A 57,671-nucleotide genomic window follows, 5' to 3' on the forward strand; every position below is an offset into this window, starting at 1 on the left:
TGGCGGGCGTCTATCTGGCCCGCGACCTCATCAACGTTCCGGCCAATGATATGGGGCCTGACCAGCTTGAGATCGCATTCCGCAGCCTTGCCGCGCACTACAAGGCGCAGGTCAAGGTCGTGGCCGGTGAGGACCTGCTGAAGGAAAACTTCCCTCTCATTCACGCCGTTGGCCGCGCCAGCGAAAGCGCGCCTCGCCTTCTGGACATGCGCTGGGGCAAGAAGGGCAATCCGCGCATCACGCTTGTGGGCAAGGGTGTCTGCTTCGATACTGGTGGCCTCGACATCAAACCGTCTTCTTCCATGGCGCTGATGAAAAAGGATATGGGCGGAGCTGCCAATGTGCTTGGTCTCGCCTTGATGATCATGGATGCCCGGCTGCCAATCGAGTTGCGCGTCCTCGTACCTGCGGTGGAAAACTCCATTTCCTCCAATTCCTTCCGCCCCGGCGATATCTATCAGAGCCGCAAGGGCCTAACCGTGCAGATCGACAATACCGATGCGGAAGGGCGTCTGGTGCTGGCGGATGCTCTGGCCTATGCGGATGAAGATGCGCCTGATCTGATGATCGACATGGCGACCCTAACGGGTGCTGCCCGTGTGGCGCTTGGTCCCGACGTTCCGCCCTTCTTCACCGATGACGAGGATCTGGCGCACGGCATAGCGGATGCGAGCATGGATGTTGATGACCCGTTGTGGCGCCTGCCGCTCTATATGGGCTACGACAAGGATATCCGCTCCCGCGCCGCAGACATTACCAACGCGCCCGCCGGTGGAATGGCTGGCTCCATCACCGCCGCTCTCTTCCTCAAGCGCTTCGTCACGCAGACGAAGAGCTGGGCGCATCTGGATATTTACGGCTGGTCGCTCAGCGAGCGCCCGCATTCATCCATCGGTGGCGAAGCGCAGGGCATTCGGGCGCTGTTCCATTACATCTCGCGTAACTTCGCAAAGAAGTGACGTGAACAGAAGGGGCGGGAAACCGCCCTTTTTTTAGACGCGAACGTCCTGATCCTTTCGGTCTTCCTGACCAAAGAATTTCAGGTAGCGCTGCACCTCTCCCGGTTCTCCGGTTGCCTTTTGCGGGTTATCGGAGAGCTTGACGGCCGGGCGGCCATTGGCGTCGATAACCTTGCAAACGATGGAGATCGGCTTCAGGCTTTCGATGGTGTTGGGCGCGCAGCCTGCGAAGTCATTCGTCAGATTGGTGCCCCAGCCGAAGCTCATTCTGACGCGGCCTTCGAAGTGCTTGTAAGTGTCGATGATGGCATCGACATCCAGACCGTCGGAGAAGATCAGAAGCTTCTTCTTCGGATCACGGTCCATCTTCTGCCACCAGTCGATGATCTTCTCGCCGCCTTCGATCGGGGGCGCGCTATCGGGTCGAAAACCGGTCCAGTCCGCCACCCATTCCGGGGCATTGCGCAGGAAGGACGCCGTGCCGAACGCATCTGGCAGCACGATCAGCAGATTGCCGCCATAGAGCCGGTTCCAGTCCTTCATCACCTGATAGGGTGCGGCGGCAAGGCTCTCGTCATTCTGGGCCAGAGCAGCCACCACCATCGGCAATTCATGCGCATTGGTGCCAACGGCTTCAAGGTCTGAATCCATGGCCAGCAACACATTGCTGGTGCCGGTAAAGGCCGGGCCTATGCCTTCCTTCAAAGCTTCGACGCACCAGCGTTGCCACAGGAAGCTGTGGCGGCGGCGGGTGCCGAAATCTGAAATGCGCAGACCGGGCAGTTCACGCAGACGCTCCACCTTTGCCCACATCTTTGCTTTTGCACGGGCATAGAGAACATCGAGCGTGAAATAACCGAGCGAGCGCATGGCGCTGCGCGAACGCAATTCATTGATGATGGCAAGGGCTGGAATTTCCCACAGCGTGGTGTCCATCCAGCGACCATGAAAATTCAGCTCATACTGACCATCACGCTTGAACAGTTCATATTCCGGCAACTGATAGCTATCCAGCCAGGACAGGAATTCAGGCTCGAAAATCTGGGCCCGACCATAGAATGTATTACCGGCAAGCCAGATGCTTTCCTTCTTGGAAAGTCGCAGGCTGCGGGCGTGGTCAAGCTGCTCGCGCAGTTCCATCTCATCGATTTCATCGGCCAGCTTGACGGTTTTAGTCCGGTTGATGAGCGAGAAAGTCGCATTGACCTCTGGATAGATTTTCCAGATCATCTGCAACATCAACAGCTTGTAGAAGTCCGTATCGATCAGACTACGTACAATCGGGTCCAGCTTCCAGGCATGATTGTGAACACGGGTTGCGATATCTATCTTCGTCATTGCTGCTGAAATCCCCCGTGCCGACCAAGCCGACACCCCTTGCGCGTTACCAACGGCCTGACATCGTGATGAGCCTTATTCGCTCTCCAATCAGAGACTTATCTGAAAACAGGATCAAGTCCAGACCGGTTCAGGCAAAGACAGTTCCGTGAATGAGGGATAGCGAATGTTTCAAAAATCCACAGCTGGCGGGTTGATCCCTGGATACCAGTCTCTGGAGGTGGGAGCACGCGTGCCGGTGGCGGAACCTCCGGCTGAGCCGGTGCAGCGGTAGCCCTGAACAGGTAATCCCTGACTACCGAAAACATCCCGGTAAGCGCCATCAGGGTAACCGGACTGAACGGATGTGGAATAGCAATTATACCGCTCTTTCGGGCGGAGCGTCTTGGGGTCCTTGACGCCGGGCAGATTGGCATAGGCATCCGGCGCGGGCATGAAGCCGTTCTCGTAAACCGTCTGCGCCTGCGCAATCGTTGAAAACGAAATGACAGCTATACTCAGAACTGCGGCGCATGATGCCAATCTTGCCATATCGATGACCCGTATTAAACTGCCTGCCTTCATATAGAAGCCACCCCGGCACCGGAACAGTGCAGAAGCCAAACGTTTTCGTGAAAGTCTAGAGACGGCGGAAGGCCGTGGGCATCTGATAGAGCCAGCCGATCCGCTTGATGGCCTCATCAAGGTTCTCCCGTGATACATTCATGGTGTGGCCGTTGGCGTGGAGAAGCGTCTGTTCGTCCTCCATGATGCCGACATGGCCCTTCCAGAAGACGAGATCGCCACGGCGCAATTCATCCCGGCTGATATCAGTACCGAGCGTGCTGACCTGCATATCCGTATCGCGCAGGACCGATCTGCCAACCATCGCGGCGGATAATTGCACCAGACCGGAGCAATCGATACCTAAACCGGAGCGTCCGCCCCAGAGATAGGGTGTTTCCAGAAAGCGTAGGGCGACAGACACGTAATCATCCGCTACGCATTCGTTCACAGCCATGCAGTGGGCGGCGATGATGCCTTCGCCTTTTTCGGTCATGAGATAGCGTGTTCCGCGCGTCTCTTCCTCTCCAACAACAGTGACAAGGCTACCCATGGAGAGCGCAGCGACGGGGGGCTTTCTCAGCTCTGCCTGCGGGTAGAGAAAGGTGCGGGGCGCGATGATGCGGTGGGTCGGGGCAACCGTTTCGCCGATGGCCGCTTCCGGCACATAGCCAGCATAGCCATCCGCATCGGCCTGCACCCAGGCCCAGCCATTTGCCCTGTCAAAGACACGCACCGTCTCTCCCAGCAGCAACTCGGTATCGACACCGCATTCCAGTTCAGGTTTGGGGCGAAGACCGATGACGGGAAGGTTGACGCTGGCGGGCGTGCCCGTCACGTAACGCTCCGCCTCAACCTTGCCCCGCAGTCGCTCATCGGCAAGATCGGCCCGGAAGATGTTGAGACGCCGGTCAAGGGGCATGTCCTGGGATGTCATATTGCTTTGTCCTCGGTTTACGCACGATCCAATGATCGCCACCCTATATCGCGCGTGCCTGCGCGATAACTAGGTCTCCGAATTTTTCCAGATAGAGCGCACCAGTGACAGTGCGCTTGATGATGACGTTGCGGCGGTCGCGCGGGTCGCGCTCACGCTCAACCAGACCTAGCGCGCCCATACTGTCCAAAGCACGGGTGATGACCGGCTTTGTTACACCCAGCACGGCGGCCAGACCGCGAACCGTATGGGGAGGAGGCACAAGATAGATATGTAGCAGGATTGCCATCTGCCGGGATGTCAGGTCCGGCCCGTCATCCTCGACCTGGGCCAGCACCACCCGGTGCCATAGGCTCAGCGCTTGCGATGGCGACAGTTCGAAAGACACACTCGGCTCCATTCATTGGTTCCGCAGGGGATAATAACCGGAGCATAGTCTCGCAAAACGGTGAACAAAATGAAACCGCCGACACGCATTCTGTACCCGTTTGGTACAGCGCAGTGTCGGCGGTGTCTTTGCCCGTTATCGAGCTTTTATGTCCCCTCTGGACTTGGCGATAACCATGCATGAAACGTGCCAGATGAAAAACTGCCAGTTACACGCCGAAAATCGCCTTCGAAGGGTAATCTGCTTCGGCAATTCAGCCACCGAAGCTCATTTTTTAAGCGATGCGCCATCTGAGAAGCATCGCGCACAGGTCGCTTAATGCTTGGTGCTATGTCCAGCAGCCAGCTCATGGGCTCTTTCGCGCTTGTTGTAGCGGATAGAGGACCACAGCGAGATACCAATCAGTGTCGCGCCGCCAAGACCCGTAATGACTTCGGGAATATGGACAAGGCTCTGCACATACATGATGACCGACAGGATGAGGATGGCATAAAACGCGCCATGCTCCAGATAGCGGTATTCCGCCAAGGTGCCCTTCTCAACCAGCATGATCGTCATCGAGCGGACATACATGGCGCCGATGCCAAGGCCGATGGCGATGATGAACAGGTTGGAGGTGAGCGCGAAGGCACCGATCACGCCATCGAAGGAGAAGCTTGCATCGAGCACTTCAAGATAAAGGAATGCGCCGAAACCACCCTTGGCAGCACCTTCCAGCACCTGCTGGCTGCGGTCCAGAATACCACCCAGAACTTCCACCAGAAGGAAGGTCAGGAGACCCCATATGGCTGAGCTGAAGAAGACATTTGCTGCTTCCGGCCCGAGCTTCGGGTCAGCGCTGCCCGCGATGATGCGCGAGAAGACGAGCATGACGATCAGCACGAAAGCGATCTCGATGCCCTTGATCGACGAATAGGTTGCAATCTTCTCTTCGAACCAGCGCACCCAGTGCACGTCTTTTTCGTGATCGAAGAAGAAGCTGAGGCCCACCATCATCAGGAACGTGCCACCGAAGGCAGCGATCGGCAGATGCGCGTCCTTCATGATCTGCGCGTAACGATCCGGCTCTGTTGCCGCCATGACCATGGCCGTCCAAGGACCGACATTAGCAGCAATGACGACGATGAGCAGCGGGAAGACGATACGCATGCCGAAGACGGCAATGAGAATGCCCCATGTCAGAAAGCGATGCTGCCATTCCGGCGTCATGTCTTTCAGCTTGTTGGCATTGACGATGGCGTTATCGAAGGACAGAGAGATTTCGAGAACAGCCAGAACCGCACAAATGAAGAAGATCGTGGCGGTACCGCTGACGGTACCTGTCATCTGCCAGCCGAGGTAGCCACCCAGAATGAGGCCGACAACGGTGACAATAAAGGCCCACTTGAAGTAGGTCAGTGTGGATTTTGTGCTTGTGGTCATTACAGCGCTCCCAGCAACGATGTGCGAACAGGAAAACGCGGCGCAGACGTGACAGAAAGCGCACGCACAGAATGCATGGTCAGATTTTTCATGGGTTACAATCCGCCGGCGTAATAAGCAGGCGGTACCGACATCACGAGAGCGCCGTAAAACTCTCGCCAGAGGGGCCCGGCACCTAAGTTCATCTCCCAAAGCCCGATGTCAGGGCGCTGGTAATATATTTGTAGTCTCGCAACTCGCCTGCTTCGTCAAGCTCAAAGTTGTGTTCGCAACGGTTTCGACTGATTTTGACCTGAGGCGACCTCCATTTGCAAACCATGGTTGCGCGATGCCATGTCATCATACGATTCTATAAAGTGGTACTATTTGTTTCTTGAACCGACAGTCCGGTTGCGGTAGATAGCGCAGAGCCGATACCAATGGATGGGAGATCCCGGATGACCGTTTCCTTCGACCTGACCGACAAGACAGCTATCGTCACCGGGGCCAATACGGGACTGGGACAGGGCATCGCCCTTGCTCTGGCCGGCGCAGGGGCAACAACTGTCCTTGTCGGGCGCTCTTCGATGGCGGAAACGGAAGATGCGATCGCCGCCATCGGCGGGAAAAGCCACAGCATCAAGGCCGACCTTTCCAGCATTGCCCCTGTCGACGCGATCATGGAAGAAACGGTGCGCCATTGCGGCGGTGCCGATATCCTCGTCAACAATGCGGGCATCATCAAACGCGCTGACTCCCTCGACTTTACCGAGGCTGACTGGGACGCGGTGATGGATGTCAATCTGAAGACGGTGTTCTTCCTCAGCCAGGCATTTGCCCGCCACCTCGTGGGGCAGGGCAAGTCGGGCAAGATCATCAATATCGCGTCGCTTCTGTCGTTCCAGGGCGGAATTCGCATCCCATCCTACACCGCTTCTAAGAGCGGACTTGCGGGCCTGACGCGTCTTCTGGCCTGCGAATGGGCGGGCAAAGGCATCAACGTCAACGCCATCGCGCCCGGCTATTTCGACACCAACAACACCGAAGCCTTGCGCAACGATCCAGACCGCAATGCAGCGATTCTCGCGCGCATTCCCGCTGGGCATTGGGGCAAGCCGGAAGAGATCGGCGGCGCGGCCGTGTTTCTCGCTTCAGCCGCATCAAACTATGTCCACGGCACGGTTCTGCCCGTGGATGGTGGCTGGATGGCGCGCTAAGCGCCGAAACCTTCAAACGATGTCGTCGAGGGGCGGGTTTGCCGCTCTCGCCTGTCGGCGCTTGAGCGCGTTCTCGCGGAAAAAAATGTAGAGGCCTGACAAGACGATCAGGCCCGCACCGATGACGATACTGGTCTGGGGCACATCGCCAAAAATCATCCAACCAAACACCACTGCCCAGAGCAGCAATGTATATTGCAGCGGCGCGACCGTTGCGGCATCGGCGAGCTTTAGGGCGCGATTGACCAGAACATGCGCCGTCATGGCGACGATACCCAAAAGCCCGAGAAGCGAGAGATCAAAGCCTGATTTTAGTGGCACCCAGCCCGATGGCGCAATGGCCAGTGCCACCGCGCCCGCAAGCCCTGCACCCACGACCTGCCAGAAGGCCAGAACCGTATCCGGCGTGTTTCGCAGCTGTCGTCCCGATAGCATCATGAAGGCGAAGGCCGCACTTCCGAGGATCGAGAACAAGGCGGCAGAGGTCAGGGATGCCGAACTTGGCTGGAGCGCGATTAGGACGCCGACAAAACCGACGCCAATCGCGGTCCATCTGCGCCAGCCGACTTTCTCTCCCAGCAGAAATGGCGACAGCGCCGCAACATAGATGGGAGCGGCCAGCCAATAGGTCATGACATCGGCCAGGGGCAGTGCTGTCACGGCGAAGTAGAAGCAGAAGAGCTCGGCGGTGGAGAAAAACACTCTGGCCGCCTGAAGCGCGGGTCGCTCGACACGCCACAGCTTTGTCATCCCCGACCGCAAAAGAATAAACAGCAAGACAATGATGGCAGCACCGCTGCGCACCAGCACGACTTGCCCCAGACTGTAGGTCGAGACCAGCCACTTGCCCATGGCGTCGTTCAGCGCAAACAAAAGCATGCCGAGCAGCATGACGGCCACGCCCATGCCGGTGGGCGAAAGCTGGCGGAAGAATTTTGGCATCGTGATCTCGAACTCCCTGGATGCCCATGACTCAGCGAGCCACGGCATCAAGTCAAGCCCGGCAGAACCGTGTATGAGCGTATCGGCTGTTTCTACACGGACAAAAGCTGCGCCATCGTCAGCCGGAACCGTTGCGAGATGGTTTCGCGCAGAACATGGCGGCCATTGCGCACGACCGAGCGGCCATTGATCCAGACCTGATCCGGCTTCACAAGATTGCCGAAGATCCAGCCGTCCAGCAGATGGTCGCCCTCCAGATAGGGAGCGTTATCGAGATTCAGCGACACGAAATCTGCCGTATGGCCCTGCCGGATGCCGGATCCTGCACCGAGTGCCTGTGCGCCACCGTTCAAAGCCGCATCAAACAGGGTGCGCCCCGTGGAGCCGTTTGCGGGCGCAATCACATTGCGGGCACGCTGCGCCAGCCTTTGAGAATATTCCAGTTGGCGCAATTCATCGGCAACACCGATGAGCACATTGCTATCGGATCCAACTCCGAACGCACCGCCAGCGGCGAGAAACTCCGGCGCTGGAAATGTGCCATCACCCAGATTGGCTTCAGTAATGGGACAAAGACCCGCGACAACACCTGCTCTTGCAACTGCAGCCGTTTCCTCTGACGTCATATGGGTGGCGTGGATGAGGCACCAGCGCTCCGTCACATCAGCATGGTCCAGCAGCCACTGCACCGGGCGCTCACCAGACCACGCGATGCAGTCTTCCACTTCCTTGACCTGCTCGGCAATATGAATGTGCAGGGGCGCGTCAGGCGCAAGCTGCGCTGCGATTGCCAGTTGCTCTGGCGTCACCGCCCGCAAACTGTGGGGCGCAAGCCCGACGACGCTATTTGGCAGGGCGGATGCCGCCTTCTGGCAGCCCTCGAACAGACGCGCAAAGTCATCGGTGGAATTGATGAAGCGGCGCTGAACCTCCAGAGGCTCCTGCCCGCCAAAGCCGGCATGGGCGTAGAGCACGGGAAGCAGCGTCAGTGCCATGCCGGTCTGAGCAGCAGCGCTCGCTATACGCTCAGCAAGCTCGGCGATATTGGCATAGTGCCCGCCATCCGTATCGTGGTGGAGGTAATGAAATTCGCCGACGCGACCGAAGCCCGCCTCGAGCATTTCCATGTAAAGCTGTGCGGCGACCGCTTCCATCTGGTCCGGCGTCATCGTCAGGGCGAAGCGGTACATCAGCGTGCGCCAGCTCCAGAAACTATCCTGCGTGGGACCGCGCGTTTCCACCATGCCCGCCATGGACCGTTGAAAAGCATGGCTGTGCAGGTTCGGCATGGCAGGGACGATGACCTTCACCCGCTCATCACCGGCAGCCGCCTCCACGCCACTTTCAACAGAGGCAATCCGCCCTTCCTCGATTTTCAGGCGGATACTCCTGGCCCAACCGTCTGACAGGAAAGCGGTTTCAGCATGAAGGTACATGTCGGCTCCTCATTTTCAACTGACGGCTCTTGCCTCGCAACCTATTATGTATATACATATTAAACATATGGGAAGGGAAAATTGAGCATGACTGGCACCTTCATTCCAGACCAGACCACCGATCAGACCGCAATTTCTCTCTGGCGCAACGCCCGGATTGCAACGCTTGCACCAATGTCTCAAGGCCTTGGAATTGTCGAAAAAGGAGCCATCGCCGTGCGCAACGGGCGTATCCTGTTTGCGGGTCCCGAGGCGGAGCTGCCGCAAGACTATGCAAGCGCCGCCCGTGTGTTTGATTGCGATGAACGCTGGATCACCCCTGCCCTGATCGATTGCCACACCCATCTCGTTTTTGGCGGCAACCGCGCCATGGAGTTCGAGATGCGGTTGAATGGCGCAAGCTATGAAGAAATCTCAAGAGCAGGCGGCGGCATCGTTTCTTCAGTGCGCGATACGCGGGCCTTATCGCAGGATGAGCTGGTTGCGCAGGCGCTGCCGCGACTGGATGCGCTTCTGGCCGAAGGCGTTTCAACCATAGAGATTAAATCCGGTTACGGGCTGGATATCGAAACCGAACTGAAGATGCTGCGCGTGGCGCGCGAACTCGGTGCGTTGCGGCCGGTGCGTATTCTCACCACCTACCTTGCAGCCCACGCAACCCCGGCTGACTATAAAGGCCGCAACGCAGATTACATCGCCGATGTCGTTCTACCCGGAATGGAGCGCGGACATACCGAAGGGCTGATCGATGCTGTCGATGGTTTTTGCGAAGGCATCGCATTTTCCGTCGAGGATATGCGCATTGTCTTCGCAAAAGCCGTCTCGCTCGGTCTGCCGCTCAAGCTGCATGCCGAACAGCTTTCCAATCTCGGTGGGTCGCAACTGGCTGCATCCTATGGCGCGCTTTCCGCCGATCATCTGGAATATCTGGATCAAGCGGGAGCCGTGGCCCTTGCCAAAGCCGGGACGGTTGCCGTGCTTTTGCCCGGCGCATTCTACACATTGCGCGAAACGAAGCTGCCGCCGGTTCAGGCCCTGCGGGATGCAGGTGCAGATATGGCGCTTGCCACCGATTGCAACCCCGGCACCTCTCCGCTGACCTCGCTGCTGTTGACCATGAATATGGGCGCGACATTGTTCCGGCTGACGGTTGAGGAATGCCTCACAGCCACCACGCGCAATGCGGCCAAGGCGCTCGGTCTTTCCGGCGAAACCGGAACGCTGCAAACCGGAAAATCAGCCGATTTTGCCATCTGGAACATCGAGCGGCCTGCCGAGCTTGTCTACCGCACCGGGTTCAACCCGCTTCATGCCCGTATTTTCAAGGGACGGATCACATCATGACCATCACTCTCCACCCCGGCTCCGTGCAGCTTGCGGATCTCGCCAATATCTACTGGAACAACGGTTCGGCAAAGCTTGATCCGTCTTTCGATGCCGGCATCGAAAAAGCTGCAAGACGCATAGCGGAAATCGCCGCGGGCAACGCCCCGGTCTATGGCATCAATACAGGCTTCGGCAAACTGGCCTCGATCAAGATCGATGCGGCGGATGTCGCCACGCTCCAGCGCAATCTCATCCTCTCCCATTGCTGCGGCGTGGGTGCGGCCCTGCCGGAAAATATCGTGCGCCTCATCATGGCGCTGAAGCTGATTTCGCTCGGTCGCGGTGCATCCGGCGTGCGGCTGGAACTGGTGCGTTTGATTGAAGCGATGTTGGAAAAAGGCGTCATCCCCGCCATACCGGAAAAAGGCTCGGTCGGCGCATCGGGAGACCTTGCACCGCTCGCGCATATGGCAGCTGTCATGATGGGTGAAGGCGAAGCATTTTATGAGGGTGCGTTAATGCCAGCAGAGGACGCGCTCGCAAAAGCTGGTCTGACGCCTGTCGTGCTGGCCGCGAAAGAGGGTCTGGCGCTCATCAATGGCACGCAGACCTCCACGGCGCTTGCACTGGCAGGCCTGTTCCGCACCCACCGGGCAGCGCAGGCAGCGCTGATAACAGGCGCGCTCTCCACCGATGCGGCCATGGGCTCATCTGCGCCATTCCATCCTGATATTCACACATTGCGTGGCCACAAGGGACAGATCGATGCGGGGGCCGCCCTTCGCAATCTGCTTGACGGTTCCGAGATCCGCGTCAGCCATATCGAGGGCGATGAGCGTGTGCAGGATCCCTATTGCATCCGGTGCCAGCCGCAGGTGGATGGTGCCTGCCTCGACCTTCTGCGTCACGTCGCCCAAACCTTGCAGATCGAGGCCAATGCAGTCACCGACAACCCGCTGGTGCTTTCGGATAACTCCGTTGTGTCCGGCGGCAATTTCCACGCAGAGCCCGTCGCCTTCGCGGCAGACCAGACAGCGCTTGCCATCTGCGAGATCGGCGCGATTGCCCAACGCCGTATCGCATTGCTTGTGGACCCGGCGCTGTCTTACGGTCTGCCTGCTTTCCTTTCGAAAAAGCCGGGTCTTAATTCCGGCCTGATGATTGCCGAAGTGACATCGGCAGCCCTGATGAGCGAAAACAAGCAGATGTCGCACCCGGCATCGGTCGATTCCACGCCCACCTCTGCCAATCAGGAAGACCATGTTTCGATGGCTTGCCACGGCGCGCGACGCCTGCTGGCGATGACGGAAAACCTGTTTGCCATTCTGGGCATCGAAGCCCTGTCCGCCGTTCAGGGCGTGGAACTGCGCGGACCGCTGAAGACCAGCCCGGAGCTGCAAAAAGCGATGGCTGTGCTGCGCGGCGTCATCCCCTCACTAGATAATGACCGTTACATGGCTCCCGATCTGAAGGCCGCATCGGAATTGATCGCGTCAGGCGCACTGATTTCGGTCATTTCAGACGGAATCCTGCCGAATCTGGAGGTGTGAGGATGCCGGTTTTCGAACTGCATCAAGGCTCTTCCCCATCATTTTAGGGTTGCCGCACACCGGCACCGAGCTGCCAGCGGATATATGGGAACGCCTGAACAGCAATGGCAAAACCCTTGCCGATACCGATTGGCACATTCACGATCTCTACGCCGGACTGCTGGATGACGCGACGACCGTGCGCGCCACGTTCCACCGCTATGTCATCGATGCAAACCGCGATCCTGCGGGAGTGAGCCTCTACCCCGGCCAGAATACGACGGGACTGGTGCCGATAACGGATTTCGATGGCCATTCCATCTGGAACGATGGCGAAGAGCCGACCGAAGCGGATATCGCCCAGCGGCTGCGTGAATTCCATGCGCCCTATCACGCGGCGCTTTCGGCAGAAATTGAACGGGTGAAGGCCATTCACGGCATTGCCATTCTCTATGATTGCCACTCGATCCGCTCTCACATTCCGTTCCTGTTTGACGGTGCGCTGCCGGATTTCAACATCGGCACGGATATGGGCCGGACATGCGATCCTGCCATCGAAAGCATCGTCTGCGATGGCGCTGCGGCGGCGCAAGGCTATACGTCCGTTTTGAATGGCCGTTTCAAGGGCGGCTGGACAACACGCCATTATGGAAAGCCGGAAACCGGCGTTCACGCCATTCAGATGGAACTGGCGCAATCCAACCATCTCACCACGCAAACGCCGCCATTTGCCTATGACCGCGAAAAGGCGACCCGCCTTCGCGCCCATCTCAAGACCATTCTGACGCGTCTGGAAGACTTCGCGCTTCAGGCCAACGATAAGGGGAGATCATCATGAACAATCCACGCCATAATGAACGCGAAGTCCGCAGCCCCAGAGGCACGGAACTCAATGCCAAAAGCTGGATGACCGAAGCGCCGCTGCGCATGTTGATGAACAATCTCGACCCTGATGTCGCCGAGCGCCCGTATGATCTGGTTGTCTATGGTGGCATTGGCCGCGCCGCCCGCACCTGGGAGGATTTCGACCGCATCGTCGCCACGCTGAAGGATCTCAACGAGGATGAGACGCTGCTGGTGCAATCCGGCAAGCCGGTTGGGGTGTTTCGCACCCACAAGGATGCGCCACGTGTGCTGATCGCCAATTCCAACCTCGTGCCCCATTGGGCAACGTGGGAGCATTTCAACGAGCTGGATAAGAAGGGGCTGGCCATGTATGGCCAGATGACCGCCGGTTCGTGGATCTACATCGGCACGCAGGGCATCGTGCAGGGAACCTACGAGACTTTCGTGGAAGCCGGCCGCCAGCATTATGAAGGAAACCTCAAGGGCAAGTGGATCCTGACCGGCGGCTTGGGTGGCATGGGCGGGGCACAGCCGCTGGCAGCTGTGATGGCTGGCGCCTGCTGCCTTGCGGTGGAGTGCGATGAAACCCGCGTCGATTTTCGTCTGCGCACCCGTTATGTCGATGCCAAAGCCCACACGCTGGATCAGGCCCTTGATCTGATCGACCAATGGACAAAGGCGGGCGAAGCGAAATCCGTCGGCCTGATTGGCAATGCCGCCGAGATATTCCCAGAGCTGGTCAAGCGCATGCAGGCTGGCGGTCCACGCCCCGATATCGTGACCGACCAGACCTCAGCCCATGACCCGATCCACGGATATCTGCCGCTGGGTTGGACGGTTGGTGAATGGCGCGCGAAACAGGAGAGCGACCCTAAGGCGGTGGAAGTTGCCGCCCGCGCTTCGATGAAGCAGCACGTTCAGGCCATGGTCGATTTCTGGAATGCAGGTGTGCCGACGCTGGATTATGGCAACAACATCCGCCAGGTCGCCAAGGAAGAGGGGCTGGAAAACGCCTTCGCCTTCCCCGGCTTCGTGCCAGCCTATATCCGTCCGCTGTTTTGCCGTGGCATTGGCCCCTTCCGCTGGGCAGCGCTTTCGGGTGATCCTGAGGATATCTACAAGACAGACGCCAAGGTCAAGGAACTCACCCCCGGCAACACCCATCTTCACAATTGGCTGGATATGGCGCGTGATCGCATCGCCTTTCAAGGATTGCCCGCCCGCATCTGCTGGGTGGGTCTCGGCGACCGGCACCGCCTGGCGCTCGCCTTCAACGAGATGGTCAAGAGCGGGGAGCTGAAAGCGCCCGTCGTGATCGGTCGCGATCACCTCGATTCAGGCTCCGTTGCCTCTCCCAACCGGGAGACGGAAGCGATGAAGGACGGATCGGATGCGGTCTCCGACTGGCCGCTTCTGAATGCGCTGCTGAACACTGCATCGGGTGCGACCTGGGTTTCGCTGCATCATGGCGGAGGCGTGGGCATGGGCTTTTCCCAGCATTCGGGCGTCGTCATCTGCGCCGATGGTTCGGATGATGCGGCACGGCGTCTGAATCGCGTATTGTGGAACGACCCGGCAACCGGCGTGATGCGCCACGCCGATGCGGGCTATGATATCGCTCTGGATTGCGCCCGCGAAAAGGGCCTTCGCCTGCCCGGCATTCTGGGTAACTGAGCGTCATGAAGCTCTACCGCGCCACTGAACACAAGCGCATGCCATGGAAGAACGGCGGCGGGGAGACGGTGGAAATCGCCGTCTTTCCGCCCGCGGCTAGCGTCGATGACTTTGATTGGCGCATCAGCATGGCGACAGTCGCCAGCGACGGGCCATTCTCCATCTTCCCCGGCATTGATCGCACCTTGTCTATTCTGGATGGTGCCGGAATTTCGCTGGAGATGGAGGGCGGGGAAGACGTGGCGCTCCAAGACGCAAGCCTGCCATTGTCCTTCGCGGCAGATATTGCAGCAGCAGCCACGCTGGTCGATGGGCCCGTGACCGACCTCAATGTCATGACCCGGCGCGGGCGCTATCGTCACAGCGTCGAGCGGATAACGGGGCGCTTTTCAGTCAATAAAGAGGCTTTGAGCGAGACGGTTCTCGTGCTTGTTACGGGAGACGCCTTGGCGACATCGAAGAACCAGACGGTAGAGCTGGCCGCACTGGATGCCGTTGAGGTCGCCGAAACGATAGAGATAGAAGCCAATCACACCGTTTGCTACGTCATCCGCATCATGCCGCAGGGCTGAAGATGTGGCGCTCGCTTGCGACAATGTCCTGAAGAAACTGCACGACAGTTCGCACACGGGCCAACTGGCGCGCGTTCTCATGAAACGCCGTCCAGTAGGAGCGGCGGATGGTGACGTCAGGCATGATGCGCGTGAGCTCGGGGTGATTGCGGGCAATGTAATCATGCAGGATGCCGATGCCAGCGCCGGATCGCACCGCCTCTGTCTGGCCGATGGCGCTCGAGATTTCAAAGCTCGCATTCCAGTCCCGCATCACTTCGCCCGTGTAATTCAGCGATGGAGAAAAGATGAGGTCCTCGACATAGCCGATGCGGCGGTGAAGCTTCAACGCCTCGATAGTATCCGGCACGCTATTCATCCGCAGATAGGCGTCCGACGCATAAAGACCCAGCGAATAATCGGTGAGTTTGGACAAAACGAGCCTTCCCTGCTCCGGCCTTTCGATGGTTATGGCAATGTCTGCCTCACGCTGTGACAGCGAGAAAGATCGCGGCACAGGGACGAGCTCTATTTTCAGATCCGGGTGCATCGCCGTCAGCGCGCCAAGACGCGGCGCGAGAAATGACACGCCGAAACCATCGGGCGCACCGATGCGCACCGTGCCGCTAATCGCCGAGTCCCCTCGCCCCAGATCAGCCCGCACGCCGAGCATTTCCGTTTCCATCCGCTCCGCCGAGGCCAGAAAGCGGGTGCCGTCCTCGGTCAGCTCGCATCCGGTCGTGCTGCGCAGGAACAGCTGACAGCCGAGTGCTTCCTCTAGCGCGGACACACGGCGGCTAAGCGTCGCATGGTTAACGCCGAGCTTTCTAGCAGCGGCGAGAAACTGCCCGCTTCGCGCAACGCTGAGGAATACGCGCACATCATCCCAGTTCATATCTCATCCCTAATGTCGATTTATGCACAACGGATGATTATTCCAGGTGATTGATTTGTGCAATTCAAAGCGCGAAGGTGCGGCATCAAATCTGGAGGACTACCCATGAAAGAAATCGGCCATTTCATCGACGGCAAGCATGTGAGCGGCACCAGTGGCCGCACATCCAATGTCTACAATCCGGCAACAGGCGAAGTGCAGGCAACGGTTTCGCTGGCCAGCGATGCGGAGATCCTGGCGGCTGTTGAGAGCGCCAAGAAAGCCCAGCCCAAATGGGCCGCAACCAACCCGCAGCGCCGCGCCCGCGTGTTCTTCAAGTTCGTGGACTTGCTGAACCAGAACATGGACGAACTGGCTGTGCTGCTTTCCAGCGAACACGGCAAGACGGTGGAAGATTCCAAGGGCGATATTATTCGCGGCCTGGAAGTCTGCGAATTCGTCTGCGGAATCCCGCATCTTTCCAAGGGTGAGTTCACCGAGGGTGCTGGTCCTGCCATCGACATGTATTCCATCCGCCAGCCGGTTGGCATCGGCGCTGGCATCACGCCTTTCAACTTCCCCGGCATGATCCCGATGTGGATGTTTGCACCGGCAATCGCGTGCGGCAACGCCTTCATTTTGAAGCCTTCCGAGCGCGACCCATCCCTGCCGATCCGTCTTGCTGAACTGATGATCGAAGCCGGTCTGCCTGCGGGCATTCTCAACGTCGTCAATGGCGACAAGAGCGCTGTTGACGGCCTTCTGACGAACCCGGATATCGGCGCGGTGTCCTTCGTCGGCTCCACGCCAATCGCACGCTATGTCTACGGCACGGCTGCCATGAACGGCAAGCGCGCCCAGTGCTTTGGCGGTGCCAAGAACCACATGATCATCATGCCGGATGCCGATCTCGACCAGGCTGTGAGCGCGCTGATGGGTGCCGGTTACGGTTCTGCCGGTGAGCGCTGCATGGCGGTCTCCGTTGCTGTACCGGTTGGTGAAGACACGGCAAATCGTCTGATCGAAAAGCTGATCCCGCAGATCGAAGCACTCAAGATCGGCCCCTACACAGACGACAAGGCCGATATGGGCCCGCTGATCACCAAGGAAGCACAGACCCGCGTTCAGGGCCTGATCAACAGCGGCGTCGAGCAGGGTGCCGAACTCCTCGTCGATGGCCGGGATTTCAAGCTGCAGGGTTATGAAAACGGCTATTTCGTCGGCGGATGCCTGTTCGACCACGTGACTACGGATATGGACATCTACAAACAGGAGATCTTCGGGCCGGTTCTGTCGGTCGTTCGCGCCAAGAACTATGAAGAAGCGCTGGAACTGCCGATGAAGCACGAATATGGCAATGGCGTCGCAATCTTCACCCGCGATGGTGATGCAGCCCGTGATTTTGCCAGCCGCATCAATATCGGCATGATCGGCATCAACGTGCCAATCCCTGTTCCGCTGGCCTACCACTCCTTCGGCGGCTGGAAGGCATCGAGCTTTGGTGACCTCAACCAGCACGGTACGGATTCGATCAAGTTCTGGACCAAGACCAAGACGATCACAACGCGCTGGCCATCAGGTATCAAGACTGGTGCAGAATTCGTCATGCCGACGATGAAGTAATTGAGATATGCGCCCCCGGTTGAACCGGGGGCGCATGGACTGCTTATTTCGTGCCGTACATGCGGTCGCCCGCGTCACCCAGACCGGGCATGATGTAGCCCTGTTCATTCAGGTGGCTGTCGATGGAAGCCGTGAAGATCGGAACATCCGGGTGCGCTTCGCGGAAGTTCTTGATGCCTTCAGGGGCGGCGAGAAGGCACACGAAGCGCATATTCTTGGCGCCACGTTCCTTCAGCTTATCGACGGCGGCGATGGACGAATTGCCGGTGGCCAGCATTGGGTCCACAACGATAATCAGGCGTGCATCGAGATTGTCGGGTGCCTTGAAGAAATACTCCACGGCCTCAAGCGTATCGTGATCGCGGTACACACCGATATGCGAGACGCGGGCGGATGGAACGAGCTCCAGCATGCCTTCCAGCAGACCGTTACCGGCGCGGAGGATGGAGGCGAAAACGAGCTTCTTGCCTTCCAGAACCGGCGCCTGAATGGTCTGCATCGGTGTTTCGATGGTTTCCTGCGTCATTTCCAGATCGCGCGTCACTTCATAGCACAACAGCGTCGATATTTCGCGCAGCAGACGGCGGAAACCAGCAGTCGAGGTTTCCTTCTTGCGCATGATGGTAAGTTTGTGCTGCACGAGCGGGTGAGCGATAACGGTGACGCCGTCCATGAACCTGGCCTTTTCTTTGATCTCTGATGTCTCTGTATTTCACCGAATGAACCGGTTTCGCAAGACCGGAAGCACATTTTGCGCCTCCGTCCTTGCCTGTTTCTATGAAGCAGATGGTGTATCCAACAGGCCGAGCAGCCGCGCGCGGGTTTCATCATCCACAAAGGCCGCTTCGATGGCAGTGCGGGTCATCGCATTGATCTCGGCGTCACTGAAACCGAAGGCGTGGCGGGCGATCTCATATTCCTGCGCCAGCGACGTGGAGAAGAAGGGAGGATCGTCAGAACTGACGCATACGCGAACGCCCGCATCCCGCAGGCGCTTCAAAGGATGGCTTTCAAAATCCGGGTAGACATTGAGCGCGATGTTGGAGCCGGGGCAGACCTCCAGCACCGTGCCAAGCTCCGCCAGCCGCGCAACCAGCGCATCATCCTCGATGGCACGCACGCCGTGACCAATGCGCTGCGGCTTGATGAGATCAAGCGCGTCAGACACGCTGAATGCACCGCAAACCTCGCCCGCATGGATGGTGAGGCCAAGCCCGGCATCGCGGGCGATATCAAAGGCGCGGGCATAGTCTGCCACCCGGCCCATGCGCTCTTCACCAGCCAAGTTGAAACCGGTGATGAGCGGATGCTTGACCCGTGCCGCATATTCCGCAGCGGCAATGACGCTTTCGGGACCGAAATGGCGCTCGCCAGTGACGATGATGCGCGCTTCGATGCCGGTCCTTTGCTTGGCTGCTGCTATACCCTCGGCAATGCCGGCCAGATACGCATCTGCGCCGAGGCCAATGCGGTCGCCGTGATCGGGTGAAATGATCAACTCGCTATATATGGTATTTTCACCCGCCAGCTCCGTCAGATAGGCCTCGGTCAGACGCGCATAATCCTCATCCGTCTTGAAGACCTGAGCCACGGCATCATAGCACTTTATGAACTCGGCGAAATCTGACCAGATGTAAGCGCCGTCGCGCAGAAAAGCGCTGGTATCGATGCGGTATTTCCGTGCCTGTTCTTCCACCAGTGCAGGCGGCGCAGCCCCTTCCAGATGGCAATGGATCTCGGCTTTCAGAAGATGGGATGTCACATGAAGCTCCTGCCGTGGCGACCGGTCGGTATATTAAGATGGGCGGCGATGCTTTCGCCAATATCGGCAAAGGTCGGGCGGATGCCGATGCTGCGTTCGCGGATGCCGGGGCCGAAGGCCATGATCGGCACGCGCTCGCGTGTATGGTCCGTGCCGCGCCATGTCGGGTCGCACCCATGGTCAGCGGTGATGATCGCGAGATCGCCGGGCTGCATCTTGCGATGAATTTCCGGCAGGCGCGCATCGAAGGCTTCGAGCGCCGCCGCATAGCCTGCGACATCGCGGCGGTGGCCATAATTCATGTCGAAATCGACGAAATTGGTGAAAACGAGATCGCCGTTCTCGGCCTCGTCCATGGCCTGAAGCGTCGCGTCCATCAGCGCCTCGTTGCCATTGGCCTTGATGACGCGGGACACGCCCTGATGGGCGTAAATATCGCCAATCTTGCCGATGGCCAGCACCTTGTGGTCCTTTTCGACAAGCCGGTCCAGCAGCGTTGGCTCTGGCGGCAGGACCGAAAAGTCCCGGCGATTGCCGGTTCGCTCGAATGTCGCCGGTGTTTCGCCCGTAAAGGGCCTTGCGATGACCCGGCCGATATTGAGCGGATCAACGAGTTTTCGCACTGTCTGGCAGAAGGCAATCAGCCGCTCTAGACCAAAATGCTCTTCATGGGCTGCAATCTGGAACACGGAGTCCGATGAGGTGTAGCAGATGGGTTTGCCAGTTTTGATATGCTCTGCGCCGAAACGCGCGATAATATCCGTGCCGGATGCGTGGCAATTGCCGAGTATGCCGGGCACTTCGCTCTCAGCGCAAATGGCGGCGACAAGCTCCGGCGAAAAAGCATCGCCCTCAGTTGGGAAATAACCCCAATCGAACCGAACAGGTGTACCGGCAATTTCCCAGTGGCCCGATGGCGTGTCCTTGCCTTTGGAAACCTCGCTAGCGCAGCCATGAAGGCCATAGATGCGCTCTGGTGGCTCCATTCCCGCCGGGCGTTCACCGCTAGCAAGGTGCGCAATATTCAGAAGTCCGAGCGCCGACATGTTCGGCAGCTTCAGCGGACCGGCGCGCAGGCCTGCTCGATCCGCCGCACCGGCGGCGCAGAACTCGGCAATATGGCCAAGCGTGTTCGATCCCAGATCGCCATAGGCTTCAGCATCCGGTGCGCCACCCACACCAAAGGAATCGAGAAGCAGAAGAAAAGCGCGTGCCATGTATCACCACAAAAACTGCGGCTCTTACGGCCGCTCTCACAACATGGTGATATAATCATCCAGCGCATAAAGGGGAAATGCTTTATTTAAGCACGGCGCTGACTCGGGCTTAGTCACCTCGTCACTCACCGCTCGTCTTTTGGTGCATTCAAATTCCGCATCACATACCATCCCGCAGCGACCACCATTCCAGCCAGAATATACCATGTGATGGCATAGGAGAGATGATTGTTGGGGAAGGTCAGCATGGTCTTGCCGCCCACCGGCAAGCTGCCGGGATTGGCCGTCGCATCCGCATCGATATAGAAGGGTGCGGCATTCTCGATCTTCTTTGCGTCAGTGATCTGGGCGATGTTGCGTGAATACCAGCGGTCGTTTTGCGGATCGTTGGTGCGCAGGAAGAGCCCTCCGGTCTCCGGCGCGCGCATCAGGCCGACAATCTCGACCGCGCCCTCGACCTCACCTTGTGGGCGGGTGGCTGGATCACGCTTATCGGTCGGCACAAAGCCTCTGTTGATGATGACGCGGGTGCGGTCCTGCCGCTCCAACGGGGTCAGCACCCAATAGCCGGGACCGAGGTCCGTCACGGTATAGACCTGAACCTCATCCTGATGGCGGAAAGTGCCGGTGATTTTCACGCGGCGATATTCATATTGCGCGGGGTCCGTCAGCGCGGGCCAATCGGAAGCGGCGGGCACCTCCACCGGGCTCGCGTGCGCACGTTCTTCGACGCGCGCTACGAGATCCCGCTTCCACGACAGACGGTTGACCTGCCATGTGCCCAGCGCCAGCAAACACCCGGTCAGGATGATGGTCATGACCATGACGGCGACTGCCGCAGGGCGGATGCCCTTTCGAGCCGATGCTTCTTTATTCTGAATGGTCATTTGGCTTCTCGCTCAACGCAAAACCCCATGAATCCGCTCTCCGATTCATGGGGTTTTCGTGTCTCTCGGAGAGGAACGACCCGCTGTTGCGGGTCGCTAGATCGTGGCCGATGCCGCCGGTTACGGCATGTTGCGCATCTGCTCCATCGTCATGGTCGGCATCATGTTCTTGTTCATGTTGTACATGACCCAGAGCGAGCCAACGAGTGTGATCATGACCACCACAAGCGTGAACAGCAGCGACATGAAGGTCCAGCCGCCCTGCGACTTGGTGTTCATGTGCAGGAAGTAGATCATGTGTACGAAGACCTGGATCACGCCGAAGATCATGATGACGATGACGGTTGTCGTGCGGTTTTCGAGAACATCGCCCATGACCAGCCAGAACGGGATCGCCGTCAGGATGACCGAAAGGATGAAGCCGATCATGTAGCTCTTGAACGAGCCATGATCTTCGCCGCTGTCATGATGGTCGTGATCATGTGCATGGTCATGACCGTGCGCGTGGTTATGGTCGTGTGTGTTTGAACCCATCACAGAACTCCAACCAGGTAAACAAAGGAAAAGACGCCGATCCAGATCACGTCCAGGAAGTGCCAGAACATGGAAAGGCAAGTCAGGCGGCGCATGTTTGCAGCATGCAGACCGAACCTCTTGATCTGCACCATGAGCGTGACGAGCCAGATGACACCGAAGGTGACGTGCAGACCGTGCGTGCCGACCAGCGCGAAGAAGGCAGACAGGAAGGCAGAACGCTGTGGCGTCGCGCCCTCATGAATGAGGTGGTAGAACTCGTAAAGTTCCAGGCTGAGGAACGCCAGGCCGAAGAGACCGGTGATGCCGAGCCAGATCAGCGTCGTGTTGATCTTCTTCTTCTGCGCTTCCAGCATGGCAAAGCCATAGGTGATGGACGACAGCAGCAGGAATGCCGTGTTGATCGCCACCAGCTTGAGGTCGAACAGATCGGCGCCGGATGGGCCGGCCGCATAGCTGCGACCGACAACGGCATAAGTTGCAAAGAGCGTTGCGAAGATCAGGCAGTCGCTCATCAGATACAGCCAGAAACCGATGGATGTACCGTTTTCTGTGTGGTGGTCTTCCTTCAGATAGAAGACCGGCTTTTCCGCGCCGTTGGCGCTCTGGGCAGGTGCTTGAGACATTCTTTTACGCCTGAGTTGCCAGCAGCTTCGTACGTTCTGCTTCGACTTCCGTCACATCCGAAACGGGGATGTAATAGTCGCGATTGTAGTTGAAGGTGTGGGCAATGGAGACCCCGATGATGGCCACCAGAGAGACAATTGCCAGCCACCAGATGTGCCACACCAGTGCAAACCCAAGCACGACGGAGATGGCGCTGATGATGACACCCGTGCCGGTATTCTTCGGCATATGGATCGGGATGAAGCCATCGACGGGGCGCTCTGCACCGTGCTTTTTCATATGTGCCCAGGCGTCGATTTCATGCACGACAGGCGTGAAAGCGAAGTTGTAGGCAGGTGGCGGAGAAGACGTAGACCATTCCAGCGTACGACCGCCATAGGGATCGCCCGAGACATCACGCAGTTCTTCGCGACGCAGGAAGCTGACGACGAGCTGGATGATGAAGGATGCGATGCCCAATGCGATGAGGAACGCACCAAAGGCTGCCACGAGGAACCACGGCTGAAGCGATGTGTCCTCGAACTGGCTGAGGCGGCGGGTGATGCCCATCAGACCAAGCACGTAGAGCGGCATGAAGGCGAAGTAGAAGCCGACGAACCAGAACCAGAAGGACATCTTGCCCCAGAATGGGTCGAGGCGATAGCCGAAGGCCTTTGGATACCAGTAGGCGATACCGGCGAGCACACCAAACACCACGCCGCCAATGATCGTGTTGTGGAAGTGGGCGATCAGGAACAGCGAGTTGTGCAGCACGAAGTCGGCTGGAGGAACGGCCAGCAGAACGCCGGTCATGCCACCGATGACGAAGGTGATCATGAAGCCGATGGCCCACAGCATGGGCACATCGAAGGTGATGCGGCCCTTATACATGGTGAACAGCCAGTTGAAGATCTTCGCACCCGTCGGGATCGAGATGATCATCGTCGTGATGCCGAAGAAGGCATTGACGCTGGCACCGGAACCCATGGTGAAGAAGTGGTGCAGCCAAACGACATAGGCCAGGATGGTGATGACCACGGTCGCATAGACCATCGACGCGTAACCGAAGAGACGCTTGTTGGAGAAAGTCGACACAATCTCTGAGAAAATACCAAAGGCTGGCAGCACGAGAATGTAGACTTCCGGGTGACCCCAGATCCAGATGAGGTTGACGTACATCATCGGATTGCCGCCAAGATCGTTGGTGAAGAAGTTCGTACCAACGTAACGGTCAAGGGTCAGAAGTGCGAGCGTACCGGTCAGGATCGGGAAGGAGGCCACGATCAGGATGTTGGAACACAGCGATGTCCACACGAAGATGGGCAGGCGCATCATCGTCATGCCGGGTGCGCGCATCTTGATGATGGTGACGATCAGGTTGATACCCGACAACGTCGTTCCCACACCGGCAATCTGCAGGCCCCAGATGTAATAGTCCACACCGACGCTCGGGCTTCCCTGAATGCCTGATAGTGGCGGATAGGCCAGCCAGCCGGTCTGGGCGTATTCACCGATGAACAGCGAGATCATGGTGATGACGGCACCGGCGGTTGTCATCCAGAAGGAGAAGTTGTTGAGGAACGGGAACGAGACGTCACGGGCGCCGATCTGCAACGGAATGATGTAGTTCATCAAGCCCGTGATCATCGGCATCGCCATGAAGAAGATCATGATGACCCCGTGCGCGGTGAAAATCTGGTCATAGTGGTGGGCGTTCAGATACCCTTCCGAACCGCCAGAGGCTATGGCCTGCTGGATACGCATCATGATGGCGTCGGCAAAGCCGCGCATCAGCATGACGAGTGCCAGGATGATGTACATGATACCGATCTTCTTGTGATCGATACTCGTGAACCATTCCTTCCAGAGATAACCCCAGAGCCGGAAATAGGTGAGCGCGCCCAGAACGGCTGCGCCACCCAGCGCCACGACGGCGAAGGTCACGATGAGAATGGGCTCATGGATGGGGATGGAGTCCCACGTCAGCTTCCCGAAGAGAAATGACGTTTGATCGGTATTGACGACCATTTTAGCCTCTTGCGATTTTTAGAATGCCGCTCGTCCCATTGGACGAGACGGACATTCCCAAGTCATTGAATTTACGCCTCGAACAGACCGAAGCGTTCAGAGCAGCGCGGAAATCGCGCCGCAGGCAACTCTCGTATCAACCAGCACTCTTGCTGGCATTGGGTGCAGTGGCCTTCGTAGCAGGCAAAGCTGCTGGCTCGAATGTCTGGCCCTGGATAGCCGCAGGCGTCGACTGTGGACCCATCGCCACGCCATAGGGCGAAAGCGGTGTGCAGACCACGGAGTTCAGCGCCTTGGCAATATCAATGCCTTCCTTGCCGCCACCACCATTGGCATCGATATGCATCATGTCACGCATGCAAAGCTTGTTAGGCTCAACGCAGCGGTTGAGGATCGCGTCGTAAAGCTGCGGGTCAACGCTGGCGAAATACTGCACGGGCTCGCGCTCACTTGGCTTTGCGAATTCGAGGTATTCCATGCGGCCAAAGCCCTTGCCGCCATCCTTCGCCTTGGCAACCCACTGGTCAAAGCCTTCCTGGCTCATGCCATGGAACTTGAAGCGCATGTGCGAGAAGCCGGGACCGGAGAAGTTAGCCGAGAAGCCATCATAGACGCCGGGCTTGTTGATAACAGCGTGAAGCTTCGTCTGCATGCCGCCCATGGCGTAAATCTGACCGGCAAGTGCGGGTACGAAGAACGAGTTCATGGCCGTGGTGCCGGTGATTTTGAAGTTGATTGGAACATCAACGGGTGCTGCGAATTCGTTGACGCTACCAATGCCAAGCTCGGGATAGAAGAACAGCCACTTCCAGTCCATAGCCACGACTTCAACCGTCAAAGGCTTCATATCCGCGGTCACTTCGCGGTTCTCGTCCAGACGCTCGATCGGACGATAGGGATCAAGACGGTGGGTCGCGATCCATGTCACGGTGCCAAGCATCAGAATGATGGCGACAGGAGCCGACCAGATCACCATTTCAAGGCGCGTGGAGTGGTGCCATTCCGGATCGTAATCTTCCGCCTTGGCAGATGCACGGTACTTCCACGCGAAGAACAGCGTGAGTGCGAGAACCGGAACGATGATGAGCAGCATCAACACCGTCGAGGTGATGATGAGGTCACGCTGTTGAACAGCGATATCACCCGCAGGGTTCATCACAACGAGGTTGCAACCGCTGAGCAGAAGCAAAGACGAAATGGCCACGAGGGCAGATGGAATTTTCATGAGCGTGCGCACGTTCTGATACTCGTACTGTTTCTTGTATTGTCGGGTATAATTGGCAAACGTCATAAATGACATGAGGTAGTTTGTCGCGGTGCAGCATGGATTATTTTCTGCAGCAATCGCGGCACAGGCAATTCAAGTCGAAATGCTGGTATTGCCGTATTATCGCACATGTTTTGGTCCCGGCAAGCCCTCCCCCGCATTCTCCAATTGACGGCCTTACACCCCTGTGTGACAATCCGCCGCATAGGACGCAACGCAAGAGGAGGCGCTGCGTTTGAACTAAGGCTTACGCCTACGCAGGAGGGAATTTTCATGAGTTATACTGATACGGCTTTTCACGAACACAGAGGACCGAATGGCAAGGCTTCAGCGCCAATCGCTGTCGATCCTGACCGCATTACCATCGCGGTCATCCTGGCCAGAATGACAGAGTTTTTTGACTTCTTCGTCTACGCCATTGCCTCCGCGCTGGTGTTTCCTCATGTCTTCTTCTCCTTCGTCGATCCCCTCACAGCCACGCTCTATTCCTTCGCCGTGTTCTCGCTGGCCTTCATCGCGCGGCCGATCGGTTCGCTCATCTTCCTGCAGGTCGACCGCAAGTTCGGGCGCGCCGTCAAACTGGCAGCTGCGCTGTTTACTCTCTGTGGTTCGACAATGGCGATCAGCTTCCTGCCATCCTATGCAGAAGCCGGCATAATTGCCCCTATTCTTCTGGCCGTCTTCCGCATCGGTCAGGGCATTGGCCTGGGTGGTGCATGGGATGGACTGGTTTCCCTGCTGGCCATGAATGCGCCGGAAAAACAGCGCGGCTGGTATGCCATGATGCCGCAGCTTGGCGCGGCCATGGGCTTTGGTCTTGCAAGTGCATTCTTCATTATCTTCACCACGCAGCTATCCAACCCGGAATTTCTGGCCTGGGGCTGGCGCTTCCCATTCTTCGTGGCACTGGCGCTCAATGTTCTGGCACTCTTTGCCCGCCTGCGCATGATCGTAACGCCCGAATTCCAGACCATGCTGCAACAGCATGAGCTGGAGCCCAAGCCCATGTTCCAGATGCTGCGCAAACAATCGCGCGTGGTGTTCACCGGTGCATTTGTTCCGCTTGCCAGCTTTGCGCTGTTTCACCTCGTCACCGTTTTCCCGCTCAGCTGGGTGTCGCTCAACACGGATCAGAAGGTCTCCGACTTCCTGTTCGTGCAGTTCGTCAGCGCCATTATTGCTGGCGGGATGATCGTCGTCTCCGGCGTTCTTTCCGACAAGATCGGCCGCCGCAAGCTGCTGGGCATTGCCGCCGCCATGATTGCTGTCTTCAGCTTCGTTGCACCGGTGCTTCTGTCATCGGGCGATATTGGTCGCTATCTCTTCGTGCTCATCGGCTTCTCGCTGCTTGGCCTGTCTTTCGGCCAGTCCGGCGGAGCGCTGGCATCGCGCTTTAGCCGTGAATATCGTTATACAGGGGCCTCCCTGACGTCGGATATCTCATGGCTAATCGGCGCTGGCTTTGCGCCTCTGGTGGCACTCGGCTTCTCCTCGAAGTTCGGCCTGTTCGCCGTCGGCATCTACCTGCTGTCCGGCGCACTCTGCACACTGATTGCACTCTACTTCAGCCGAACGCTGGATATGCCGGCCGAGTAAATCACCGCAATGCAACTCAACGAAAAAGCCGCTGGTCGTAAGACACCAGCGGCTTTTTTATGCATTACGCTTTGTTTCGAGCCTTAGCAGTCCGAGCAGGTGATGGCATCTGCCTCACGTTTTGCGAAGTAATACTCGCGACCGATGGTGATCGATGTCAGGTTCGATGACAAGGATGACATGAACATCAAAAGCGTATGGGGCTTCGTCAACTCGGAATGAACCAGAAACGCGCCGGGCTGCTTCAGATTATCGGGAATGCTGACAATCGAGTTTAAAACGTAAGGTCGCTTATCACCCTCATCCCATGACCACTTAATCCGCGCCACCTTGTTGGCATCCACCTCGATGCCGCTGATTTTCAGTTTCAGCCCTGTTGTCGAATAGGGCGCGAAAATCGCAGCAGTCACGTCCCGCATGGAGCCGAGATAAGCCTTGTTCACGGTCTGGGGCTGGGAGGCCAAGTCTGCGACAGCGCCAGCCGCACGGGTTGCGCGCTTATAGACACTGAAGCCGATCGTCAGCTCGAAAGCGGTGATGTAGAGCGCCAGCAGGAGCGGAAATATGATGGCAAATTCAACAGCCCCGACGCCCTGCTTGTCGCGTTTCAGACGCTTCAACGTCTCCACAAGCGCTCGCCAGATCGTGTGTGATCGTCTTTTCATGTTGTCGCGCTCACTGGTACGGCTCATTCTGGTAGGCATCCGTCGCGACGATCAGGAAATGAGATGGCATCGAACCATCCTTCGGACGGATTCTGGTGAGGAAGGGTCGCACCAGATCCGCGGTCACCTGCCAGCGGTAATAGACGCGCAGCATGTTGATGGACTTGGGTCCGCCGGGTGAAAAGCCGAAAGCCGAAACATCAAGATCGAAATACTCGCCATTCGGCGTCAGCGGTATCGTCTTTGGAATATCGGCGAAGGCGTTGAAGCGGCGCAGGTCGACATAGAGTTTCTGCGGCGTCCTGATCTCATCTGCAGAGCAGGTGATCAGGATCGAGACTTCCGCACAGAACTGCGTTCTGAACTCTTCCCTGGTAATCGTGCTGGTAATTTGCCCCGTGCGCAACTTGCGCGCCATCGTATCCGTCGCGTTTATCACAAGCTGTTCGCCAACCAGCGCGAGAAAGGTCTCGATGATGGCAAAAACGACCATGAAATAGGGAATTGCGAGAATGGCAAACTCAATGGCAGCGGAGCCATCCCGGGAGCGCAAAAACTTTTTACCAAGTTTTGCCTTTGATACCAATGATCGCATTTAGCTTTTTCTATCTTCATGACGGGAAAGCATGTCTGCCGCAAAGCTTTATGCGATAGAACTGTAGCGTGGCTTCGTTTAAATTGTCTTTCCCGAAAGCTTCGCATTTCCCCTATCGGGATGATTTCAGGGCTTGGCACCCACCTCAGGAGATCATATCAATGAATGCAGAAATAATATAAATATTGCCAATTCCCCGCATTTGCGGAATATTTGCACATAGAGATCCTTAGCCGAGATGGCGCCTTTGCGCGATATCTCTGATGACCCGGAGTAAATTTTGGCCAGCGTCAACGAAAACGCCGATAGCAGCGTGAAAGAACAGGCACCAGCAGGCCGCTCCGGCGGCTCGCTTGTGAGCCAGACGGCAGATGCTTTGCGTCACGCCATTCTTTCGGGCGAGTACAAGCCTGGCGACAAATTGCCGAGCGAAGCGGGACTGACCGAGCTTTACAAGGTCAGCAGAACCGTTGTGCGCGAGGCTGTGGCGGCATTGCGTGCCGATAAGCTGGTGGAAGCACGTCACGGCGCGGGTATCTTCGTGCTGACACTGCCTACACAGCAGCCGCAACCGTTTCAGGATGTTGACCACGACCGCATCTCGTCGATCATCGAGCTTCTGGAATTGCGGGCAGCCGTGGAGACCGAAGCAGCAGAGCTTGCCGCTGTTCGCCGCTCACCTGCGCAGGAAGAAGCCATCATGCGCTGTCTCTCAGCCGTTCAGGCCTGTATAGACAAGGGCGACCCGACCGCCGAAGCGGATTTCAAACTGCATCTGGCCATTGCTGACGCCACCAACAATCCGCGCTTTCGCGAATTTCTTGAAGTGATGGGGCAGAATATCATTCCCCGTGCGGCTCTGCGGTCCTCGCAATCGGAAAAATCTGCCGCCTCCTACCTTCAGCAACTCCAGAAAGAACACGACGTCATCGTGCAAGCCATTTCTGACGGAAACGCATCGGCTGCACGCGAAGCGATGCGCCTGCATCTGAAGGGCAGCCAGCAACGCTACCGCGCCATGCTGCGGCAGGTTGATCGCTAGAAATTCCAACCGCCGGTCTAAGGCCGTGCGTGAGCACACCCGGCACCGTTGCGGGGTCAAGGTGCGCGATGCCGAGGAGGATTTCATGACCATCATAAGAACATTCGAGGGCCAGAAGCCCCGCACCGCCATGCCGAAGGGGGCAATCGATACGCAGATGCATATGTATCTGCCCGGTTTCCCACAACAAGCCGGTGGCCCCGCCATTCCAGAAGGCACGCCGGGACCGGATGAATACCGCCGCATGATGAAATGGATCGGCATCGAGCGGGTGGTGATTACCCAAGGCAATGCGCATCAACGCGATAACGGCAATCTGATTGCATGCCTGCGGGACATGGGCGGCGTGGCGCGTGGTGTGGCTGTCGTTACCCGTGAGACACCGATCAAAGAGCTGGAGGAACTGGTCAGCGTCGGTGTCGTTGGTGCGCGCATCATGGATTTGCCCGGTGGTGCGGTTGATCTCACCCATCTGGAAGAGGTTGACAGTATTGCTCAGGAGCTCGGCTGGTGCGTGGCCATACAGTTCGATGGCTCCAACATTCTGGAGCATGAACCGCGTCTGGCCGCCGTCAAGAGCCGCTGGATATTCGATCACCACGGCAAGTTTTTTGCGGGCGTGACGCCTGAAAGCGAGCAGGTTGCGGCTCTGAAGCGGTTGATCGACAAGGGCAATTGCTGGTTCAAATTCGCGGGCTGCTACGAATCCAGCCGTGTCGGCGGACCTGACTTCGAGGATATTGCCACTGTCGCCCGCCATATCGCAGACTATGCGCCGGATCGCATCATCTGGGGCACCAACTGGCCGCACAACAATGCCAAGACAACGGAAGAATATCCCGATGACGCAGACCTTCTGGACACGGTCCTATCATGGCTGCCGTCCGATGAAGCGCGCCGGAAGGCGCTGGTGACCAACCCTGAACATCTGTTCGGCTTCGATCCACTCTAAGGCAAAAAACCAAAAAGCCCGGCATGACCGGGCTTTTTCAGTTCTCAAGCGATTTTCAGTCTATTCGCTATCGGCGTTATAGAGCACGTCGAGTGTCGGGATCGAGGTGATGTTGAAGCCACCATCGACATAATGACATTCGCCGGTCACGCCGCGCGACAGGCTGGACAGAAGATAGAGCGCTGAGCCGCCGATATCATCGATATCGGGCGTGCGACGCAGGGGCGCGTTCTTCTGATTCCAGGAGAAGATGGCGCGTGCGTCGGAAATGCCGGCACCGGCCAATGTGCGCACGGGCCCAGCCGAGATGGCGTTAACGCGAATGCCCTTTGGACCATAATCCGCAGCCAGGTAGCGCACAGACGCTTCCAGAGCCGCTTTGGCCACGCCCATGACATTGTAGTTCGGGATGACGCGCTGCGAACCATTATAGGTCAGCGTCAGCATGGAACCACCATCGCTCATCAAGGCTGCTGCGCGCTTTGCGATTTCCGTGAAGGAGAAGCAGGAAATCACCATTGTGCGGCTGAAGTTTTCCCGCGTGGTGTCTGCATAAAGACCCTTCAGTTCATTCTTGTCGGAAAAGCCGATGGCATGAACCACGAAATCGAGAGAGCCCCAACGCTCACGCACCGCTTCAAACAGGGCATCAACCGAGGCGATATCCTCAACGTCGCAGGGAACGATGAAGTCTGAGCCGACTTCAGCCGCCAGCGGCTTGACGCGCTTGCCCAGGGCTTCACCCTGATAGGTGAAGGCCAGTTCTGCGCCCTGAGCCGCCAAGGCCTTGGAGATGCCCCAGGCGATGGAATGGTTGTTTGCAACGCCCATGATGAGGCCGCGCTTACCCTGCATGATGCCGTTCATGGGCAATTATCCGTTATAACGCTGGAAGACGAGCGTGGCATTGGTGCCGCCGAATCCAAAGGAGTTGGAAAGTACCGTGTCGATCTTGGCGTTATCGATACGCTTGCGAACGACTGGAACGCCTTCAAATTCAGGATCAAGCGTTTCGATATGGGCGCTTTCGCCGATGAACCGCTCCTGCATCATCAACAGGCCATAGATGGATTCCTGAACGCCAGCGGCACCCAGCGAGTGGCCAGTCAGCGACTTGGTGGACTGGACATGCGGGATTTTCGAGCCGAAGACTTCACGGATCGCGCCGACTTCCTTGCTGTCGCCCACAGGCGTGGATGTGCCGTGGGTATTGATGTAATCGACTTCGCCCTGCACATTGGCAAGCGCCTGACGCATGCAGCGGATCGCGCCTTCGCCCGATGGTGCGACCATGTCGTAACCGTCAGACGTTGCGCCGTAACCGACGATTTCCGCATAGATCTTGGCACCACGCGCCTTGGCATGTTCAAGCTCTTCCAGAACCAGAACGCCAGCGCCGCCAGCAATGACGAAGCCGTCACGATTGGCGTCATAGGCACGCGAGGCAATGGATGGCGTGTCGTTATATTTGGATGACATGGCGCCCATGGCATCGAAGAGGTTCGACATCGACCAGTCGAGGTCTTCATGGCCACCGGCAAACATCACATCCTGCTTGCCCCACTGGATCATTTCAGCAGCGTTGCCAATGCAATGCGCTGATGTCGAGCAGGCTGACGAGATGGAATAGTTGACGCCGTGGATCTTGAACCAGGTAGCAAGCGTGGCGGATGCAGTCGAGGACATTGCCTTTGGAACCGCAAAGGGTCCAATGCGCTTGGGGCTGTTGTTCTTCAACGTAATATCGGCAGCTTCAACGATGGTGCGGGTGGATGGACCGCCCGAACCCATGATGATGCCGGTGCGTTCATTGCCGCTGATGACGCTTTCTTCCAGACCGGAATCGGCAATCGCCTGCTTCATGGCCACATGGTTCCACGCTCCGCCCTGAGACAGGAAGCGCATGGCGCGACGGTCAACCAGTTCGGTCGGGTCCAGCGACGGCTTGCCCCAGACCTGGCACTTGAAGCCATGCTCGGCAAAATCCGGCGAGAACGAAATGCCCGACTTCGCATCCCTCAGGGACGCCGTAACTTCTGCAGCGTCGTTGCCGATGGATGAAACGATACCGAGGCCGGTGACTACAACTCTTCTCATGAAGTTGACCTTTTCTGTGTTTGCCGCGCGATGTGTGCCGCATCAGGCCGACTTGGCCGACCTGACGCTGAACGATCAAAGATCAGGCGGTCTTTTCTTTGGACAGGCCGACACGCAGGTCCGACGCTTGGTAGATGGTTTCGCCATCGGCCTTCAACCAGCCATCGGCCGTGCCGAGGACGAGGCGACCGCGCATGACGCGCTTGAAATCGATGCCATATTGCAGGAGCTTGGTTTCCGGGCGAACCATGCCCTTGAACTTCACTTCGCCAGTGGAAAGCGCCATGCCGCGGCCTTCTTCACCCAGCCAACCCAGGAAAAAGCCGGTCAGCTGCCACATGCCATCAAGGCCAAGGCAGCCGGGCATGATGGGGTTGCCCTGGAAGTGGCATGGGAAATACCAGTCATCTGCCGAAACATCATATTCCGCGCGAATGAAGCCCTTGTCGTGGGCACCGCCGGTTTCAGAAATTTCCGTGATGCGGTGAACCATGAGCATGGGAGGCAGAGGAAGCTGCGCATTGCCGGGGCCGAACAGTTCGCCACGTCCGCAAGACAGAAGTTCCTCGTAATTGTAGCTCGATTGCCTCGTTGCCATGTTGTATCCGTTTCCCCGTTTTCACGTGTTGAAAGACTTCTGTAGAACAAGTTAGGCGCAAAATGAAGCGCTGCAAGGGCAACTTGCACCCGTCACAGCTCATGTTTTGTGCCGAAGTCTGCCTTAACATGGCGCCCGCATACAGGAAGCGTAAGGCCCGAACCAGAGGAAATTTGCAAAATACCCTTGTTTGCCGCCAATTGCTGCGCCTGTAATGGCGGAAACTATTGAAAGCATTGCGCGTAAAAGTTATATGCTACTTGGATTGGAATAATTTATCGCATTTGAGGCCGGATTGCATGGCATTTGACGCAACATTAGATATCGGAACCAGGTTGCGCCGTTTTGGCCTTCGCCCCACGCGTCAGCGTGTTGCGTTGGGCGATCTTCTGTTCGCAAAAGGCGACCGGCATCTGACTGTCGAGGAATTGCACGACGAAGCCGTCAATGCCGGCGTGCCGATCTCTCTTGCCACCGTTTACAACACGCTGCACCAGTTCACCGAAGCGGGCCTGATCCGCGTGCTGGCCATGGAAGGCGCAAAAACCTATTTCGACACGAATGTCTCCGATCACCATCACTTCTTTGTTGAAGGTGAAAACGAGGTTCTCGATATTCCGGTCAACAATCTGGAAATCGGCAACCTGCCGGAGCCACCCGAGGGCATGGAAATCGCCCATGTGGACGTGGTCATTCGCCTTCGCCGCAAGCGCGGATGACGTCTCCGCCATGCCACCTGAGTGGCATGGATGATCCTAACATCGTATTTCAGTTCGACGGGCCGTCGTTGAAACCAACCTCATCGACAAGCTCTGATGCTTTTTTGCGCTGAGCCGCAATGTCGGTCAGCGAAAGCGTGTCCGGCCTGATCGGCCCGAAATTCTTCACGACTTCAGATGGCTGGGCGCCGGGAAGCACAGGATATTCGAAAACCTGCCGTGCATAGATTTCCTGCGCCTCGCCGGATGCCAGGAATTCCATGAGCTTCAACGCATTGTCCCGGTTGGGGGCATATTTCGTAATGGCGACGCCTGAAATATTGACATGTGTGCCTCTATCCTGCGCATTCGGGAAGATCACCCTCACCGCATTGCCCCAGACTTTCTCCTCGGGTTCCTGCTCATTGGTCAGCATCAGACCCACATAATAGGTGTTGCCCAGCGCAATATCGCACTCGCCAGAATAGATGGATTTTGCCTGGCTGCGGTCCGTGCCATCAGGCTTGCGGGCCAGATTGTTTTTGAGGCCCGTCAACCATGTGCGGGTGTAGTCCACGCCGTGATGGGCAATCATCGATGCAAACAGCGCGATATTATAGGAGTGCTGGCCATCGCGTATGCAGATCTTGCCCTTCCATTTGGGATCGGCAAGCTCCTCATAGGTGATGTCTTTCTGGCTCACACGCTCCTTGGAGGCGTAGACGACCCGGCCACGGGTGGTCAGCCCGAACCACTCCCCTTCAGGATCACGCAGATTGGCCGGAATATCTTTCTCGATGATGGGATCGTTGAGAACCGCTTGCGTAACCCCGCCCTCTTTCGCTTCGACAAGACGGGCAATATCCACCGTCAACAGGATATCGGCGGGTGAGTTGACGCCCTCGGCCTGAATGCGCTCCACCAGACCCTTGTCCAGAAACAGCACATTGGCTTCGATTCCGGTTTCCTTGGTGAAGGCATCGAGCAGTGGCTGGATCAGTTCGGGCTGGCGATAGGAGTAGACATTAACCTCCCCACCCGCAAAAGCTGTGGACATTCCGCCACCAACAACCGAAATCATCGATGTCATTGCACAAATCAGGAATTTCGATCTTGCCACGACCAGCGCCTCCGATAAATTAGATAGTTGAGTTGTTTGTTCATGAATCGGACGAACGGTCAACGGGACAATTCTCAGTTCGAAATGGCTGATGTAGAATTTTTTAATTCTGGAATTGTTCTAAAGTGAAAAAGCAACTATATGACTCCACATTCGAAGGTGTCAGGAGATCAGCATGCGTTTGACCAAACAGACCAATTACGCCGTCCGCATGTTGATGTATTGCGCTGCCAATGAGGGCAACCTCAGCCGCATACCCGAGATTGCCAACGCCTATGGCGTTTCAGAACTGTTCCTGTTCAAAATCCTTCAGCCCTTGAACAAGGCAGGTCTCGTGGAAACCGTGCGCGGCCGCAATGGCGGCGTCAGACTTGGCAAGCCAGCGGACACGATCAGCCTGTTCGATGTCGTCAAGGTCACCGAAGACAGCTTCGCGATGGCGGAATGTTTTGAAGATGGCGCCGTTGAGTGCCCGTTGGTAGACAGCTGCGGATTGAACTCGGCGCTTCGCAAGGCGCTCAACGCGTTTTTCGAAGTGCTGACACAATATTCCATCGATGACCTGGTCAAGGCACGCCCACAGATCAGCTTCCTGCTCGGCCTTGAGGAAACCATGGCGAAGCGTCGCCCTGTTGGTGGCCAGGCTGCAGCCCCTGCCGTACCGGCGGCATGAAGCACACTCTTTGACGGATCCAAACCCGCAAACACTGTTTGCGGGTTTTCTTTTTGAGCGGATGGTGGTTGACGATAGTGCCAAAACAGGCGCAACTGCTAAGCGAAACCAGTCTTCCAGCATTGCTTCCGTAATTTGAAATGATCATCAGCCCAGACCTCAAAAGCTTCATTCTCACCGCAATCATTGGCTGTCTCGGCGCACTGGTCGCATTTATGATCGGCCTTCCGGCGCCGTTTCTGTGCGGTCCGGCGATTGCCGTGACGGCGGCTGGACTTGGCGGTTTGAGGCTTTCCGTGCCGAAATCGCTGCGCAATGCCACCTTCGTCGTGGTCGGCATTTCCATGGGAACAAGCGTCACACCTGACGTGATCGACGCTGCAAAGACATGGCCTCTCAGCTTTCTGGCCGTGCTGGTGACCGTGGTCATCCTGCTCTATGTCGCTTACTGGATTCTGCACCATGGCTTCGGATATGACCGAAACACGGCCATGCTGGCCGCCTCGCCCGGTCACCTCAGCTATATCATCAGCCTCACGGCAGAAACAAAAAGCGATCTGGCCAGCGTCAGCGTCATTCAAAGCGTTCGTGTTCTGGCGCTGACGCTCGCTGTACCGCTGCTGGTCGAGTATCTGGATCTCGTCAGCATCGATCCGATTGTTCTCATCTCACCCATGCCACCCCTTGTTCTGGGCCTCACCATTCTCGGCTCGCTGGCGGTTGGATGGATCTTTATGCGCTGGCGCTTTCCCGCCGCATTGCTTCTGGGTGGTGTTGCGGTGTCGATCTTCATTCATATTACCGGCCTGGCCAGTGGCGGTGTACCGAACTGGCTGAGCCAGCCGACCTACATCGTCCTGGGAAGCCTGATCGGCACACGCTTCTCCCGCGCTTCGCTTCGGGATATGCGCAAGGCTTTTCTGGCAGGCGGCGTTGTTACCGTCGCCGTGGTTCTGCTTGCCTCAATCGTCGCTCTGTTGGTCTCTCGCCTGACCGGCGTACCGATCAACGCGGTCATGATTGCCTTTGCGCCGGGCGGGCTGGAAACCATGGCCGCCATGGCCGTGATGATGCATGCCGATACCGCCTATGTCGGCTCTCACCACGTTCTGCGCCTGCTGTTTTTGTCCGTGCTGATGCCATGGGTCTTGCGAAAGAAACCCACCGCCTAAGTTTCAGCATTGCAGCCTGAAAAGTTTGAATTCACTAAAATTCCATGCAACTATTGTGAGCGCCGTTCGTTTTTCAAACCGGACCGGGAAATGCGCTTGCATATCGACATGAGGATGAATTTCCCTCCTGAGCTCTCGTTGAAATGGAGAATGTGGATGAAGCGTTTGATGAAACTCACCGGCGCGGGCCTTGTACTCGCACTTTATGCTTCTTTCGCGCAGGCTCAGGTCGTCGTTGCATCGAAGATCGACACCGAAGGCTCCGTCCTCGGCAACATTATCATGACCGTTCTCAGCAAGAACAACATTGAGACCACCGACCGCATCCAGCTGGGCGCAACGCCTGTCGTCCGCAAGGCAATCACGGCTGGTGAGATCGACATTTATCCAGAATATACCGGCAATGCCGCCTTCTTTTTCGAGAAAGCCGAAGATCCGCTCTGGAAGGATGCCGCCAAGGCTTATGAGGAAGCCAAGACGCTGGACTTTAATGCCAATAAGATCGTCTGGCTGACGCCATCGCCTGCCAACAACACCTGGGGCATCGCGATCCGCAAGGATGTGGCCGAGAAGAACAATCTGAAGACGCTGAGCGAATTCGGCAAATATATTGCAGATGGCGGCCAGGTTGTGCTGGCAGCATCTTCGGAATTCGTCAATTCAGCCGCAGCCCTTCCGGCTTTCCAGAATACCTATGGCTTCACCCTGAAAGCCGATCAGCTGATCACCCTCGCCGGTGGCGATACGTCGGCTACCATTTCAGCCGCCGCCAACCAGACGAATAACGCCAATGCCGCGATGGTTTACGGAACGGATGGTGGCATCGCGCCATCGGGGCTCGTTGTGCTGGAAGATGACAAAAACGTCCAGCCGGTCTACCAGCCAGCGCCTATCGTGCGCGAAGACGTGCTGAAGAAGCATCCAGAAATCGAAACCCTGCTGAAGCCGGTCTTTGAAAAGCTGGATCTTGTAACACTTCAGGACCTGAATGGTCGTGTGCAGGTGGGTGGCGAGCAGGCCAAGGCAGTGGCGCTGGACTTCCTGACGAAGAACGGTCTGGTGAAATAAGGCGCCGTGTTGCAGCGCGCCGCACACTGGACCATACCCAAACCGGACAAGGTCGGAGCGCTCATCGGGGCCCTCTTGCTCTATGCGTTGTTCGCCCTGCCGTTTGCAACGTCGCGCGCCAACCGGATCGTTCAGGGTGAAGTGCGCGGCATTGCGGAGGCGATGCCGCTGGCGTGGTCTTACCTGCTGATTGCGGTGATGAGCATCGCAATCGCAACAGCGTTTTTTCGAACCAACGCGCGTTTCAGACTTGGCGTCGCCATGGCAAGCCTTGCCGTTCTTGCCGTCACAATCGGGATTGCCGCCACTCATCTTACGCCCGCCGGTAACAGCTATGCGCGGGTTTCGCCTGCCAGCGGTTTCTGGCTTCTGGCCGCCGGCCTGATCCTGATGGCAACCGATGCCATAACCCGCCTTCGCCCTCGGCCCGCAATGAAGGTCATGTTGCTCGTCCTGGCGCTGGGCGTGATGGCGGCCACGCTCATTTCGGGACATTGGGACGCGCTTTCCATTCTCAAAGAATATCAAAGCCGACAGGATATTTTCTGGATTGAGGCTGGGCGTCACGTTCAGCTGGCCATCGGCTCTCTCCTTGCCGCGACACTTGCGGGCATTCCGCTGGGCATTCTCTGCTACAAGGTGGCACGCTTGAGGGCCGGCGTGTTGAACAGCCTCAACATCATCCAGACCATTCCCTCTATCGCCTTGTTCGGCCTGTTGATTGCGCCGCTTGGGTGGATTGCGGCCAATGTTCCCGGTGCATCGGCGCTCGGCATTCGCGGCATCGGCATGGCACCGGCCTTCGTCGCGCTGTTTTTGTATTCGTTGCTGCCAGTCGTTTCCAACACGGTGGTTGGGCTGGACGGTGTTTCGAATGCCGTGCGTGAGGCCGCTCGCGGACTTGGCATGACGGCTGCACAGCGGCTTATCAAAATTGATTTCCCATTGGCGCTGCCCATCATTCTAACCGGCATTCGCATCGTTCTGGTCCAGAATATCGGGCTTGCCACTATTGCGGCGCTGATAGGCGGCGGTGGCTTTGGCGTGTTCGTCTTTCAGGGTATCGGCCAGACAGCCATGGATCTCGTTCTGCTCGGCACCATTCCCACTGTTGTCCTGGGCTTCAGTGCCGCAATCCTGCTGGATGCCATCATCGAGCACAACAGCTTCAACGGGAGATCCCGCGCATGATCGAGGTCGTCAATCTCACCAAGGAATATGACGGTACGGTCGTGGTCGACGATGTCTCGCTGACCATGGCCGCCCGCAGCATAACCGTGATTGTCGGCACCTCGGGATCTGGCAAGACCACGCTGTTGCGCATGATCAACCGGCTGGTGGAGCCATCCTCCGGCATCATCCGTATCGACGGACAGAATATTCTCGATATGCCCGGCTACAAGCTTCGCCGCAGCATCGGCTACGCCATTCAGGGCCACGGACTTTTTCCCCATAGGACCGTAGCGCAAAACATCGCCACCGTGCCGGAATTGCTTGGCTGGGACAAAGCGCGGAATAATGCCAAGGTGGCAGAGCTTCTCGATCTCTTCCAGCTCGATCCCGCCCTTTACGCCAACCGTTTTCCATCGGAACTGTCAGGTGGGCAGCAGCAGCGAGTGGGCGTCGCCCGGGCGCTGGCAGCCGAGCCCAACATTCTTCTGATGGATGAACCCTTCGGCGCTCTCGATCCCATCATTCGCGCCAAGGCGCAGGATGATCTCCTGGCGATCCAGAAGAAACTCGGCGTCACCATTGTTCTTGTGACGCATGATATGGATGAGGCCTTTCATCTGGCAGACCGTATTGCCGTGATGGACAAGGGAAAGATCGTGCAATATGGGCGGCCTGCCGAGCTGGTGCTGAAGCCTGCAACGGATTTCGTGCGCACGATGATCGGCGAGCGGGAAAGGCCCCTGCGCCTGCTATCCGTCGCGACGGTCGGTGACATTGTCGAGCCGGGTCAATCGGATGGTGAGGCCTTACCCTCGTCAACCAGCCAGCGCGATGCGCTGTCTGCCATGCTTTGGGCCGGACGCGACACCCTGCCGGTCACCGATGAAACGGGTATCATCACAGGCCGCATCCGCCGAGAAGTTCTTTTGCTGAACGCCGCTGGCTCCGCATGAAGATTGGAATTGGACCATTCCTTCTGGCGACGCTGATTGTCATTCTAGCCATATTTCTTGTGTGGCCGGAAGCGTTCGAGCCGGTTTTCCGGCCCCTCGTTCAGACCAATGCGCCGGCCATCTACAAGCAGGCCAATCTTTTGTCCTTGACCCTCTCCCATCTCCAAACCGTAGCAATCGCAACTTCGGGTGCCATCGTGATTGCCGGAACGCTTGCCATTCTGGTGACCCGTCCCTTCGGTCATGCGTTTCTGCCTCTTTCGCGCAGCATCGTGAATATCGGCCAGACGTTCCCGCCGGTCGCCGTGCTGGCGCTGGCCGTGCCGATGATCGGCTTTGGCGAAAAGCCGACATTGATTGCGCTTTTTCTCTACGCACTGTTGCCGATTTTCGAAAACACGGTAACTGGCCTCACTGCTCTGCCCCCTGCCATCATGGAGGCGGCACGGGGCACTGGGATGACAGGTTTTCAGCGCCTCTGGCGGGTGGAATTACCGCTGGCGCTGCCCGCCATTCTATCCGGCATCAGGTTGTCTGCCGTCATCAGCCTCTCCACCGCAACCATCGGCTCAACGGTGGCCGCGAAAACGCTGGGTGAGGTCATCATCGCGGGGCTGCAATCCAACAATCTGGCGTTCATCCTGCAAGGTGGCCTTGTTGTCGCGGCACTCGCTGTGCTCATTCACAGCGCCTTCTCCATGTTGGAAGCGAAAGCCTCCCACCGTGTCGGCTATTGATACAGAAGGCTCTCAAACCGGACGTGCAGAAAAAGTTTTGGCATCGCAGCTAGGATGTTGTAGGCGATAGCCACATGCTTTTGGAAATGCGGAGGACTTCATGAAACAAGCAATCATCGTCATGGGCGTCAGCGGCTGTGGCAAGTCCACCGTTGGCGAGGCGCTGGCGGAAAAGCTCGGCATTCCCTTCATGGAGGGTGACAAGCTTCATCCCGCTTCCAATGTTGAGAAAATGGCTGCCGGAACGCCTTTGAACGATGATGACCGTTGGCCTTGGCTTGATCTTGTTGGTGCCGAACTACGAAAGGGTTCTGAGGCTGATGGTATCGTCATCTCCTGCTCGGCGCTGAAGAAGAGCTACCGCGAACGTTTGCGTGACGCCTGCGGGGGTCCCCTCGCCTTCGTCTACCTTGATGGCAGCGAGGCGCTTCTGACGGAGCGCATGGGTGCCCGGACCGGCCACTTCATGCCGCTTTCCCTGTTGAAAACCCAGCTCGCAACACTCGAAGTGCCAACCGGCGAACCCGGTGTCGTCACCGTCAGCATCGACACGTCTCCAGAAGAAATCACCGAGAACGCCCTGAAGGGCTTGGCAGCGATTTAAAGCTACACGCCCAACCTGTCGCGCAAACCGTACCACCATGCGCCGAGCATGGTGAGCGGCACGCGAAACGTCTTGCCGCCCGGGAACGGGTAGTTCGGCAGCGACGACCAGACATCGAAGCGCTCCGCATGTCCGGCCACCGCTTCACCCAATATCTTGCCCAGCAATTGCGTTGTGGTCACGCCGTGTCCGCTATCGCCGTGGGAGAAGTAGACGTTGGGCGACAATTGCCCGATATGCGGAATACGGGTCAGCGTCAGCGCGAAATTGCCGCTCCACGCGAACTCAATCTTTGTGTTCTGCAATTGCGGGAAGGTCTTCAGCATATTGGGACGGATGACGCCGGTCAGGTCATCAGGATCGGTCCCGCCATAGCCGATGCCACCGCCATAGAGCAGACGGTTATCGGACGTGCGGCGATAATAATCGAGGATATAATTGGCATCTTCGACGCAATAATTGGCAGGCAGAAGCTCCTCGATCAAGCCAGCATCCAGTGGCTCCGTTGCCATGACCTGGCTTGATACCGGCATCATGCGCTCACCGATTTCCGGCAGCAGACCACCCAGATAGGCGTTACCGCAAACCAGAACATATTTGGCCGCCACCTTGCCCTGCGCGGTTCGCACGACAGGATTTGCCCCCTGTTCGACGGCGATGACACGAGAGTTTTCAAAGATGCGCCCGCCGAGCCGCTCGATTGCGGCAGCTTCGCCCAGAACATAGTTCAGCGGGTGGATATGGCCGCCGAAACGATCGATCATGCCGCCCGCATAGCGGTCAGACTTCACATATTTGCCGACCTCGGCCTTGGACACCATTTCAAGACCGGTATGGCCGTGCTTTTCCCAATTGGCCTTGTTAGCCGCCATTTCGGTGATCTGCTTGGGCGTGAACGCCGCAAAGAAGCCACCATCGACAAGGTCGCAATCGATGCCGTATTTCGCCACCCGCTCGCGGATGATGTTTCCGCCCTCGAGCGACATTGCGCCCAGCTGTGCGGCTTTCTGCGCGCCATAACGTCTTGCGACCGTGTGGAGATCGCGGCTGTAACCATTGACGATTTGCCCGCCATTGCGCCCCGAGGCACCAAAGCCCACGCGCTCGCCTTCCAGAACAATGACGGAGAAACCCTTTTCCGCCAGTTCCAGCGCTGCGGACAGGCCGGTGAACCCTGCGCCAATGATGCAGATATCTGCATCTTGATCGCCCTGCAAAGCGGTGCGCACGGTCTTACTGTTGGCAGACGCGGCGTACCAGGAGGGGGCGTGGCCGGAATTGGGAGTGGTCGTTACAGCTGCCATATTAAACCGTCCTGATATATGCGTCATATTCGACGTCGGTCACGCGGAGCGAAAATTCCGACAATTCCTGCTGCTTGCAGGCCGAATAGAGCGTTCGATATTTCTGCCCGAAGGTTGCATAGGCAAAGCTGGAACGGGTGAACCGCTGAAGCGCGTAATCCCAGTTTGTCGGCAGCGGCTCGTGGTTGACCGCGTGGCTATCGCCAGAGATCGCGCCGCCGGGCTGGCGCTTTTCCTTCATGCCGGCCAGTGCGGCACTGAGGATCATCGCAAGCACCAGATAGGGATTGGTATCTGCCCCCGCCACGCGGTGCTCGATGCGGGTTGCGTGCTTGTTGGCCACAATCACGCGCACCGCAGCGGATCTGTTATCAATGCCCCAAGATGCGTAGGTCGGCGCGTGTTCGCTCGGGCGCAGGCGGCGGTAGGAATTGGCATGGGGCGCAAACACCGCCATGCTCTCCCCCATATTTTCCAAGAGACCGCCGACGGAATGCATCAGTGCTTCAGAAGGACCGTTTTCACCCGCATAGATGTTGTTACCTTCGGCATCCAGCATGGAGAAATGCACATGCATGCCGTTGCCAGCCTGCATGCCGTAGGGCTTGGCCATGAAGGTGGCATCGAGGTCATGCTTGCGTGCCACGCCCTTGACGATGCGTTTCAGAAACACCGCATAGTCTGCGGCCTGAAGGGCATCGGGCACGTGGTTGAGGTTGATTTCATATTGCCCGGGGCCGTTTTCGCGAAGCGTGGTATCGGCAGCGACATTCTGCGCACGGCATGCGGTCGAGATATCGTGGAACACGCCTTCGAAATCCTGCAATTCCGAGATGGAGAGAACCTGCGTCTGGCCCGTGTGCCAGCGTCCTTCGCGGCTGCGCGGTGGGCGCACCGGGTCCAGCGCGGAACGAACAGGATCGATCAGGTAAAATTCAAGCTCGGTTGCCACAACAGGCGTCAGGCCGCGCCGGGTAAAACCGGCCAGCACCTGCGCCAGCACATTGCGCGGATCACCGTAAAAGCCGTTGCCATCAGGGTCTTTCATTGCCAGCAGAACCTGCGCCGTGGGACGCCCAAGCCACGTTACGCGAGACAGGGTTTCCGGCACAGCAACGCAGAGACCATCAGGATCGCCGGTGCCTTCAGCAAGACCGGCTGCGTTAACGTCACGGCCCCAGATATCCAGCGCATAGACCGAGCGCGGAACCGCCATGCCTTTTTCCAGCACATCAATGGCACGCTCGCGCGGTATCCATTTGCCGCGCGGCACGCCATTGACGTCAATGACGAAAGCTTCCAGAATTTCAATATCGGGATTTTCTTCGAAAAACTTCTTCGCGTATTCAATATCGACCATTATTCACCAGCATGTTGTTTCAGCTTCGGTTCGCGGCAAAGTCGCTAACGGAAAGCATCCACAAGCTGATAAATAAGATATCGCGCCGTCATGATGACATTACGCCTCATTGTTTCCCACGTTGATACCACATCGTACGTGGGCTGAGCGCAGAAGGCCAGCCTGTTCTTGAAAATCCCTATTCGCTGACCGCAGCCGTCTTCACCGCCTCGATATTGAAGGCAGCCGCCATTAGTGCGCGGGTGTAGTCTTGGGCTGGAGCTTCAAAGATTGTCTTGGCAGGACCGCTCTCCACCACCTTGCCGTGGCGCATGACAATCATGTCGTTGGCAAGCGCCTTCACAACCTTCAGGTCGTGGCTGATGAAGAGATAGGCCAGATCGTGCTTAGCCTGCAGGTCACGCAACAGGTCCACCACCTGCGCCTGCACGCTCATATCAAGCGCCGATGTCGGCTCGTCCAGCATCACGAAGCGAGGTTTCAGCACCATGGCACGCGCAATGGCGATACGCTGTCTCTGACCGCCGGAAAACTCGTGCGGGAAGCGCCAGCGTGTGGCGGTATCCAGCCCCACCTCGTCCAAAGCCTGCGCCACGCGCCGGTCCCGCTCATCCGCAGACAGCGATCTCTCATGCACGCGCAGACCTTCGGCAATGATCTCGCCCACGGACATGCGCGGGCTAAGCGAGCCGTAAGGGTCTTGAAATACCACCTGAAGCCGATTTCTGAGCGGCTTCATCATCGAGTAGGAATAGCCTTCGATGGACTGGCCGAGAAAGGAGATGCGGCCTTTGGATGCGATCAGCCGCGATAGCGCCAGACCAAGCGTGGTCTTGCCCGACCCGGACTCACCAACTACGCCCACCGTCTGTCCTGCCCGCAGCGTAATATCGATGCCATCCACCGCCTTGACGTGATCCACGACCCTGCGCATCAGGCCCGCCTTGATCGGGAACCAGACCTTGATGTCGTCTCCCTGCATGACGACAGGCTTGCTGCTATCGGAATGCGGCGGCTCGCCCTTTGGCTCGGCCGCCAGAAGATGGCGCGTGTAGGCGTGCTGCGGATCGTTGAAAACCTGCGCGACCGTGCCCGTTTCCACGATCTTACCCTTGGTCATCACGCAGACACGGTCTGCGAATTTTCGCACAATACCGAGATCATGGGTGATGAACAGCATGGACATGCCATGCTGGTTTTTCAGATTGCCTAGAAGTTCGAGAATCTGGGCCTGCACAGTGACGTCGAGTGCGGTCGTTGGCTCATCGGCAATCAGCAGCTTCGGGCGGTTGGCAAGTGCCATGGCAATCATAACGCGCTGGCGCTGCCCGCCGGAAAGCTCATGCGGATAGGCCTTCAGGCGCTTTTCCGGCTCACGAATACCGACCTGCAACAGCAATTCCAAGATGAGTTTGCGCGCCTCGGCCCCCGATAGGGCCTGATGAAGTTCCAGGATCTCGCCAATCTGCCGCTCGATGCTGTGCAGCGGATTGAGCGATGTCATCGGCTCCTGAAAGATCATGGTGATGTCGTTGCCGCGAACGGCGCGGAGTTCACGCATCGAGGCGTTCAGCAAATCCTTGCCTTCAAACAGGATCTGGCCGGAGGGATGGCTTGCGGCAGGGTAAGGCAGCAATTTCAGGATCGAGTTTGCGGTCACGGATTTGCCGGAACCGGATTCGCCCACCAGCGCCACCACTTCACCCGGCATGATATCGAACGACACGTGATCGACAGCCACGGTTTCCTTGCCGCCCTGATGGAAGGCGACGGAAAGGTCACGAACGGAAAGAAGCGGCGTTGTCATCTGGTCCGTCATGGCACTCATCGGAAGGTCTTTCGCGGATCGAAGGCATCACGCACGGCTTCGCCGACGAAAATCAGCAGGGACAGCATGATCGACATGGTGAAGAAGGCCGTGAGCCCCAGCCATGGAGCCTGAAGGTTGTTCTTGCCCTGCGCAATCAACTCGCCCAGCGATGGAGAGCCGGGCGGCATGCCAAAGCCGAGGAAATCCAGCGAGGTCAGGGTGGTGATCGATCCGGACAGGATAAACGGCAGGAAGGTCAGCGTCGCCACCATGGCATTGGGCAGAAGGTGGCGGTACATGATGGTGCCGTTGCCAACCCCCAATGCGCGTGCGGCGTTGACATATTCGAAGTTTCGGGCGCGCAGAAACTCGGCGCGCACGATGCCGACGAAGCCGACCCATGAGAACAACAGCATGATGCCAAGCAGAATGAAGAAGCCGGGCGGCAGAATGGCGGCGATGATGAGCAGAATGTAAAGCACCGGCATGGATGACCAGATCTCGATGAAGCGCTGCATCAGAAGGTCCGTCCAGCCACCGAAATAGCCCTGCACGGCACCGGCGGTCACACCGACAATGGCAGAGGCGATGGTGAGCGCTAGCCCGAACAGCACGGAGATACGGAAGCCATAAATTACCCGGGCGGCCACATCGCGCGCCTGATTGTCCGTGCCCAGCCAGTTGAGATTGCCAAGCGTACAGGCGGGATCGGCTGCCCCTTGCGGATAGGCCGAGCAACGCTGCTGCTCGTCCATCAGCCAGAAGGGTGGCGTCGGGGCCGAATGCGGAATGTTGGAATTGACCGTCTGATAGGAATAGCGGATCGGCGGCCAGATCATCCAGCCATTGGCATTGATTTCATCCTGAATGAAGGATGATTTGTAATCGGTCTGGGCCAGAAAGCCGCCAAATTTCTCTTCCGGGTAATCCACCATGACAGGCACCAGAATCTCGCCCTTGTAGGAGGCGATGATCGGCTTGTCATTGGCAAGAAACTCAGCAAACAGGCTCAATCCGAATATTAGCAGGAACAGCCAGAACGACCAGTAACCACGGCGGTTTGCCTTGAAATTCTGCCAGCGCCGGACGCTTGTGGGGGAAAAGAACGGACGCTTCTGTGGCGGCGTATCGACTGTGGCGGGAGCAACTGTCGTCATCACACATCCCTCCGGTCAAAGTCGATGCGCGGGTCGATCCAGGTGTAGATCATGTCGGATATCAGGCTAACCACGAGCCCCATGAGAGAAAAGATGAACAGCGTTCCGAACACGATCGGATAATCCCGGTTGACGATAGACAGATAGCCCAACCGTCCGAGACCATCGAGCGAGAAGATGTTTTCGATCAAAAGCGAGCCGGTGAAGAAGGCCGAGATGAAAGCTCCGGGGAAACCGGCGATCACGATCAGCATCGCATTGCGGAACACATGGCCATACAGCACCTTGTTTTCCGACAGACCCTTGGCGCGCGCCGTCACCACATATTGCTTCTTGATTTCATCGATGAAGGAATTCTTGGTCAGAAGTGTCGTTGTCGCGAAGGCCGAGAGAACGAGCGCCGTCAGCGGCAGGGCCAAGTGCCAGAAATAGTCGATGATCTTCTGCCACCATGACAGTTCCGCAAAATTATCAGAGGTCAGCCCGCGTAGCGGGAACCAGTCGAAGAACGAGCCGCCCGCAAACACCACGATCAGAAGAATGCCGAACAGGAAGCTCGGCACGGCATAGCCGACGATCACGATGCCCGATGTCCAGACATCGAATGTCGACCCATCAGAAACGGCCTTCTTGATGCCGAGCGGTATGGAGATCGCGTAGGAGATGATCAGGATCCAGAAACCGAGCGAGATGGAGACCGGCAGCTTGTCGATGATGAGATCGATGACGGAGGAATTGCGGAAGAAGCTGTCTCCGAAATCAAAGCGAATGTAATTCCACATCATGTCGAGAAAGCGGGTGAGCGGCGGCTTGTCGAAACCAAACTGCTTTTCGAGCTTGGCGATCAGTTCCGGGTCAAGCCCCTGCGCACCGCGATATTTCGATCCGCTTTCATCCAGACCACCCTGCCCCATGAGGTCGCCGCCGCCAGACAAACGGTCGGAAGCGCTGTCTCCGGAGCCCGAAAGCTGGGCAACGACCTGCTCCACCGGTCCACCCGGCGCAAACTGGATGACGAGAAAGGAAATGCCCATGATGCCGATGATGGTCGGTATCATCAGGGCAAGACGCCGCAGAATATAGGCTCCCATCAGGCGCGTCCCGACATGGCACGAGGTCTTGATGTCATCGGCTTTGTCAAACCGTTTCCTTTCGGGCCTGCTGTCTCTACCGCAGGCAGCGTGATTCGTAATGGCTCATGTGAATCAAGGCTTGGCTTATAAAGCAAGGCCCGCATTATTTTGCCGCGGTCGCAGACCACCAGGCATCGGGAAAACCGATGCCGTACTCAGGGAGATTTTCCGGACGAACAATCGTATTCCAGTAGGCCAGGTTCAACTCGCCCTTGTAGAATTGTGGAATGACATAGTGGTTGAACAGCAGAACCCGATCAAGCGCTCTCGCAGCCGCCACCTGTTCATCACGATTGGGCGCGAAGATGACCTTTCGCACGAGCGCATCTACCGCCGGGTTTTTGATGCCGGCAAGATTGCTTGAGCCCTGGCGATCGGCGGCGGCCGATCCCCAATAATCTGCCTGCTCATTTCCGGGGTTGGGTAAGGTCGCCCACAACTTGACAACGACATCATAATCGAAGCTGCGCTGACGGTTGGTAAATTGTGACGCATCGACGGTGCGGATCGTGGCATTGACCCCGATCTTTTTCAGGTTCTGGATAAAAGGGAGAATGGTGCGTTCCATGCCTGCGGAATCGATCAAAAACTCGATATCGAGTTGCTGACCGTTCTTGCCGTTGACCATGCGATTGCCTCGCAACTCATAGCCCGCCTCTTTCATAAGCTTGACGGCCTCACGCAGATTATCGCGCTGTTTTGCCGGATCGCCGCCCACTGGATTGCGATATTCCTGCGTGAAGACTTCTGGCGGAACCTGATCCTTCAACTCCTGCAGGATTTCCAGTTCTCGACCAGCAGGAAGCCCTGATGATGCAAGCTCGCTTCCCATGAAGAAGCTGTTGATGCGCGTAAAGCTGCCATAGGCCAGCGTCTTGTTCAGATCCTCGAAATCAAACGCATAGTTCAGCGCCAAACGAAGCTTGGGGTTTTGGAACTTCTCGCGACGCTCATTGGGCACAAAGGCCTGCATGATGCCAACAGAACGGTAGATGTTGGGCAGTTGTTCTTTCTTGATGCGCCCATCCTTCACGGCGGGAATGTCATAGCCGGTGACCCAACGGCTGGATGATTGCTCCTGCCAGAAATCGATATTGCCAGATTTGAATGCCTGAAACTGCACTTCCTGATCGGCAAAAAACGAGTATGTGATGGTTTTGAAGTTGTTCTGACCAACATTGACGTTGAGGTCCTTACCCCAATAATCGTCCCGCAGTTCAAAGGAAATCGTAGAGCCCGGATTGAGGGCTGAAACCTTGTAAGGACCAGAGCCCATCACCGGCTCCAGCGTGCCGCGCGTTATGTCACGTGGCTTTCCATCGGGACCATTGCCCTCCCACCAATGCTTGGGCACGATCAGCAGTTGGCCGACGATCTGGGGTAGCTCGCGATTGCCCTTTTCATCAAAGAAAAAGGTGATGTCGCGTTCGCCCGTCACCTCAGCCTTGGAAACATGCGCATAAATCGTCGCCATCCGGGGGCTCAGATCCTTCGCCTTATCAAAGCTGAAGACGACATCTGCGGGGGTAACGGGCTTGCCATCGGCCCACTTGGCTTCTTTCCTCAGGCGAAACGTCGCCTTGGAAATGTCCTCGGGGAACGTCACGCCTTCGGCCAAAAGTCCATAGGAAGAGGACAGCTCTTCTTCTGCGGATTTGAAGAGTGTTTCGAACACAGCGCCGACGCCGGTTGCAAGTTCGCCTTTGGCCAAAAGAGGATTGAGCGTATCAAATGTTCCGGTCGCCGACATGCGCAATGTGCCACTCTTGGGCGCATCAGGATTGACATAATCGAAATGTTTGAAGCCGTTGGGATGCTTTAACTCGCCGACCGTCGAAATCCCGCTGCGCCAGACTTCACTATCCTGCGCTACAGCGCCCAGCGGCGCAGCCAAGGACGACAGAGCAGCCAGAGCCAACAAACCGGATTTCAACCTTGCCAATGCCATAGGGCGATAGTCCTTTTTACTTTTCATTGCTGCGCACAATAAGACAAACATTGGCAAAATATAGGGGGATTGCCTCACAAGCGGTTTATGCCTTCGAAATCCAGCAAACATGCTTTCACCAAATTCCCGTTCCAGCATAATATCCACGAGAATCATTTCAGGCATTGCAGGCGGCGGGCGACATGGCAAAACATTCAAGGGGCGTGGGCAAGGCATCACTCCTGGCACTTTCGGTAATGTCCATGATGGCGGTGGATCGTGTTTCAGCCTTTGCACAGGATGCACCCGCCAAGCAGGTTTTCGGCCACATGGCGTTGCCATCCGCCGGTCCCTCCGTCTCTTACGGCTCCTACGCCAAGGGTTGCCAGTCCGGGGCTGTCGCGCTTCCCACCGAGGGCCAAGGTTTTCAGGCGATGCGGCTTTCCCGCAACCGGCGCTGGGGCCAGCCGCAATTGGTCTCTTTCATCGAACGCTTCGCGCAGGACGCCCAAAAGATCGGCTGGCCGGGCCTTTTGATTGGTGACATTTCCCAGCCGCGTGGCGGGCCGATGTTGACGGGTCATGCCTCCCACCAGATCGGTCTTGATGTCGATATCTGGTGGCGGCAGATGCCAAATCAGATCATGAGCGCCGAACAGCGCGAAAGCACGCCGTTCATTTCCATGCTCGACAAAAGCAAATTCCTGACCGTGGATGATCGCAAATGGTCACCGCTCAATGCCAAACTTGTCATGATGGCGGCAAGCTATCCGCAGGTGGAACGCATTTTCGTTAACCCGGCCATCAAGCAGAAGCTATGTCAGACATGGACGGGCGACCGCACATTCATGGGCAAGATCAGGCCGATCTACGGACATGATGAGCATTTCCACGTGCGTCTGGAATGCCCGCCGGGTGCGCCCAACTGCAAGCCGCAGGCGCCCGTGGGCGCGGGCGATGGCTGCGATAAATCCTTGGCGTGGTGGTTCAGCAAGGAACCCTGGGCGCCCCCTAAGAAGGACCCCAATGCCAAGCCGCCAAAGCCGCCGCGCCCGATGATGGTATCGGATTTGCCGAAAGCCTGTGCGGTTGTCGCCGCAGCACCTGCGGCTGGCAGGGCAAGCAGTGCTCTCCAGAACGCACCCGCGCCCGCTTACGTTGAGCCGCAGTTGCAGGAAGCCGTTCCACAAGGTTTTGGCTCCGGTGGGCCGGTGCCGCCCGCTGATGTCCCGCGCCCTTCATCTCGGCCCTCATCGAATTGAACCCTCCGGCTTTTCAAACGGTGCGAAGTTGCTGTAGAAGCTTCAAATCGATTTAAAGATGCCATCTGACCAAGGCTGGGGTGCAGACCAAATGACCGGGCAACGCTGTATCGCTTTGATCGCGCATGACGAAAAGAAAGATGACATGGCGGATTTTGCCCGTCAGCATCAGGATGCACTCTCGCAATTCAGAATTGTCGCCACGGGTACCACCGGCGGGCGCATACAGGATGCGTGTCCGGGATTGTCCGTGGTGCGGCTGAAGAGTGGCCCGCTGGGTGGCGATCAGCAGATTGGCGCGATGATCGCGACAGGCGATGTGGATATGCTGATCTTCTTCATCGACCCACTCTCTTCCCAACCCCATGACGTTGACGTAAAAGCTCTGACGCGGCTTGCGACCGTCTATGATATTCCGATGGCCCTCAACCGCGCCACGGCCGAACAGCTGACCGATTTTCATTCAAAACACTAAAATGCCGGCGACCCAGGAGCAGCGATGTCCACGCAGACCGACACACTTTCCTTTCCGATTCTCATCGGAGACATCGGCGGCACCAATGCGCGCTTCAGCATCGTACCGGATGCGACATCCGAGCCGACACAGCTGACCAGCGTCAAGACCGCCGATTTCAAGACGATTGACGAGGCCATCCGCAGCGCAGTGCTGGATCACACATCATTGCTGCCCGTCTCTGCAATCCTCGCCGTCGCGGGCCCCATCGAGACAGACGAAATACCGCTGACCAATTGTGACTGGGTTGTGAAGCCCAAGGAGATGCTGGCCAATCTAGGCTTGAAAGATGTTATTGTTATCAATGATTTCGAAGCGCAGGCTTTGGCGATTGCGACTTTGGGAAGCGACGACAGGGAAACGATCGGGCCTCAGCGTCCGGATATGATCGCCTCTCGCGTCGTTCTGGGACCCGGCACTGGCCTGGGTGTCGCGGGGCTGGTCCACGCCCGTAACATGTGGTTTCCCGTCCCCGGTGAAGGCGGCCATGTGGATATCGGCCCACGCAGCGCACGTGACTATCAGGTGTTTCCGCATCTCGACACTATTGAAGGCCGTATTGCGGGTGAGCAGATCCTGTGTGGTCGCGGTCTCGTCAATCTTTATCGTGCTATCTGCCTTGCCGATGGCGTCACGCCCGTCTTTTCCGATCCTGCGGACGTCACTGCAAAGGGCCTCAGCGGCGAAGACCGCCAAGCGCAGGAAACGCTTTCGCTGTTCAGCACCTATCTTGGGCGCATCGCTGGCGATATGGCATTGATCTTCATGGCGCGTGGCGGGGTGTATCTGGCCGGTGGCATATCCCAGAAAATCATTCCCGCCTTGAGATTGCCGGAGTTCCGGGCGGCTTTCGAAGACAAGGCACCGCACAAGGCGCTGATGCGCAGCATTCCCACCCATGTCGTCACCCATCCGCAGGCAGCGCTGGCGGGACTTTCAGCCTATGCCCGCACGCCATCTGACTTCGGCCTGACACTGGACGGCAGGCGCTGGCAGGCCTGATAAAACGTCAGCACTGGTCAAAACCGGCTTGAGTGGCTATAGACGCCGATTGAATAGGCGGCGTGTCCGCTGCAACAGCTTAAGGTGGATGAACACTTGAAGACTGCCAAAAAACGGCAACTTGTTGATACCGATACGATCACGTCAGTCCTGAAGCGCATTTTCGCCGAAAATGCCCGTGATCATATTCCGGGCTATGCATTTGCGATTTTCTGCCTGCTGACCGTTGCCGGCACGACGGCGTTCACCGCCTGGATCATGGATTCGATCATCAACGAGGCCTTCGTCAACCGACGGGCCGATTTGGTCTGGATCATCTGCGCATCCATTTTCGCGGCTTTCTTCATTCGCGGCATTGCGACATATGGCCAATCCGTGGCGCTGTCGAAAATCGGCAACAACATCGTTGCGCGCTATCAGAAGCGGCTATATGCCCACCTCATGACTTTGTCGGTTGGGTATCTCAGCGAATCCCGCTCCGCCCATCTGGCAGCTCAGGTAAGCCAGAATATCGGCGGTATCAGGGATGTCATGAACATCACCGTCACAACGGTTGCCCGCGACCTTCTGACCTTCATTGCGCTCGTAATCGTGATGATCGTCAAAGACCCGGTTCTGTCCATCGTCATCGTCTTCATCGTTCCACCGCTCGTTCTTGGGCTTCGCTATATTTCCAAGCGTCTGCGACAGGTTACGCGTGATGCCGTTGTTCTCAACAGCCGCGTTTTGGGCGCCATGCAGGAAACGCTGCAAGGCATCGCCATCGTCAAAGCCTTCACAATGGAAAAGCAGCTGGAAGAGCGCGTCGACAAGGTGATCGACTCGGCGGAATGGCGCGCGAACCGCATTGCCCGGCTGACCGAAAAAAGCGCGCCCTTGACGGAAACGATTGCCGGTCTGGCCGTATCTGGCGTTCTGGCCTATGCCGCCTACCGCGCCATTTACGATAACGTTCCCCCCGGTGCTTTCTTTGCCTTTGTGACGGCGCTTCTGCTGGCCTATGACCCGGCACGTCGTCTTGCCCGTGTGCAGATTTCACTGGAACGTGCGGTCGTCAATGCCCAGATGATCTACGAAATTCTCGACATGGAGCCTGTCCAGAGACAGAAGCCAAACGCGCAGCCGTTGGCGGTCTCGGTGGCGACGGTGGAACTGCGGGATGTCGTATTTTCCTACAAGGAAGGCGGGCCGATCCTCAAAGGCGTGAGTTTCATCGCGGAGGGTGGCAAAACAACGGCTCTGGTGGGACCGTCTGGTGCGGGCAAATCGACGATCATCAATCTTATTCCCCGTTTTTACGATCCGAGCAGCGGCTCGATCCTCGTCGATGGGCAGGATATTGCTGACGTCACCACACATTCGGTACGCCAGAACCTCGCTTATGTCTCGCAGCAGCCTTACCTTTTCGAAGGAAGCATCCGCGACAACATTCGCTATGGACGGCCTGAAGCAACCGATGCCGAAATCGAAGAGGCAGCAAGGCTTGCCTATGCGCATGACTTCATTCTCGCGCAGCCGCAGGGCTATGACACACCCATTGGCGAAAACGGCATGTCGCTATCCGGTGGCCAGCGTCAGCGTCTGTCGATTGCGCGTGCTCTGGTGCGTAACGCCCCTATCCTTCTTCTGGATGAGGCTACCTCTGCGCTCGATACCGAGTCGGAGGCCGTTGTCCAGAAGGCCCTCGACACGGCAATGTCCGGTCGCACTGTCATCGTCATTGCGCACCGCCTTTCGACCGTAGTCAAGGCTGACAAGATCGTCGTGATGAACGAAGGCCTTGTCGTGGAAGAGGGCGATCATAAGACGCTTGCGCGTCGGGAAGATGGTCTTTACGCTCGTCTCAACAATCTTCAGGCGACGGGCGTTCGCGCCCTTTGAACCAACGGTAGGACCCGATGAGCGACAATGTCATGAAACTGGTGGTCGTTGGCGCGGCCGGGCGCATGGGCCAGACCCTTATCCGGGTGATCCATGAAACTCCGGGCGTCGAACTTCATGCAGCCGTCGAGCGTGAAAGCTCGCCCTTCATTGGGCGCGACGCGGGCGAATTGTCCGGGCTAGGTCCTATCGGTATTCCAGTCACAAGCGATGCGCTTGCGGCTTTCCTTCATGCAGATGGTGTGATCGATTTCACGTCTCCGAAGAGCAGCGTAGAATTTGCAACGCTTTCCGCACAGGCACGCATTGTCCACGTTATCGGAACGACAGGCTGCTCAAATGAGGACGAGGCACGCTTCGAGGCAGCCGCCCGTCATGCCCGAGTGGTCAAATCTGGCAATATGAGCCTTGGCGTCAATCTTCTCGGTGTCCTGACCAAGCAGGCCGCACGGGCTCTCGATGGCAAAAACTGGGATATCGAAATCCTGGAAATGCACCACAAGCATAAGGTCGATGCTCCCTCCGGCACCGCTCTCCTTCTGGGAGAGGCGGCAGCGCAGGGTCGTGATATCGACCTCTCGACTAATTCGGTTCGCGTACGTGACGGACATACCGGCGCGCGCGAGACCGGCACAATCGGTTTTGCAACATTGCGCGGCGGTTCTGTCGTTGGTGACCATTCCGTTATTTTTGCAGGCGAAGGTGAGCAGGTTACGCTCACCCACCACGCCGCCGACCGCTCCATATTCGCACGCGGCGCGATTTCTGCAGCCCTTTGGGCCAGGGATCAAAAGCCCGGTCTTTATTCCATGCTGGACGTTCTCGGTCTGGCTGACGCCACATAATCAACCTCTGGGAGAGCAATCGATATGAGCGGAACACTCGTCCTCGTTCGTCACGGCCAAAGTGACTGGAACCTGAAAAACCTGTTTACCGGCTGGCGCGACCCGGACCTGACGGAACTTGGCGTTCAGGAAGCTAATGCCGGCGGCAAGGCGCTTGCAGATTACGGCATCAAATTCGACGTTGCCTATACATCGTCGCTGATCCGCGCCCAGAGAACCTGCCAGATGGTTCTGGATAATGTCGGTCAGTCAGACCTCGAAACCATTCGCGACGAAGCGCTGAACGAGCGTGACTACGGCGATCTTTCCGGCTTGAACAAGGATGATGCCCGCGAAAAGTGGGGCGAAGATCAGGTTCATATCTGGCGCCGGTCCTATGACATTCCACCTCCAGGCGGCGAAAGCCTGCGTGACACGGGCGCCCGCGTCTGGCCCTACTACCTGACCGAGATTTTGCCCCGCGTTTTGACAGGCGAAACCGTTCTGGTCGCGGCACACGGAAACTCGTTGCGTTCGCTGGTAATGGTGCTGGACAAGTTGAGCAAGGAAGAGATCCTGAAGCTCAATCTCGCGACAGGCGTGCCGATGGTTTACAAGTTGAATGCTGATTCAACAGTTGCTTCGAAGGAAGTGCTCGGCGACATGTCGGCAGCGCACTAGCCATCCAATAAAAAAGCGCTGGACCTTCAAGGTTCCAGCGCTTTTAACGATCCAAATAATTTTTGCGATCCATGAGCTTAAATACCGCGACGCTCACCAAACCAATAGGCACAAGCGACGCTTGACGTGGCAAATACAGCGAAGAAAAGCGCAATAATAACTTCGATTTCCATTAGCCTTTACTCCTTCGGTTGGTGATGACTGTGCAGATATAACGTGCAAAGCTTGAAGAAGTTTCATCGCTGTTGCATGTATGCTGGTAACGGTTGCGTTTCCTCGCTATTTCGACCCCAGCAAACGTCTTGGCAGGTGGAAAATTCCGGTAGCCCATCATCATTCCGTCACGCGAAAGGGCTAGTTGGCCCTTGCGGCCTTGCATGGCAAGGGCGTATGACCTCAACAGTTCCGTCACTGCGGATAGCTGAAAGTGCGATTGAGTGCGCTACGCGATCTATTTTACCCCCGCCGAAAACGATGCGCTAAGCCGCAAAGCCTCCCGCTGGCTCGGGCGTGATGCCTTTACCGACACCATCCATAACGACCACAGCGACCATGCCGAAATAACCGCAGAGCCGCGACGCTATGGATTTCACGCGACGCTGAAAGCGCCGTTTAGCCTTGCTGATGATCGCAACGAGGATGAGCTTCTCGCAGCTCTGGAGCGTTTTGTCCGCAGCCGTCATGCCTTCGATATTCCGAAAGTCGTCATCGGCAATCTCGGGCCATTCTTCGCAATCGTGCCAGACGAAACGCACCAGCCGCTCCAGAATTTTGCGGCTGACGTGGTAACGCATTTCGAGTCCTTCCGCGCCCCCCTCTCCGACGCTGATATCGCAAGGCGCAGGCCGCAGGATCTGAGCGAGAGCCAGAGGCGCAATCTGGTGGATTGGGGCTATCCGCATGTCATGGACGATTTCCGCTTCCACATGACACTGACAGGACCCGTGGACGTATCGAACCGTGCGCATATGTCTGAGGTTCTCAACGCCGAATTTTCCGATTTCACCAATCGTTTGCTGCCTATATCGGGCCTTGGCCTGTTTGTTGAGCCGGCACGCGGCCAACCGTTCCGCGTTCACACATGGTTGCCGCTTTTGAACGCAAATGAACACCAGAATTCCGTCCAGAAAGAAGTATTCCCATGACCGAGCAGGTTTTCAGCAATGCACGCATCGTGCTCGATAACGA

54 protein-coding genes and 1 pseudogene (2 of these 55 running past the window's edge) are annotated in these 57,671 nt (G+C 57.4%); 27 read left to right on the forward strand and 28 right to left on the reverse strand.

The window, feature by feature from the left end:
* Positions 1–959: the 3' portion of a leucyl aminopeptidase family protein gene (locus IFT53_RS04090; RefSeq protein WP_192063241.1), read on the forward strand. The gene continues 439 nt to the left of window position 1, outside the view; the window shows 959 of its 1,398 coding nt (coding positions 440–1,398); the start codon falls outside the window, past its left edge; the stop codon is at positions 957–959.
* 33 nt (positions 960–992) lie between these two features.
* Here the strand turns inward: IFT53_RS04090 and pncB are convergent, their stop codons facing one another.
* The 5 genes from pncB to IFT53_RS04115 all read right to left on the reverse strand — a co-directional run bounded on the left by pncB (position 993) and on the right by IFT53_RS04115 (position 5,587).
* Complete coding sequence (gene pncB, locus IFT53_RS04095; protein ID WP_042616292.1) at positions 993–2,297, reverse strand: nicotinate phosphoribosyltransferase; 1,305 nt, start codon at positions 2,295–2,297, stop codon at positions 993–995.
* 171 nt (positions 2,298–2,468) lie between these two features.
* Entirely contained in the window at positions 2,469–2,828 is a 360-nt protein-coding gene (locus IFT53_RS04100) for a hypothetical protein (protein ID WP_192063240.1), read from the reverse strand.
* A gap of 88 nt (positions 2,829–2,916) precedes the next feature.
* On the reverse strand, positions 2,917–3,762 hold the full coding sequence (locus IFT53_RS04105) for a C40 family peptidase (protein ID WP_192063826.1): 846 nt from the start codon (positions 3,760–3,762) through the stop codon (positions 2,917–2,919).
* 58 nt (positions 3,763–3,820) lie between these two features.
* Positions 3,821–4,165: a MarR family transcriptional regulator gene (locus IFT53_RS04110; protein ID WP_192063239.1), complete on the reverse strand. Its 345-nt coding sequence runs from the start codon at positions 4,163–4,165 to the stop codon at positions 3,821–3,823.
* Between the two features lie 315 nt (positions 4,166–4,480).
* Positions 4,481–5,587: a DUF475 domain-containing protein gene (locus IFT53_RS04115; protein WP_192063238.1), complete on the reverse strand. Its 1,107-nt coding sequence runs from the start codon at positions 5,585–5,587 to the stop codon at positions 4,481–4,483.
* A 437-nt stretch (positions 5,588–6,024) separates the two neighbouring features.
* On the opposite strand from IFT53_RS04115, the gene kduD reads away from it, so the two are divergent.
* Positions 6,025–6,783: a 2-dehydro-3-deoxy-D-gluconate 5-dehydrogenase KduD gene (gene kduD, locus IFT53_RS04120; protein WP_192063237.1), complete on the forward strand. Its 759-nt coding sequence runs from the start codon at positions 6,025–6,027 to the stop codon at positions 6,781–6,783.
* Positions 6,784–6,795: 12 nt separating this feature from the next.
* On the opposite strand, the gene IFT53_RS04125 is transcribed toward kduD, so the two are convergent.
* Positions 6,796–7,725, reverse strand: coding sequence for a DMT family transporter (locus IFT53_RS04125; RefSeq protein ID WP_192063236.1), 930 nt, complete (start codon positions 7,723–7,725; stop codon positions 6,796–6,798).
* Positions 7,726–7,817: 92 nt separating this feature from the next.
* Complete coding sequence (locus IFT53_RS04130) at positions 7,818–9,161, reverse strand: formimidoylglutamate deiminase (protein ID WP_192063235.1); 1,344 nt, start codon at positions 9,159–9,161, stop codon at positions 7,818–7,820.
* 87 nt (positions 9,162–9,248) lie between these two features.
* Here IFT53_RS04130 and hutI point away from each other — a divergent pair, with 87 nt between their 5' ends.
* The 5 genes and pseudogenes from hutI (at position 9,249) to IFT53_RS04155 (ending at position 15,108) form a co-directional block, all read left to right on the forward strand.
* The gene (hutI, locus tag IFT53_RS04135) at positions 9,249–10,505 is read left to right on the forward strand and encodes an imidazolonepropionase (protein WP_192063234.1); all 1,257 of its coding nucleotides are present in this window, start codon (positions 9,249–9,251) and stop codon (positions 10,503–10,505) included.
* A complete protein-coding gene (gene hutH, locus IFT53_RS04140) occupies positions 10,502–12,037 on the forward strand; it encodes a histidine ammonia-lyase (RefSeq protein ID WP_192063233.1) in 1,536 nt (511 codons plus the stop codon). The genes hutI and hutH overlap by 4 nt, the downstream gene beginning before the upstream one ends.
* Positions 12,038–12,039: 2 nt before the next feature.
* Positions 12,040–12,854: pseudogene (hutG, locus tag IFT53_RS04145) on the forward strand (N-formylglutamate deformylase).
* On the forward strand, positions 12,851–14,536 hold the full coding sequence (gene hutU / locus IFT53_RS04150; RefSeq protein ID WP_192063232.1) for a urocanate hydratase: 1,686 nt from the start codon (positions 12,851–12,853) through the stop codon (positions 14,534–14,536). Before hutG ends, hutU begins: the two are co-directional and overlap by 4 nt.
* A 5-nt stretch (positions 14,537–14,541) precedes the next feature.
* A complete protein-coding gene (locus tag IFT53_RS04155; protein ID WP_192063231.1) occupies positions 14,542–15,108 on the forward strand; it encodes a HutD/Ves family protein in 567 nt (188 codons plus the stop codon).
* Here the strand turns inward: IFT53_RS04155 and IFT53_RS04160 are convergent.
* Positions 15,092–15,982 carry a LysR family transcriptional regulator gene (locus IFT53_RS04160; RefSeq protein ID WP_192063230.1) on the reverse strand — a complete coding sequence of 297 codons (891 nt, stop codon included), beginning with the start codon at positions 15,980–15,982 and terminating at the stop codon, positions 15,092–15,094. The genes IFT53_RS04155 and IFT53_RS04160 overlap by 17 nt on opposite strands.
* A gap of 105 nt (positions 15,983–16,087) precedes the next feature.
* Here IFT53_RS04160 and IFT53_RS04165 point away from each other — a divergent pair, with 105 nt between their 5' ends.
* The gene (locus IFT53_RS04165; protein WP_192063229.1) at positions 16,088–17,584 is read left to right on the forward strand and encodes a CoA-acylating methylmalonate-semialdehyde dehydrogenase; all 1,497 of its coding nucleotides are present in this window, start codon (positions 16,088–16,090) and stop codon (positions 17,582–17,584) included.
* Positions 17,585–17,627: 43 nt separating this feature from the next.
* Here the strand turns inward: IFT53_RS04165 and upp are convergent, their stop codons facing one another.
* The 8 genes from upp to cyoA all read right to left on the reverse strand — a co-directional run bounded on the left by upp (position 17,628) and on the right by cyoA (position 25,843).
* On the reverse strand, positions 17,628–18,257 hold the full coding sequence (upp, locus tag IFT53_RS04170) for a uracil phosphoribosyltransferase (protein WP_042616278.1): 630 nt from the start codon (positions 18,255–18,257) through the stop codon (positions 17,628–17,630).
* A gap of 102 nt (positions 18,258–18,359) precedes the next feature.
* Entirely contained in the window at positions 18,360–19,346 is a 987-nt protein-coding gene (locus IFT53_RS04175) for an adenosine deaminase (RefSeq protein ID WP_192063228.1), read from the reverse strand.
* Positions 19,343–20,563 carry a phosphopentomutase gene (locus IFT53_RS04180; protein WP_192063227.1) on the reverse strand — a complete coding sequence of 407 codons (1,221 nt, stop codon included), beginning with the start codon at positions 20,561–20,563 and terminating at the stop codon, positions 19,343–19,345. The genes IFT53_RS04175 and IFT53_RS04180 overlap by 4 nt, the downstream gene beginning before the upstream one ends.
* Before the next feature lie 125 nt (positions 20,564–20,688).
* Entirely contained in the window at positions 20,689–21,450 is a 762-nt protein-coding gene (locus tag IFT53_RS04185; RefSeq protein ID WP_192063226.1) for an SURF1 family protein, read from the reverse strand.
* 120 nt (positions 21,451–21,570) lie between these two features.
* Positions 21,571–21,984, reverse strand: a complete 414-nt coding sequence (gene cyoD / locus IFT53_RS04190) for a cytochrome o ubiquinol oxidase subunit IV (protein ID WP_192063225.1) — start codon at positions 21,982–21,984, stop codon at positions 21,571–21,573.
* A complete protein-coding gene (gene cyoC / locus IFT53_RS04195) occupies positions 21,984–22,610 on the reverse strand; it encodes a cytochrome o ubiquinol oxidase subunit III (protein ID WP_192063224.1) in 627 nt (208 codons plus the stop codon). Before cyoC ends, cyoD begins: the two co-directional genes overlap by 1 nt.
* 4 nt (positions 22,611–22,614) lie before the next feature.
* On the reverse strand, positions 22,615–24,618 hold the full coding sequence (gene cyoB / locus IFT53_RS04200) for a cytochrome o ubiquinol oxidase subunit I (RefSeq protein WP_192063223.1): 2,004 nt from the start codon (positions 24,616–24,618) through the stop codon (positions 22,615–22,617).
* Positions 24,619–24,754: 136 nt separating this feature from the next.
* The gene (cyoA, locus tag IFT53_RS04205; RefSeq protein WP_192063824.1) at positions 24,755–25,843 is read right to left on the reverse strand and encodes a ubiquinol oxidase subunit II; all 1,089 of its coding nucleotides are present in this window, start codon (positions 25,841–25,843) and stop codon (positions 24,755–24,757) included.
* 315 nt (positions 25,844–26,158) lie between these two features.
* Between cyoA and IFT53_RS04210 the strand changes: the two genes are divergently transcribed.
* On the forward strand, positions 26,159–27,481 hold the full coding sequence (locus IFT53_RS04210) for an MFS transporter (protein WP_192063222.1): 1,323 nt from the start codon (positions 26,159–26,161) through the stop codon (positions 27,479–27,481).
* An 83-nt stretch (positions 27,482–27,564) separates the two neighbouring features.
* On the opposite strand, the gene IFT53_RS04215 is transcribed toward IFT53_RS04210, so the two are convergent.
* A complete protein-coding gene (locus IFT53_RS04215; protein ID WP_243256814.1) occupies positions 27,565–28,173 on the reverse strand; it encodes a TadE/TadG family type IV pilus assembly protein in 609 nt (202 codons plus the stop codon).
* Positions 28,157–28,741 (reverse strand): TadE/TadG family type IV pilus assembly protein, encoded by a 585-nt coding sequence (locus IFT53_RS04220; protein WP_192063221.1) that lies wholly within the window; start codon positions 28,739–28,741, stop codon positions 28,157–28,159. The genes IFT53_RS04215 and IFT53_RS04220 overlap by 17 nt, the downstream gene beginning before the upstream one ends.
* A gap of 280 nt (positions 28,742–29,021) precedes the next feature.
* Here IFT53_RS04220 and IFT53_RS04225 point away from each other — a divergent pair, with 280 nt between their 5' ends.
* Together IFT53_RS04225 and IFT53_RS04230 are read left to right on the forward strand one after the other, a co-directional pair.
* Entirely contained in the window at positions 29,022–29,783 is a 762-nt protein-coding gene (locus IFT53_RS04225) for a FadR/GntR family transcriptional regulator (protein ID WP_197980115.1), read from the forward strand.
* 85 nt (positions 29,784–29,868) lie between these two features.
* Positions 29,869–30,735, forward strand: a complete 867-nt coding sequence (locus tag IFT53_RS04230; protein ID WP_192063220.1) for an amidohydrolase family protein — start codon at positions 29,869–29,871, stop codon at positions 30,733–30,735.
* A 60-nt stretch (positions 30,736–30,795) separates the two neighbouring features.
* Here IFT53_RS04230 and fabI read toward each other — a convergent pair whose 3' ends face one another.
* From fabI to fabA, 3 genes are all read right to left on the reverse strand, one after another.
* Complete coding sequence (gene fabI, locus IFT53_RS04235) at positions 30,796–31,602, reverse strand: enoyl-ACP reductase FabI (RefSeq protein WP_042616268.1); 807 nt, start codon at positions 31,600–31,602, stop codon at positions 30,796–30,798.
* Positions 31,603–31,608: 6 nt separating this feature from the next.
* Positions 31,609–32,832 (reverse strand): beta-ketoacyl-ACP synthase I, encoded by a 1,224-nt coding sequence (gene fabB, locus IFT53_RS04240; RefSeq protein ID WP_192063219.1) that lies wholly within the window; start codon positions 32,830–32,832, stop codon positions 31,609–31,611.
* 82 nt (positions 32,833–32,914) lie between these two features.
* Positions 32,915–33,430, reverse strand: coding sequence for a 3-hydroxyacyl-[acyl-carrier-protein] dehydratase FabA (fabA, locus tag IFT53_RS04245; protein ID WP_042616266.1), 516 nt, complete (start codon positions 33,428–33,430; stop codon positions 32,915–32,917).
* A 299-nt stretch (positions 33,431–33,729) separates the two neighbouring features.
* On the opposite strand from fabA, the gene irrA reads away from it, so the two are divergent.
* Positions 33,730–34,149 (forward strand): iron response transcriptional regulator IrrA, encoded by a 420-nt coding sequence (gene irrA, locus IFT53_RS04250; protein ID WP_042616265.1) that lies wholly within the window; start codon positions 33,730–33,732, stop codon positions 34,147–34,149.
* Between the two features lie 49 nt (positions 34,150–34,198).
* On the opposite strand, the gene IFT53_RS04255 is transcribed toward irrA, so the two are convergent.
* Positions 34,199–35,218 (reverse strand): Fe(3+) ABC transporter substrate-binding protein, encoded by a 1,020-nt coding sequence (locus IFT53_RS04255; protein ID WP_197980116.1) that lies wholly within the window; start codon positions 35,216–35,218, stop codon positions 34,199–34,201.
* Positions 35,219–35,423: 205 nt separating this feature from the next.
* On the opposite strand from IFT53_RS04255, the gene rirA reads away from it, so the two are divergent.
* The 7 genes from rirA (at position 35,424) to IFT53_RS04290 (ending at position 41,628) form a co-directional block, all read left to right on the forward strand.
* The gene (gene rirA, locus IFT53_RS04260) at positions 35,424–35,921 is read left to right on the forward strand and encodes an iron-responsive transcriptional regulator RirA (RefSeq protein WP_244656188.1); all 498 of its coding nucleotides are present in this window, start codon (positions 35,424–35,426) and stop codon (positions 35,919–35,921) included.
* 140 nt (positions 35,922–36,061) lie between these two features.
* A complete protein-coding gene (locus tag IFT53_RS04265) occupies positions 36,062–37,093 on the forward strand; it encodes an AbrB family transcriptional regulator (RefSeq protein ID WP_192063217.1) in 1,032 nt (343 codons plus the stop codon).
* 150 nt (positions 37,094–37,243) lie between these two features.
* Entirely contained in the window at positions 37,244–38,161 is a 918-nt protein-coding gene (osmF, locus tag IFT53_RS04270; protein ID WP_192063216.1) for a glycine betaine ABC transporter substrate-binding protein OsmF, read from the forward strand.
* Between the two features lie 9 nt (positions 38,162–38,170).
* Positions 38,171–39,352, forward strand: a complete 1,182-nt coding sequence (locus tag IFT53_RS04275; protein WP_197980117.1) for an ABC transporter permease — start codon at positions 38,171–38,173, stop codon at positions 39,350–39,352.
* On the forward strand, positions 39,349–40,287 hold the full coding sequence (locus IFT53_RS04280; RefSeq protein ID WP_192063215.1) for an ABC transporter ATP-binding protein: 939 nt from the start codon (positions 39,349–39,351) through the stop codon (positions 40,285–40,287). Before IFT53_RS04275 ends, IFT53_RS04280 begins: the two co-directional genes overlap by 4 nt.
* A complete protein-coding gene (locus IFT53_RS04285; RefSeq protein ID WP_192063214.1) occupies positions 40,284–41,024 on the forward strand; it encodes an ABC transporter permease in 741 nt (246 codons plus the stop codon). The genes IFT53_RS04280 and IFT53_RS04285 overlap by 4 nt, the downstream gene beginning before the upstream one ends.
* A 100-nt stretch (positions 41,025–41,124) precedes the next feature.
* Positions 41,125–41,628, forward strand: a complete 504-nt coding sequence (locus tag IFT53_RS04290; protein ID WP_192063213.1) for a gluconokinase — start codon at positions 41,125–41,127, stop codon at positions 41,626–41,628.
* Positions 41,629–41,630: 2 nt separating this feature from the next.
* On the opposite strand, the gene IFT53_RS04295 is transcribed toward IFT53_RS04290, so the two are convergent.
* From IFT53_RS04295 to IFT53_RS04320, 6 genes are all read right to left on the reverse strand, one after another.
* Positions 41,631–42,932 carry an NAD(P)/FAD-dependent oxidoreductase gene (locus tag IFT53_RS04295; RefSeq protein ID WP_192063212.1) on the reverse strand — a complete coding sequence of 434 codons (1,302 nt, stop codon included), beginning with the start codon at positions 42,930–42,932 and terminating at the stop codon, positions 41,631–41,633.
* A 1-nt stretch (position 42,933) separates the two neighbouring features.
* Positions 42,934–44,295, reverse strand: coding sequence for a glutamine synthetase family protein (locus tag IFT53_RS04300; protein WP_192063820.1), 1,362 nt, complete (start codon positions 44,293–44,295; stop codon positions 42,934–42,936).
* Positions 44,296–44,470: 175 nt separating this feature from the next.
* On the reverse strand, positions 44,471–46,120 hold the full coding sequence (locus tag IFT53_RS04305; protein WP_192063211.1) for an ABC transporter ATP-binding protein: 1,650 nt from the start codon (positions 46,118–46,120) through the stop codon (positions 44,471–44,473).
* Positions 46,117–47,259 carry an ABC transporter permease gene (locus IFT53_RS04310; RefSeq protein ID WP_192063210.1) on the reverse strand — a complete coding sequence of 381 codons (1,143 nt, stop codon included), beginning with the start codon at positions 47,257–47,259 and terminating at the stop codon, positions 46,117–46,119. The genes IFT53_RS04305 and IFT53_RS04310 overlap by 4 nt, the downstream gene beginning before the upstream one ends.
* Complete coding sequence (locus IFT53_RS04315) at positions 47,259–48,350, reverse strand: microcin C ABC transporter permease YejB (protein WP_042616254.1); 1,092 nt, start codon at positions 48,348–48,350, stop codon at positions 47,259–47,261. The genes IFT53_RS04310 and IFT53_RS04315 overlap by 1 nt, the downstream gene beginning before the upstream one ends.
* Before the next feature lie 145 nt (positions 48,351–48,495).
* Positions 48,496–50,340 (reverse strand): extracellular solute-binding protein, encoded by a 1,845-nt coding sequence (locus IFT53_RS04320; RefSeq protein ID WP_192063819.1) that lies wholly within the window; start codon positions 50,338–50,340, stop codon positions 48,496–48,498.
* Between the two features lie 182 nt (positions 50,341–50,522).
* Between IFT53_RS04320 and mepA the strand changes: the two genes are divergently transcribed.
* From mepA to IFT53_RS04360, 8 genes are all read left to right on the forward strand, one after another.
* The gene (gene mepA / locus IFT53_RS04325) at positions 50,523–51,581 is read left to right on the forward strand and encodes a penicillin-insensitive murein endopeptidase (protein ID WP_192063209.1); all 1,059 of its coding nucleotides are present in this window, start codon (positions 50,523–50,525) and stop codon (positions 51,579–51,581) included.
* A gap of 91 nt (positions 51,582–51,672) precedes the next feature.
* Positions 51,673–52,056 (forward strand): methylglyoxal synthase, encoded by a 384-nt coding sequence (locus IFT53_RS04330; protein ID WP_042616398.1) that lies wholly within the window; start codon positions 51,673–51,675, stop codon positions 52,054–52,056.
* A 24-nt stretch (positions 52,057–52,080) separates the two neighbouring features.
* On the forward strand, positions 52,081–53,097 hold the full coding sequence (locus tag IFT53_RS04335; RefSeq protein WP_192063208.1) for a glucokinase: 1,017 nt from the start codon (positions 52,081–52,083) through the stop codon (positions 53,095–53,097).
* 96 nt (positions 53,098–53,193) lie between these two features.
* Positions 53,194–54,978 carry an ABC transporter ATP-binding protein gene (locus tag IFT53_RS04340; RefSeq protein WP_192063207.1) on the forward strand — a complete coding sequence of 595 codons (1,785 nt, stop codon included), beginning with the start codon at positions 53,194–53,196 and terminating at the stop codon, positions 54,976–54,978.
* 17 nt (positions 54,979–54,995) lie between these two features.
* The gene (gene dapB / locus IFT53_RS04345; RefSeq protein WP_192063206.1) at positions 54,996–55,823 is read left to right on the forward strand and encodes a 4-hydroxy-tetrahydrodipicolinate reductase; all 828 of its coding nucleotides are present in this window, start codon (positions 54,996–54,998) and stop codon (positions 55,821–55,823) included.
* Between the two features lie 24 nt (positions 55,824–55,847).
* Positions 55,848–56,483, forward strand: a complete 636-nt coding sequence (locus tag IFT53_RS04350; RefSeq protein WP_192063205.1) for a 2,3-bisphosphoglycerate-dependent phosphoglycerate mutase — start codon at positions 55,848–55,850, stop codon at positions 56,481–56,483.
* A 437-nt stretch (positions 56,484–56,920) separates the two neighbouring features.
* Positions 56,921–57,628: a DUF1045 domain-containing protein gene (locus IFT53_RS04355; protein ID WP_192063204.1), complete on the forward strand. Its 708-nt coding sequence runs from the start codon at positions 56,921–56,923 to the stop codon at positions 57,626–57,628.
* Positions 57,625–57,671, forward strand: partial view of an alpha-D-ribose 1-methylphosphonate 5-triphosphate diphosphatase gene (locus tag IFT53_RS04360; RefSeq protein WP_192063203.1) — the beginning only. 1,090 nt of this gene lie beyond the right edge of the window; 47 of the gene's 1,137 nt are visible here — the first part of the coding sequence; the start codon lies at positions 57,625–57,627; its stop codon lies beyond the right edge, outside the window. Before IFT53_RS04355 ends, IFT53_RS04360 begins: the two co-directional genes overlap by 4 nt.

It is taken from the genome of Rhizobium sp. CFBP 13644, from assembly GCF_014842165.1.
Taxonomy (GTDB): domain Bacteria; phylum Pseudomonadota; class Alphaproteobacteria; order Rhizobiales; family Rhizobiaceae; genus Agrobacterium; species Agrobacterium tumefaciens_C.

Bases quoted from the DNA above. Each gene is read 5' to 3' on its own strand.
- pncB (WP_042616292.1), bottom strand. From the start codon at position 2,297: ATGACGAAGATAGATATCGCAACCCGTGTTCACAATCATGCCTGGAAG.
- IFT53_RS04100 (WP_192063240.1), bottom strand. From the start codon at position 2,828: ATGGCAAGATTGGCATCATGCGCCGCAGTTCTGAGTATAGCTGTCATT.
- IFT53_RS04105 (WP_192063826.1), bottom strand. From the start codon at position 3,762: ATGCCCCTTGACCGGCGTCTCAACATCTTCCGGGCCGATCTTGCCGAT.
- IFT53_RS04115 (WP_192063238.1), bottom strand. From the start codon at position 5,587: ATGACCACAAGCACAAAATCCACACTGACCTACTTCAAGTGGGCCTTT.
- kduD (WP_192063237.1), top strand. From the start codon at position 6,025: ATGACCGTTTCCTTCGACCTGACCGACAAGACAGCTATCGTCACCGGG.
- IFT53_RS04125 (WP_192063236.1), bottom strand. From the start codon at position 7,725: ATGCCAAAATTCTTCCGCCAGCTTTCGCCCACCGGCATGGGCGTGGCC.
- IFT53_RS04130 (WP_192063235.1), bottom strand. From the start codon at position 9,161: ATGTACCTTCATGCTGAAACCGCTTTCCTGTCAGACGGTTGGGCCAGG.
- hutI (WP_192063234.1), top strand. From the start codon at position 9,249: ATGACTGGCACCTTCATTCCAGACCAGACCACCGATCAGACCGCAATT.
- hutH (WP_192063233.1), top strand. From the start codon at position 10,502: ATGACCATCACTCTCCACCCCGGCTCCGTGCAGCTTGCGGATCTCGCC.
- hutU (WP_192063232.1), top strand. From the start codon at position 12,851: ATGAACAATCCACGCCATAATGAACGCGAAGTCCGCAGCCCCAGAGGC.
- IFT53_RS04155 (WP_192063231.1), top strand. From the start codon at position 14,542: ATGAAGCTCTACCGCGCCACTGAACACAAGCGCATGCCATGGAAGAAC.
- IFT53_RS04160 (WP_192063230.1), bottom strand. From the start codon at position 15,982: ATGAACTGGGATGATGTGCGCGTATTCCTCAGCGTTGCGCGAAGCGGG.
- IFT53_RS04165 (WP_192063229.1), top strand. From the start codon at position 16,088: ATGAAAGAAATCGGCCATTTCATCGACGGCAAGCATGTGAGCGGCACC.
- upp (WP_042616278.1), bottom strand. From the start codon at position 18,257: ATGGACGGCGTCACCGTTATCGCTCACCCGCTCGTGCAGCACAAACTT.
- IFT53_RS04180 (WP_192063227.1), bottom strand. From the start codon at position 20,563: ATGGCACGCGCTTTTCTTCTGCTTCTCGATTCCTTTGGTGTGGGTGGC.
- IFT53_RS04185 (WP_192063226.1), bottom strand. From the start codon at position 21,450: ATGACCATTCAGAATAAAGAAGCATCGGCTCGAAAGGGCATCCGCCCT.
- cyoD (WP_192063225.1), bottom strand. From the start codon at position 21,984: ATGGGTTCAAACACACACGACCATAACCACGCGCACGGTCATGACCAT.
- cyoC (WP_192063224.1), bottom strand. From the start codon at position 22,610: ATGTCTCAAGCACCTGCCCAGAGCGCCAACGGCGCGGAAAAGCCGGTC.
- cyoB (WP_192063223.1), bottom strand. From the start codon at position 24,618: ATGGTCGTCAATACCGATCAAACGTCATTTCTCTTCGGGAAGCTGACG.
- cyoA (WP_192063824.1), bottom strand. From the start codon at position 25,843: ATGAAAATTCCATCTGCCCTCGTGGCCATTTCGTCTTTGCTTCTGCTC.
- IFT53_RS04210 (WP_192063222.1), top strand. From the start codon at position 26,159: ATGAGTTATACTGATACGGCTTTTCACGAACACAGAGGACCGAATGGC.
- IFT53_RS04215 (WP_243256814.1), bottom strand. From the start codon at position 28,173: ATGAGCCGTACCAGTGAGCGCGACAACATGAAAAGACGATCACACACG.
- IFT53_RS04220 (WP_192063221.1), bottom strand. From the start codon at position 28,741: ATGCGATCATTGGTATCAAAGGCAAAACTTGGTAAAAAGTTTTTGCGC.
- IFT53_RS04230 (WP_192063220.1), top strand. From the start codon at position 29,869: ATGACCATCATAAGAACATTCGAGGGCCAGAAGCCCCGCACCGCCATG.
- fabI (WP_042616268.1), bottom strand. From the start codon at position 31,602: ATGAACGGCATCATGCAGGGTAAGCGCGGCCTCATCATGGGCGTTGCA.
- fabB (WP_192063219.1), bottom strand. From the start codon at position 32,832: ATGAGAAGAGTTGTAGTCACCGGCCTCGGTATCGTTTCATCCATCGGC.
- fabA (WP_042616266.1), bottom strand. From the start codon at position 33,430: ATGGCAACGAGGCAATCGAGCTACAATTACGAGGAACTTCTGTCTTGC.
- irrA (WP_042616265.1), top strand. From the start codon at position 33,730: ATGGCATTTGACGCAACATTAGATATCGGAACCAGGTTGCGCCGTTTT.
- IFT53_RS04255 (WP_197980116.1), bottom strand. From the start codon at position 35,218: ATGACATCGATGATTTCGGTTGTTGGTGGCGGAATGTCCACAGCTTTT.
- rirA (WP_244656188.1), top strand. From the start codon at position 35,424: ATGCGTTTGACCAAACAGACCAATTACGCCGTCCGCATGTTGATGTAT.
- IFT53_RS04265 (WP_192063217.1), top strand. From the start codon at position 36,062: ATGATCATCAGCCCAGACCTCAAAAGCTTCATTCTCACCGCAATCATT.
- osmF (WP_192063216.1), top strand. From the start codon at position 37,244: ATGTGGATGAAGCGTTTGATGAAACTCACCGGCGCGGGCCTTGTACTC.
- IFT53_RS04280 (WP_192063215.1), top strand. From the start codon at position 39,349: ATGATCGAGGTCGTCAATCTCACCAAGGAATATGACGGTACGGTCGTG.
- IFT53_RS04285 (WP_192063214.1), top strand. From the start codon at position 40,284: ATGAAGATTGGAATTGGACCATTCCTTCTGGCGACGCTGATTGTCATT.
- IFT53_RS04290 (WP_192063213.1), top strand. From the start codon at position 41,125: ATGAAACAAGCAATCATCGTCATGGGCGTCAGCGGCTGTGGCAAGTCC.
- IFT53_RS04295 (WP_192063212.1), bottom strand. From the start codon at position 42,932: ATGGCAGCTGTAACGACCACTCCCAATTCCGGCCACGCCCCCTCCTGG.
- IFT53_RS04305 (WP_192063211.1), bottom strand. From the start codon at position 46,120: ATGAGTGCCATGACGGACCAGATGACAACGCCGCTTCTTTCCGTTCGT.
- IFT53_RS04310 (WP_192063210.1), bottom strand. From the start codon at position 47,259: ATGACGACAGTTGCTCCCGCCACAGTCGATACGCCGCCACAGAAGCGT.
- IFT53_RS04315 (WP_042616254.1), bottom strand. From the start codon at position 48,350: ATGGGAGCCTATATTCTGCGGCGTCTTGCCCTGATGATACCGACCATC.
- IFT53_RS04320 (WP_192063819.1), bottom strand. From the start codon at position 50,340: ATGGCATTGGCAAGGTTGAAATCCGGTTTGTTGGCTCTGGCTGCTCTG.
- mepA (WP_192063209.1), top strand. From the start codon at position 50,523: ATGGCAAAACATTCAAGGGGCGTGGGCAAGGCATCACTCCTGGCACTT.
- IFT53_RS04330 (WP_042616398.1), top strand. From the start codon at position 51,673: ATGACCGGGCAACGCTGTATCGCTTTGATCGCGCATGACGAAAAGAAA.
- IFT53_RS04335 (WP_192063208.1), top strand. From the start codon at position 52,081: ATGTCCACGCAGACCGACACACTTTCCTTTCCGATTCTCATCGGAGAC.
- dapB (WP_192063206.1), top strand. From the start codon at position 54,996: ATGAGCGACAATGTCATGAAACTGGTGGTCGTTGGCGCGGCCGGGCGC.
- IFT53_RS04350 (WP_192063205.1), top strand. From the start codon at position 55,848: ATGAGCGGAACACTCGTCCTCGTTCGTCACGGCCAAAGTGACTGGAAC.